Annotated in this window: 57 protein-coding genes, 1 tRNA gene and 3 pseudogenes (2 of these 61 only partly in view); 30 read left to right on the top strand and 31 right to left on the bottom strand. The window is 63.4% G+C overall.

The window, feature by feature from the left end; genetic code table 11:
• Positions 1 to 641 carry the 5' end (the start) of an EAL domain-containing protein gene (locus ASD99_RS19540; protein ID WP_057144623.1) on the bottom strand. Its footprint begins 1852 nt before the window's first position, so the window shows 641 of its 2493 coding nt (coding positions 1–641); its start codon is at positions 639 to 641; the stop codon falls past the left edge of the window.
• Positions 642 to 909: 268 nt separating this feature from the next.
• Positions 910 to 1674, bottom strand: coding sequence for an IclR family transcriptional regulator (locus tag ASD99_RS19535; protein ID WP_056595009.1), 765 nt, complete (start codon positions 1672 to 1674; stop codon positions 910 to 912).
• A gap of 183 nt (positions 1675 to 1857) precedes the next feature.
• Between ASD99_RS19535 and ASD99_RS19530 the strand changes: the two genes are divergently transcribed.
• The 5 genes from ASD99_RS19530 to ASD99_RS19510 all read left to right on the top strand — a co-directional run bounded on the left by ASD99_RS19530 (position 1858) and on the right by ASD99_RS19510 (position 7087).
• A complete protein-coding gene (locus ASD99_RS19530; protein ID WP_056595011.1) occupies positions 1858 to 2835 on the top strand; it encodes a Bug family tripartite tricarboxylate transporter substrate binding protein in 978 nt (325 codons plus the stop codon).
• 139 nt (positions 2836 to 2974) lie between these two features.
• A complete protein-coding gene (locus ASD99_RS19525; RefSeq protein ID WP_056595013.1) occupies positions 2975 to 3511 on the top strand; it encodes a tripartite tricarboxylate transporter TctB family protein in 537 nt (178 codons plus the stop codon).
• A gap of 4 nt (positions 3512 to 3515) precedes the next feature.
• Complete coding sequence (locus ASD99_RS19520) at positions 3516 to 5039, top strand: tripartite tricarboxylate transporter permease (RefSeq protein WP_056595015.1); 1524 nt, start codon at positions 3516 to 3518, stop codon at positions 5037 to 5039.
• 15 nt (positions 5040 to 5054) lie between these two features.
• Positions 5055 to 6239 carry a CaiB/BaiF CoA transferase family protein gene (locus ASD99_RS19515; protein ID WP_057144622.1) on the top strand — a complete coding sequence of 395 codons (1185 nt, stop codon included), beginning with the start codon at positions 5055 to 5057 and terminating at the stop codon, positions 6237 to 6239.
• Positions 6236 to 7087, top strand: coding sequence for a citryl-CoA lyase (locus tag ASD99_RS19510; protein WP_057144621.1), 852 nt, complete (start codon positions 6236 to 6238; stop codon positions 7085 to 7087). The genes ASD99_RS19515 and ASD99_RS19510 overlap by 4 nt, the downstream gene beginning before the upstream one ends.
• Positions 7088 to 7091: 4 nt before the next feature.
• Here ASD99_RS19510 and ASD99_RS19505 read toward each other — a convergent pair whose 3' ends face one another.
• Positions 7092 to 7568 carry an NUDIX hydrolase gene (locus tag ASD99_RS19505; RefSeq protein WP_056595021.1) on the bottom strand — a complete coding sequence of 159 codons (477 nt, stop codon included), beginning with the start codon at positions 7566 to 7568 and terminating at the stop codon, positions 7092 to 7094.
• A gap of 127 nt (positions 7569 to 7695) precedes the next feature.
• Positions 7696 to 8004 carry a hypothetical protein gene (locus ASD99_RS19500; protein WP_056595023.1) on the bottom strand — a complete coding sequence of 103 codons (309 nt, stop codon included), beginning with the start codon at positions 8002 to 8004 and terminating at the stop codon, positions 7696 to 7698.
• A 60-nt stretch (positions 8005 to 8064) separates the two neighbouring features.
• Here ASD99_RS19500 and ASD99_RS19495 point away from each other — a divergent pair, with 60 nt between their 5' ends.
• Together ASD99_RS19495 and ASD99_RS19490 are read left to right on the top strand one after the other, a co-directional pair.
• Complete coding sequence (locus tag ASD99_RS19495; protein WP_156389033.1) at positions 8065 to 8304, top strand: hypothetical protein; 240 nt, start codon at positions 8065 to 8067, stop codon at positions 8302 to 8304.
• 34 nt (positions 8305 to 8338) lie between these two features.
• Positions 8339 to 8914 carry an invasion associated locus B family protein gene (locus ASD99_RS19490; protein WP_057144619.1) on the top strand — a complete coding sequence of 192 codons (576 nt, stop codon included), beginning with the start codon at positions 8339 to 8341 and terminating at the stop codon, positions 8912 to 8914.
• Positions 8915 to 9018: 104 nt separating this feature from the next.
• Here ASD99_RS19490 and coaBC read toward each other — a convergent pair whose 3' ends face one another.
• The 3 genes from coaBC to ubiE form a co-directional block, all read right to left on the bottom strand.
• Complete coding sequence (gene coaBC, locus ASD99_RS19485; protein WP_056595031.1) at positions 9019 to 10491, bottom strand: bifunctional phosphopantothenoylcysteine decarboxylase/phosphopantothenate--cysteine ligase CoaBC; 1473 nt, start codon at positions 10489 to 10491, stop codon at positions 9019 to 9021.
• An 86-nt stretch (positions 10492 to 10577) separates the two neighbouring features.
• Positions 10578 to 12152: a 2-polyprenylphenol 6-hydroxylase gene (gene ubiB / locus ASD99_RS19480; protein WP_057144899.1), complete on the bottom strand. Its 1575-nt coding sequence runs from the start codon at positions 12150 to 12152 to the stop codon at positions 10578 to 10580.
• Positions 12153 to 12222: 70 nt separating this feature from the next.
• Positions 12223 to 12999: a bifunctional demethylmenaquinone methyltransferase/2-methoxy-6-polyprenyl-1,4-benzoquinol methylase UbiE gene (ubiE, locus tag ASD99_RS19475; protein WP_057144618.1), complete on the bottom strand. Its 777-nt coding sequence runs from the start codon at positions 12997 to 12999 to the stop codon at positions 12223 to 12225.
• Between the two features lie 134 nt (positions 13000 to 13133).
• Between ubiE and ASD99_RS19470 the strand changes: the two genes are divergently transcribed.
• The 3 genes from ASD99_RS19470 (at position 13134) to ASD99_RS19460 (ending at position 15647) form a co-directional block, all read left to right on the top strand.
• Complete coding sequence (locus ASD99_RS19470) at positions 13134 to 14108, top strand: adenosine deaminase (RefSeq protein ID WP_056595035.1); 975 nt, start codon at positions 13134 to 13136, stop codon at positions 14106 to 14108.
• A gap of 147 nt (positions 14109 to 14255) precedes the next feature.
• Positions 14256 to 14885, top strand: a complete 630-nt coding sequence (upp, locus tag ASD99_RS19465; RefSeq protein ID WP_023671129.1) for a uracil phosphoribosyltransferase — start codon at positions 14256 to 14258, stop codon at positions 14883 to 14885.
• 198 nt (positions 14886 to 15083) lie between these two features.
• Entirely contained in the window at positions 15084 to 15647 is a 564-nt protein-coding gene (locus ASD99_RS19460) for a TIGR02281 family clan AA aspartic protease (RefSeq protein ID WP_056595037.1), read from the top strand.
• Between the two features lie 111 nt (positions 15648 to 15758).
• Here the strand turns inward: ASD99_RS19460 and deoA are convergent, their stop codons facing one another.
• From deoA to ASD99_RS19430, 6 genes are all read right to left on the bottom strand, one after another.
• Positions 15759 to 17078 (bottom strand): thymidine phosphorylase, encoded by a 1320-nt coding sequence (deoA, locus tag ASD99_RS19455; RefSeq protein ID WP_056595039.1) that lies wholly within the window; start codon positions 17076 to 17078, stop codon positions 15759 to 15761.
• On the bottom strand, positions 17078 to 17887 hold the full coding sequence (locus tag ASD99_RS19450; RefSeq protein ID WP_056595041.1) for a purine-nucleoside phosphorylase: 810 nt from the start codon (positions 17885 to 17887) through the stop codon (positions 17078 to 17080). Before ASD99_RS19450 ends, deoA begins: the two co-directional genes overlap by 1 nt.
• A gap of 30 nt (positions 17888 to 17917) precedes the next feature.
• Entirely contained in the window at positions 17918 to 18310 is a 393-nt protein-coding gene (cdd, locus tag ASD99_RS19445; RefSeq protein WP_056595042.1) for a cytidine deaminase, read from the bottom strand.
• A gap of 62 nt (positions 18311 to 18372) precedes the next feature.
• A complete protein-coding gene (locus ASD99_RS19440) occupies positions 18373 to 19344 on the bottom strand; it encodes an ABC transporter permease (protein WP_057144617.1) in 972 nt (323 codons plus the stop codon).
• Between the two features lies 1 nt (position 19345).
• A complete protein-coding gene (locus tag ASD99_RS19435) occupies positions 19346 to 20485 on the bottom strand; it encodes an ABC transporter permease (RefSeq protein WP_056595047.1) in 1140 nt (379 codons plus the stop codon).
• A complete protein-coding gene (locus ASD99_RS19430; RefSeq protein WP_057144616.1) occupies positions 20482 to 22014 on the bottom strand; it encodes an ABC transporter ATP-binding protein in 1533 nt (510 codons plus the stop codon). Before ASD99_RS19430 ends, ASD99_RS19435 begins: the two co-directional genes overlap by 4 nt.
• 216 nt (positions 22015 to 22230) lie before the next feature.
• On the opposite strand from ASD99_RS19430, the gene ASD99_RS19425 reads away from it, so the two are divergent.
• Both ASD99_RS19425 and ASD99_RS19420 read left to right on the top strand, forming a co-directional pair.
• A complete protein-coding gene (locus ASD99_RS19425; protein WP_056595051.1) occupies positions 22231 to 22440 on the top strand; it encodes a SlyX family protein in 210 nt (69 codons plus the stop codon).
• Between the two features lie 23 nt (positions 22441 to 22463).
• Positions 22464 to 22856 carry a hypothetical protein gene (locus tag ASD99_RS19420; protein ID WP_057144615.1) on the top strand — a complete coding sequence of 131 codons (393 nt, stop codon included), beginning with the start codon at positions 22464 to 22466 and terminating at the stop codon, positions 22854 to 22856.
• Positions 22857 to 22871: 15 nt separating this feature from the next.
• On the opposite strand, the gene ASD99_RS19415 is transcribed toward ASD99_RS19420, so the two are convergent.
• The 5 genes from ASD99_RS19415 to ASD99_RS19395 all read right to left on the bottom strand — a co-directional run bounded on the left by ASD99_RS19415 (position 22872) and on the right by ASD99_RS19395 (position 26616).
• Positions 22872 to 23333: a GNAT family N-acetyltransferase gene (locus ASD99_RS19415; RefSeq protein WP_057144614.1), complete on the bottom strand. Its 462-nt coding sequence runs from the start codon at positions 23331 to 23333 to the stop codon at positions 22872 to 22874.
• Between the two features lie 117 nt (positions 23334 to 23450).
• Complete coding sequence (locus ASD99_RS19410; RefSeq protein WP_057144898.1) at positions 23451 to 24440, bottom strand: BMP family lipoprotein; 990 nt, start codon at positions 24438 to 24440, stop codon at positions 23451 to 23453.
• Positions 24441 to 24747: 307 nt separating this feature from the next.
• The gene (msrA, locus tag ASD99_RS19405; protein WP_056595061.1) at positions 24748 to 25413 is read right to left on the bottom strand and encodes a peptide-methionine (S)-S-oxide reductase MsrA; all 666 of its coding nucleotides are present in this window, start codon (positions 25411 to 25413) and stop codon (positions 24748 to 24750) included.
• A 37-nt stretch (positions 25414 to 25450) separates the two neighbouring features.
• The gene (locus ASD99_RS19400) at positions 25451 to 25774 is read right to left on the bottom strand and encodes a hypothetical protein (RefSeq protein WP_056595063.1); all 324 of its coding nucleotides are present in this window, start codon (positions 25772 to 25774) and stop codon (positions 25451 to 25453) included.
• 137 nt (positions 25775 to 25911) lie between these two features.
• A complete protein-coding gene (locus ASD99_RS19395) occupies positions 25912 to 26616 on the bottom strand; it encodes a hypothetical protein (RefSeq protein WP_056595066.1) in 705 nt (234 codons plus the stop codon).
• 362 nt (positions 26617 to 26978) lie between these two features.
• Between ASD99_RS19395 and ASD99_RS19390 the strand changes: the two genes are divergently transcribed.
• From ASD99_RS19390 to ASD99_RS19385, 3 genes are all read left to right on the top strand, one after another.
• Positions 26979 to 27068, top strand: a tRNA-Ser gene (locus ASD99_RS19390).
• Positions 27069 to 27363: 295 nt separating this feature from the next.
• Positions 27364 to 27660 carry a hypothetical protein gene (locus ASD99_RS33525; protein WP_056595068.1) on the top strand — a complete coding sequence of 99 codons (297 nt, stop codon included), beginning with the start codon at positions 27364 to 27366 and terminating at the stop codon, positions 27658 to 27660.
• Positions 27661 to 28241: 581 nt separating this feature from the next.
• A complete protein-coding gene (locus ASD99_RS19385) occupies positions 28242 to 28544 on the top strand; it encodes a DUF982 domain-containing protein (protein WP_057144613.1) in 303 nt (100 codons plus the stop codon).
• Between the two features lie 270 nt (positions 28545 to 28814).
• Here the strand turns inward: ASD99_RS19385 and ASD99_RS19380 are convergent, their stop codons facing one another.
• Positions 28815 to 29312: a ferritin-like domain-containing protein gene (locus ASD99_RS19380; RefSeq protein WP_056595074.1), complete on the bottom strand. Its 498-nt coding sequence runs from the start codon at positions 29310 to 29312 to the stop codon at positions 28815 to 28817.
• 363 nt (positions 29313 to 29675) lie between these two features.
• On the opposite strand from ASD99_RS19380, the gene kdpF reads away from it, so the two are divergent.
• From kdpF to ASD99_RS19350, 7 genes are all read left to right on the top strand, one after another.
• Entirely contained in the window at positions 29676 to 29765 is a 90-nt protein-coding gene (kdpF, locus tag ASD99_RS19375; RefSeq protein WP_015315765.1) for a K(+)-transporting ATPase subunit F, read from the top strand.
• Between the two features lie 20 nt (positions 29766 to 29785).
• Positions 29786 to 31489: a potassium-transporting ATPase subunit KdpA gene (gene kdpA / locus ASD99_RS19370; RefSeq protein ID WP_057144612.1), complete on the top strand. Its 1704-nt coding sequence runs from the start codon at positions 29786 to 29788 to the stop codon at positions 31487 to 31489.
• Positions 31490 to 31496: 7 nt separating this feature from the next.
• Positions 31497 to 31712: a hypothetical protein gene (locus tag ASD99_RS32530; protein WP_082583357.1), complete on the top strand. Its 216-nt coding sequence runs from the start codon at positions 31497 to 31499 to the stop codon at positions 31710 to 31712.
• A complete protein-coding gene (kdpB, locus tag ASD99_RS19365; RefSeq protein WP_057144611.1) occupies positions 31709 to 33802 on the top strand; it encodes a potassium-transporting ATPase subunit KdpB in 2094 nt (697 codons plus the stop codon). The genes ASD99_RS32530 and kdpB overlap by 4 nt, the downstream gene beginning before the upstream one ends.
• A 73-nt stretch (positions 33803 to 33875) precedes the next feature.
• Positions 33876 to 34439, top strand: a complete 564-nt coding sequence (gene kdpC, locus ASD99_RS19360) for a potassium-transporting ATPase subunit KdpC (protein WP_056595249.1) — start codon at positions 33876 to 33878, stop codon at positions 34437 to 34439.
• A 57-nt stretch (positions 34440 to 34496) separates the two neighbouring features.
• On the top strand, positions 34497 to 37229 hold the full coding sequence (locus ASD99_RS19355; protein ID WP_057144610.1) for a sensor histidine kinase: 2733 nt from the start codon (positions 34497 to 34499) through the stop codon (positions 37227 to 37229).
• On the top strand, positions 37226 to 37918 hold the full coding sequence (locus tag ASD99_RS19350) for a response regulator transcription factor (RefSeq protein WP_056595084.1): 693 nt from the start codon (positions 37226 to 37228) through the stop codon (positions 37916 to 37918). The genes ASD99_RS19355 and ASD99_RS19350 overlap by 4 nt, the downstream gene beginning before the upstream one ends.
• A 12-nt stretch (positions 37919 to 37930) precedes the next feature.
• On the opposite strand, the gene ASD99_RS19345 is transcribed toward ASD99_RS19350, so the two are convergent.
• From ASD99_RS19345 to ASD99_RS19315, 7 genes and pseudogenes are all read right to left on the bottom strand, one after another.
• Positions 37931 to 39367 carry an MFS transporter gene (locus ASD99_RS19345; RefSeq protein ID WP_057144609.1) on the bottom strand — a complete coding sequence of 479 codons (1437 nt, stop codon included), beginning with the start codon at positions 39365 to 39367 and terminating at the stop codon, positions 37931 to 37933.
• Positions 39368 to 39590: 223 nt separating this feature from the next.
• Positions 39591 to 40073, bottom strand: a complete 483-nt coding sequence (locus tag ASD99_RS19340; RefSeq protein ID WP_057144608.1) for a DUF992 domain-containing protein — start codon at positions 40071 to 40073, stop codon at positions 39591 to 39593.
• A gap of 92 nt (positions 40074 to 40165) precedes the next feature.
• Positions 40166 to 40642: a DUF992 domain-containing protein gene (locus tag ASD99_RS19335; RefSeq protein WP_056595091.1), complete on the bottom strand. Its 477-nt coding sequence runs from the start codon at positions 40640 to 40642 to the stop codon at positions 40166 to 40168.
• A 203-nt stretch (positions 40643 to 40845) separates the two neighbouring features.
• Positions 40846 to 41688 (bottom strand): tetratricopeptide repeat protein, encoded by an 843-nt coding sequence (locus ASD99_RS19330; protein WP_056595092.1) that lies wholly within the window; start codon positions 41686 to 41688, stop codon positions 40846 to 40848.
• A 141-nt stretch (positions 41689 to 41829) separates the two neighbouring features.
• Positions 41830 to 42108, bottom strand: coding sequence for a 30S ribosomal protein S21 (gene rpsU, locus ASD99_RS19325; RefSeq protein ID WP_023671138.1), 279 nt, complete (start codon positions 42106 to 42108; stop codon positions 41830 to 41832).
• 208 nt (positions 42109 to 42316) lie between these two features.
• Positions 42317 to 42703, bottom strand: a complete 387-nt coding sequence (locus ASD99_RS19320; RefSeq protein WP_057144897.1) for an SET domain-containing protein — start codon at positions 42701 to 42703, stop codon at positions 42317 to 42319.
• A gap of 128 nt (positions 42704 to 42831) precedes the next feature.
• Positions 42832 to 43596, bottom strand: a pseudogene (locus ASD99_RS19315) (SDR family oxidoreductase).
• Between the two features lie 248 nt (positions 43597 to 43844).
• On the opposite strand from ASD99_RS19315, the gene ASD99_RS19310 reads away from it, so the two are divergent.
• The 8 genes and pseudogenes from ASD99_RS19310 to ASD99_RS19275 all read left to right on the top strand — a co-directional run bounded on the left by ASD99_RS19310 (position 43845) and on the right by ASD99_RS19275 (position 51650).
• Positions 43845 to 45098: a sarcosine oxidase subunit beta gene (locus tag ASD99_RS19310; protein WP_057144896.1), complete on the top strand. Its 1254-nt coding sequence runs from the start codon at positions 43845 to 43847 to the stop codon at positions 45096 to 45098.
• Positions 45098 to 45520, top strand: coding sequence for a hypothetical protein (locus tag ASD99_RS19305; protein ID WP_057144607.1), 423 nt, complete (start codon positions 45098 to 45100; stop codon positions 45518 to 45520). The genes ASD99_RS19310 and ASD99_RS19305 overlap by 1 nt, the downstream gene beginning before the upstream one ends.
• Positions 45521 to 45532: 12 nt before the next feature.
• On the top strand, positions 45533 to 45829 hold the full coding sequence (locus ASD99_RS19300) for a sarcosine oxidase subunit delta (protein WP_056595097.1): 297 nt from the start codon (positions 45533 to 45535) through the stop codon (positions 45827 to 45829).
• A complete protein-coding gene (locus ASD99_RS19295; protein WP_057144606.1) occupies positions 45826 to 48819 on the top strand; it encodes a sarcosine oxidase subunit alpha in 2994 nt (997 codons plus the stop codon). The genes ASD99_RS19300 and ASD99_RS19295 overlap by 4 nt, the downstream gene beginning before the upstream one ends.
• Positions 48812 to 49396 carry a sarcosine oxidase subunit gamma gene (locus ASD99_RS19290; protein WP_057144605.1) on the top strand — a complete coding sequence of 195 codons (585 nt, stop codon included), beginning with the start codon at positions 48812 to 48814 and terminating at the stop codon, positions 49394 to 49396. Before ASD99_RS19295 ends, ASD99_RS19290 begins: the two co-directional genes overlap by 8 nt.
• Positions 49397 to 49455: 59 nt before the next feature.
• Positions 49456 to 49686: a hypothetical protein gene (locus ASD99_RS19285; protein WP_056595104.1), complete on the top strand. Its 231-nt coding sequence runs from the start codon at positions 49456 to 49458 to the stop codon at positions 49684 to 49686.
• Positions 49687 to 49762: 76 nt separating this feature from the next.
• A complete protein-coding gene (locus tag ASD99_RS19280; RefSeq protein ID WP_057144895.1) occupies positions 49763 to 50548 on the top strand; it encodes a ThuA domain-containing protein in 786 nt (261 codons plus the stop codon).
• Positions 50549 to 50614: 66 nt separating this feature from the next.
• Positions 50615 to 51650: pseudogene (locus ASD99_RS19275) on the top strand (Gfo/Idh/MocA family protein).
• 42 nt (positions 51651 to 51692) lie between these two features.
• On the opposite strand, the gene ASD99_RS19270 reads toward ASD99_RS19275, so the two are convergent.
• The 5 genes and pseudogenes from ASD99_RS19270 to ASD99_RS19250 form a co-directional block, all read right to left on the bottom strand.
• Complete coding sequence (locus ASD99_RS19270) at positions 51693 to 51941, bottom strand: DUF680 domain-containing protein (RefSeq protein ID WP_057144604.1); 249 nt, start codon at positions 51939 to 51941, stop codon at positions 51693 to 51695.
• Between the two features lie 184 nt (positions 51942 to 52125).
• A complete protein-coding gene (locus tag ASD99_RS19265; RefSeq protein ID WP_056595110.1) occupies positions 52126 to 52770 on the bottom strand; it encodes a TetR/AcrR family transcriptional regulator in 645 nt (214 codons plus the stop codon).
• Positions 52771 to 52862: 92 nt separating this feature from the next.
• A pseudogene (locus tag ASD99_RS19260) lies at positions 52863 to 53638 on the bottom strand (SDR family oxidoreductase).
• Complete coding sequence (locus ASD99_RS19255) at positions 53638 to 54672, bottom strand: phosphotransferase family protein (RefSeq protein ID WP_057144603.1); 1035 nt, start codon at positions 54670 to 54672, stop codon at positions 53638 to 53640. The pseudogene ASD99_RS19260 and the gene ASD99_RS19255 overlap by 1 nt, the downstream one beginning before the upstream one ends.
• On the bottom strand, positions 54669 to 54776 hold the end of the coding sequence (locus ASD99_RS19250) for a MaoC family dehydratase (RefSeq protein WP_274533713.1). It continues 378 nt past the right edge of the window; 108 of the gene's 486 nt are visible here — the last part of the coding sequence; the start codon falls outside the window, past its right edge — the gene reads right to left on this strand; the stop codon is at positions 54669 to 54671. Before ASD99_RS19250 ends, ASD99_RS19255 begins: the two co-directional genes overlap by 4 nt.

Here is a 54776-nt window from a genome sequence, read left to right as displayed (position 1 = left end):
GTGACCAGATTGGCAAAGGTGAGCAACATCTTGATGAAGCGCGATCCCTCGCCGAGGCTGTCCGAGAAAGCCTTGGAAAGCGGGTTGATCTGATGATCGAGCTGATGGATCTGTGCCTTCCAGGCGCTGATCTCAGCCGCTGATGCCGGCCCCTTGCCGAGCGTCTCGTGCATGGCTTCGCCGAGTTGCTGGAGGGCGAGGATCATGGTGTCGGCAGCCGTCCAGTGCCGGATAGCGGCATCGAGATAGCTGAAGCTGCGGAAATTCTGAAACAGCCAGATCATCCCCGTCACGTCGTCGGGGTGGTTTCTGCCCTGCAGAAAGCCGGCGCGCGCCGCGTTGGTGTCAGGCTCGGGCTGCTCAAGCGCCAGGCGTGCTGAACGATCGGCCAGCGGGACGGCGATCGCTCTACGGTACTCGCTGAAGAATTCCTGGTTGCCGGTGCCGGCATAGAGGCTGAGAAAATAGATGGCTTGCTTCTGTCCCTTGGACCACTGGCTCTCGCCGCCGACATAGGCGCGAACCGCCGACAGCGTATGGAGGCTGAGGCTGGCGACCAGCGCCTGAACAAGAACGACGGCAATGAACGGCCAGACGAGCCCGAGGAGGCGGGGGCTTGCGGCCATAGATGACAGCTTCATCGAACTTCCATGGATTTGCCATGATCCCTGTCAGCGCGTCTGTCCGACTGTTTCATCCATCGGTTGAGACTGTGTTCGTCCCTCATGTCGCTCAGCTGGCGACAACCGTCCGGTTATCATGGGGGGCTTAACAGCGAATAAAGACTTCAACTATTTGCAAGATCGATTCTTGCTGCAGGCGGCCGAATATTATGCGGCGTCATGAAATTGCTTCAAGTTGAATCGGATTGTATTCAAAGTCGGCATGGGTCAGCCAAGCCAATCGGCGCTATGCATCCGTCGCGAGGCTCGCCTGCTCGAGCATGGAGGCGTCCTCGCCGAAGGCGCGGGTGGCGCGGGCCGCCGCCTCGAGCAGCGGACGCTTCATGCGCTGGAGAAACGCCGCGTCGACGCGCGTGCTGGGGCCGGCCAGCGTCAAGGCGCCGAGCAGGGTGCCCCCCGGCCCGAATACCGGCGCCGACACGCCTGCCGTGTCGGGATCGCGGTCGCCGATGGCGAGACAGTTGCAGGTCTTGCGGATGGTCTCATAGGGTTCGCCCTGCTGGCCGGAAAACGCCGCAAGCACGCGACCGCCCGAGCCGACCAGCAAAGGCAATACGTCGCCTTCGCGTATCGTGTAGCGGATCGGGTGCTTGGATTCGACGCGGTAGAGACAGGTGCGGACGTCGCCCGAGCGAACATAGAAGGCGACGCTTTCCCAGCTTCGCTCGGAAAGGTCGCGCATGATCGGCAACAGGACATCGACCGCCACCACCGAACGCTGATAGAGCGCACCGAGCCGGAAGGTGGCGGGTCCGACGCGGTAGCGCCCATCGTCGAGGCGCTCGAGCAGCCGTCCGCGCAACAGGGAATTCGCCAGTCGCAGGATGGTGCTCTTGTAGAGGCCGGTGCGCGCCGCGATTTCGGCCAGGCTGAGTGACCGGTCGGCCGTGGTGAAGGCATCGAGGATGGCAATCGCCCGATCGAGCGCGGCAACACCTTCGGCCGACACGCGCCGGATTTCTGCGTCTGCCGATTTGCTTGGTGAGTCCATTGCGGTTCCAGTTCGAAGAAGGCCGAGCCGAGCGACTGTGTCGCGCCACCAATACGTTCTGTCTAGTAGAATATCGTTTCCGTTGACAGAACTCCGTAACATCTGCTTGAACTCGATTACGGGTCTGGATGCAGGCGCGTTTTGGCAGGCACCGGAGGAGGTGTCGTGATCTGGAGGAATCCCATGCTGAACAGACGCAGATTTTTGATGAGCACCGCAGCCGCGGGCGCCGCCGGGCTGGTGGCGTCGCATCTTTCTCCAGCTTTCGCGGAAGGTGCACCCCAGATACAGCTCTTCGTGCCTGCCGCGCCTGGCGGCGGCTGGGACCAGACGGCGCGCACGATGGATCAGGTGCTGCGCAGCGAAAAGCTCATCTCCGGTTCGCAGATCACCAATGTCGGCGGCGCCGGTGGCACGGTCGGGCTGCCGCAGTTCATCAGCCAGTGGAACGGCAAGGGCAATTCGCTCATGGTTGCCGGCATGGTCATGGTTGGCGCCATTATCGCCAACAAGGCTGCCAACAATTTGACGCAAGTCACGCCGATCGCGCGCCTCACTGGCGAGTTCGAGGCGCTGGTGGTGCCGGCGGACTCGCCGTTCAAGACGGCCGCCGATTTCGTCGCCGCGCTCAAGGCCGATCCGACAAAGGTTCCTGTCGCTGGCGGCTCGGCCGGCGGTTCGGACCATATCCTGTTCGGGCTGATTGCCAAGACTGTTGGCGTGCCGGCTACAAACCTGTCCTACGTACCGTTCGCTGGCGGCGGCGAGGCCTTGTCGGCGCTGCTCGGCAACCAGGTCGCTGCCGGCATCTCCGGCTTCGGCGAGTTCTCCGAACAGATCAAGGCGGGCGCGCTGCGGCTGCTCGCCATCTCGGCCGACAAGCGCCAGGACGGCATCGATGCGCCGACGATGAGAGAAGCCGGCATCGATGTCGAACTGTTCAACTGGCGCGGCGTTTTCGCACCTCCCGGCGTCTCCGATGCAGACAAGGCGGCGATGATCACTCTGGTCGAGACCATGGCCAAGAGCGATGCCTGGGCGACCGAGTGCAAAAACCGCAACTGGACGTCGATTCTGCTCACCGGCGACGATTATGCGAAGTTCGTCACCGAGGATTCGGCCCGTATCGAAGCCATCCTGAAGGACCTCGGGCTTGCCTGATCTCCCCTGAAGGGGCGGCACGCGCCGCCCCTTCTCGCATGGAATGCAAAGCCGGCATGAACCTGCGGTGAGAACCCGCCGTGCGGTGCCGGGCATCTTGGCCAACCATATTGGGCCAGCTATCCTGGGGAGGACAATCATGAGCACCAGCGACCAGCAGGTGGCGCCGCGGCGCCTTGCCGTGCCGGAATCGTTGATCGGCGTCGGGCTTCTGGCCTGCGCCGGCGCGGTCGCCTGGCAGACGCTGGCGATTCCGGTGTCGCCGCTCTACTCGAAGGTCGGCCCGACCGTCTTTCCCTACCTCACCATGGTTGGTCTGGTGGTGCTTTCCCTGTTGCTTATCCTTGCCGCACTTCGCGGTGGCTGGCAGCCGGAGGAGGAAAGGGAAACGCCGACAGACTGGAAGGCGATGGGTTTCGTCGTCATCGGCTTGCTGGCCAATCTGCTGCTCATCCAGCCGCTCGGCTTCACGGCGGCATCCGTCATCATGTTCGTTCTCGTCTGCTACGGCTTCGGCAGCAAGCGCACGCTGCGCGACGCAGTGCTCGGCCTGATCCTGGCGCTGGCCGCCTATTTTGGCTTCGCCAGGGCGCTCGGCGTCAACATCGGTGCCGGCTTCATCGAGAACCAGCTGGACACGGTGATCGATGCGATCATCGGCACGTTTGGAGGCTGATGCCATGGAAACGCTCGGCCATCTCGCACATGGCTTCTCGGTTGCCTTTACCCCGGTCAATCTTCTGTGGTGCCTGCTCGGCACCACACTCGGCACCGCCATTGGCGTGCTGCCCGGTCTCGGGCCGGCGCTGACCATCGCCTTACTGCTGCCCATCACCTATCAGGTGGCGCCGGAGGCCTCTTTCATCCTGTTCGCCGGTATCTATTACGGCGCCATGTATGGCGGCTCGACGACCTCGATCCTGCTCAACACGCCCGGCGAAAGCGCCACCATCGTCACCGCGCTGGAAGGCAACAAGATGGCGCGGTCCGGCCGCGGCGGTGCGGCACTTGCCACCTCGGCGATCGGCTCTTTCGTCGCCGGCACGATCGGCACGATGGGCGTCGCCTTTCTGGCGCCGGTGGTGGTCAAGTTCGCGTTGGCCTTCGGCCCGGCCGAATATTTCTCGCTGATGGTGCTGGCCTTTATCACCGTTTCTGCGGTGCTCGGGTCGTCCTCTGTGCGCGGCCTGACCAGCCTGTTCGCCGGCTTCGTCATCGGCATGATCGGCGTCGACCTGCAGACTGGCCAGCCGCGCTTCACCTTCGGCATGACCGAATTGCTCGACGGCGTCGACGTCATCATTGCCGCCGTCGGCCTGTTTGCCGTCGGCGAGACGCTCTACATGGCCTCGCGCCGCTATGCCGGCAAGGACGAGATCGTGCCGCTGAAGGGCTCGCTCTACATGACATCCGCCGAGTGGGGCCGTTCGTGGAAACCCTGGCTGCGGGGCGCTGCGATCGGCTTCCCGATCGGCGCCATGCCGGCCGGCGGTGCCGAAATCCCGACCTTCCTGTCCTATGCGATCGAAAAGAAGCTGTCGAAGCACAAGGAAGAGTTCGGCACGGTCGGCGCCATCGAAGGCGTTGCCGGGCCCGAGGCTGCCAACAATGCGTCCGCAGCCGGCGTGCTGGTGCCGATGCTGACGCTTGGCCTGCCAACCTCGGCGACGGCGGCGATCATGCTCTCCGCGTTCCAGAGCTACGGCATCAATCCTGGGCCGCTGCTTCTGACGACCCAGGGCGACCTCGTCTGGGGGCTGATCGCCAGCCTGTTCATCGCCAACGTCATCCTCGTCATCCTCAACCTGCCGCTGATCGGGCTGTGGGTGCGGCTGCTGAAAATCCCGGCGCCGCAGCTCTATGCCGGCATCCTGGTGTTCGCCACGGTCGGCACCTATGGCATTTCGCAATCGCCTATCGACCTCGTCATCCTCTATCTCCTGGGGGCGGCCGGCTTCCTGATGCGGCGTTTCGATTTCCCGACCGCGCCCGTCATCATCGGCATGATCCTGGGGCCACTTGCCGAAACCCAGTTTCGCCGGGCGATGACCATCTCGAATGGCGACTGGTCGGTGTTTTACACCCACAAGCTGTCGCTGACGCTGCTGACGCTCGCCTTCATCGGGCTTGCCGGCCCGCATATCTGGGCCTTCATCGAGCATCGGCGTCGGCGCGGACCGGAGCATGTGCCTGGCGATGCCTGATCGATTCCTGATGCTATGACAGAACTGCTTGCCGGTATTCGCGTCCTCGACCTGACCAACGTCCTGGCCGGCCCCTATTGCGCCTATCAGCTGGCGCTGCTCGGCGCTGACGTGATCAAGGTCGAGGCACCGCAAGGCGGCGACCTGGCCCGCCAGCTCGGCGGGTCACCAAAGCTCAACAGCGCCGGCATGGGCGCCTCGTTCCTGGCGCAGAACGCCGGCAAACGATCGGTGACGCTCGACCTCAAGAAGCCAGCCGATCGCGAGCGCTTCCTCGATCTGGTCGCCAGCGCCGATGCACTGGTGGAGAATTTCCGCCCCGGCGTGATGGATCGGCTCGGCCTTGGCTACGAGGCGCTGAAGGCGGTCCGTCCCGGCCTCGTCTATTGTGCAATATCGGGCTTCGGCCAGACCGGACCGATGCGCGACAATCCCGCCTATGACCAGATCATCCAGGGGCTGTCGGGGATCATGAGCATCACCGGCACCCCTGAAACCGCGCCGCTTCGGGTCGGCTATCCGGTCGCCGACACGCTTGGCGGACTGGTCGGCGCGTTCTCCATCGCCTCGGCGCTGGTGCGGCAGAAGACGAGCGGCGAGGGTGCCTTTCTCGACGTCTCGATGCTCGAATGCACGCTTTCCGCACTTGGCTGGCCGGTCTCCAACTACCTGACCGCAGGTGTCGATCCCCAGCCAATGGGCAATGAGAACATGACTGCTGCACCCTCTGGCGCGTTTCGCACCGGCGACGGGCTGCTCAACATCGCCGCCAATAAGCAGGAGCAGTTCGTGACGCTGTGCCGGCTGATCGGCCGGCCGGAACTGGCCGGGGATGCTCGCTTTGCCGAGCGCGAGACGCGCAAGCGCAACCGTGCGGCGCTAAAAGTCGAGATCGAGGACGCCTTGGCGAGCGCCCCGGCGGGGGACTGGGAAGAGACGCTCAATCGTGCCGGCGTGCCCGCCGGCAGGGTGCTGACGATCCCGCAAGTTCTGGCCGAGCCGCAAGTGCTCGAACGCCAGGTGACCACCGATTTTGATGATGTGGCTGGCATGGACAAGCCGTTGACCGTTCTGCGCGGCGGCTTTATGGTCAATGGCGCGGCGCCCTTGCCGACCAAGCCGCCACCGGCGCTAGGTGAGCATATGGATGAGGTTTTCGCCGACCTGCCGCCCCGCGCCAAGGCAAAGGCACGGGCATGAGCGGCACGGAGAAGAAGACTGGCCGCGAGCGCGGCGAGGAATGGTGGCAGACCGACATCATAGAGATGCGGCCGGGTGTCATCCGGCTGCGCGGCTACGAGATCCAGGATCTGATCGGCCGCGTCAGCTTCCCGGCGATGATCTGGCTGATGCTGCGTGGCGAACTGCCCAGCGAGGATCAGGCCTCGCTGCTCGGCATTGCACTCGGTGCCGCCGTCGACCACGGACCGCAGGCGCCGTCGATCGCCATCGCGCGCATGGCGGCAACCTGCGGCGTCGGCATCAACAGCGCCATGGCCTCGGCCATCAATGTTCTCGGCGACGTGCATGGCGGTGCCGGCGAACAGGCGCTGTCCTTCTACGGTGACATTGCCGTGGCGATCGATGCCGGGATGACGCTGAATGAAGCGGTCTCGGCACGGCTCGACCGGTTCTTCGCCGAGGAGAAGGGCTATGTACCGGGGCTCGGACACCGCTTCCATCCTGTCGATCCGCGCGCGCCGCGCCTGCTGGAACTGACCCGCGAATTTGCCGCGCGCGGTGTCGTCAATGGACGTTTCGCGGACATCGCCGAGGCGATCGAGACGGACGTCGCACGGCGCAAGGGGAAGAAGATACCGCTCAACATCGATGGCGCCACCGCAGTCATCTATGGCGAACTCGGCTTTCCGCCGCCGCTGACGCGCGGGCTTTTCGTGCTGTCACGCTCGGTCGGCATCCTGGCGCATGCCTGGGAGCAGTCGCAGCAGGCCGAGCGAAACAAGGGGCCGCTGCCGCGCGAGTGGTTGTGGGCCTATACCGGCACGCCTGTACGGCCGTTTCCCGAAGGGGATGACGCCGGCGAGTGAGGCTTTATGCCTGATCGACCGGCACAGGCTGAGGAAGCTTCAGCGTCTTCACCAACGTCGAAAGGTCGGGCTCATCGATGAGCATGGCCGCGTCGGCCGGCGCCAGCCAGGCCCGCTGGCGTCGTTTGGCTTCCTGCCAGTCAACCAGCTCCTCCGTCACCTCAAGCAGATAGACGATGACGTCGACGCGGACAAAGCGGTTGGCCAGCCGCTTCCAGTAGGAATAGGTGCCCGCCGGCTGCTTCAGCGTCTTGCCGAGCACACCGGCTTCCTCCTGTGCCTCGATGGTGGCCGCCTTGCGTCCGCTCTTGCCCTTCATCGGCCATCCCTTGGGGACAATGAAGCGTCTCGTGGTTCGCGACGTGACCAGCATCACCTCGGTATCGCCGCGCGCGTTCAGTCGAAAGGGAATAGCCGCCACCTGGCGGATCGTCTCGCCCTTCTTTGCCTTGCGTACTGCCTTTTTCTTAGTGGCTGCCATTCTTGAATCCAGTCGATGCAATGCCGCATAGCGCGACAAGGCGTCGTTGCAAAACCAAAACTTTCGCGCGTGCCGAAAGGCACTCCGAATACATAAGTCGGCTAAATAAATGAAAAGCGCCTGGATGTCAGCGGCAATTGCTCACGGCGGTGGTGCCGATTATCTGCGTCTGGCAGTTTGGCTTGAATTCCTGCACGACCGGTGGCGGCTGCCGGATGATCTGGCGGTCCTGGGCACGATACTGCTGCTGTTGCTGCTGGTATTGCTGCCTCTGCACCCTGTTTTGCAGGATTTGCAGGTCGTTTTGCCGGATGAGCGCGTTGTTGTCGGTGGCGGGATTGAGGGCCTGCGCGGAAGCTGGCAGGCAAGCGCCCACCAGCATTGCCGTGGCCAGCATTGCCGATGTGAAGATTGTTGATGGTCGAAGCGCCGACATCGGCTCATTCCCGCGCAAAAAACACTGTCCATTGATATAGGGTGTTTGCGCGGCGATGCCATGGCCAGCGTCGATCGAAACGAAATCGGCTTGTCATCCGCCGAAGGCCGCTTCGCGGCGGCGGAGAATCTGCCTGGCGACCCCGCATTGCACTTGACGGAGGCCGTCGATTCGCCGCTCTATCGGGTCGGCGCCGACCTTGAGCCGAATGGCGTCGGCATGTCCGTCAGCTATGATGGCGCCTTCGGTGAAACAGTTGAACAGAGCGCTATCAGCGCGTCTCTCAAGGTCAGTTTCTAGCTGACCCGAGGCGGAGCCCGGCGGGAGGGTCTTGATGAGCAAGTACGCGTATTTCGTGGCGATGCTGGGCATGGCCTGCGTCGTCGGTGTGCCGGCCGTCGCAGCGCAAACCAAGGGCGACAAGGTGGCGGCGCCGCCCGTCGCCGATGCGCCGCAGCTGCCCGGGGGCGCGTCGGCACTGTCCGAAACCCACGGCGACTGGACGGTCAATTGCCAGATATTGGGCACCACCAAGACCTGCAGCCTGTTGCATCAGCAATTCAACAAGCAAAGCAATCAGCGCCTGCTGGCGATCGAGCTGTCGAGCAAGACTGGCGAGGATGCCACGGGAACGCTTGCGCTGCCGTTCGGGCTGACCCTGGCCAAGGGGGTCAGCCTGACTATCGACGATCAGAAACTGGACGGCAGCCTGGCATTCAACACCTGCCAGGTCGTCGGCTGTCTGGTGCCGGTGGCGTTCGATGCGACTGTCACGCCGCTGCTGAAATCAGGGACCACCCTCAAGATCGACGCCTTGGCGGCCGACACAGGACAGGCGGTGAGCTTTTCCATTCCGCTCAACGGCTTTGCCGGTGCGCTTGCCCGGACCGCGGAGCTTTTGACCAATTGATGTAGAGCCGCAGGACTTGAGGCGCGCCGCCTGAATGCCGTCTCTCGGCAAGAGGTGGTGCGTCACTGCGGCAGAACGTGGCGGCAGGACATCTTTGCGCCGGCTCAAACGACGATCGTTTTAAGCCGTTCGGCGATCAGGGCGGCGAGCCGGGCCGCCACTTCGTCCTTGCTCATCTCGGGCCATCCCTCGACACCTGCCTTGGACACGATCCGCACCCGGTTGCGATCGCCTCCCATCACGCCCGAAGGACCGACGCCGCTGGCCTGTGACACGTCGTTGGCGACGATGAGATCGGCGCCTTTCTTCTTTAGCTTTGCCTCGGCGTTGCGCAGGAGATTCTGTGTCTCGGCGGCGAAGCCGATCACCAGGCCGGGTCGCTGGCTGTGATGGCCGACGCCGGCGAGGATGTCGGGATTCTCCACCATGCGCAGCACCGGTGGCCCTTCGCCCGCGACCTTCTTGATCTTTTCACCGGCCGAATTCTCGCTGCGCCAGTCGGCAACGGCGGCGACGAACACCGCCGCGTCGGCGGGCAGGAGCTGTTCCACCGCATCGCGCATCTCTTGTGCACGTTCGACATGGATGGTCTTCACGCCTGCCGGATCGGCGATGCCGACAGGGCCGGAGACGAGGTGCACATCGGCGCCGAGCCTGGCCAATGCTGCCGCGATGGCATGGCCCTGCTTGCCCGACGAACGGTTGGCGATGTAGCGCACCGGGTCGATCGGCTCATGCGTCGGGCCGGAGGTGACGATGATCTTGCGCCCCGACAGCGGCCTGGGGCCGACATCGAGCAGCGCCTCGATCGCGGCGACGATCTCCAGCGGTTCGGCCATGCGGCCTTCGCCCGCCTCATTACTCTCGGCCATCTCGCCTTTGGCCGGACCGATAAAAGAGATGCCGTCCTTTTGTAGCGTCGCGCGGTTGCGGCGGGTGGCCGGATGCGCCCACATTCTTGGGTTCATGGCTGGCGCCATCAACACAGGCTTGTCTGTGGCGACAAGCACGGTGGAGGCAAGATCGTTGGCGTGGCCGTTGGCGAGCTTGGCCATCAGGTCGGCGGTGGCGGGCGCTACCACCAGCAGATCGGCCTCGCGCGACAGCCTGATATGGCCGACATCATGCTCGTCATTGCGGTCGAACAGTTCGGTAAAGACATGGTCGGCGGAGAGCGCGCCGACCGACAGCGTGGTGACGAATTCCTGCGCGGCCGATGTCATGACCACCCGAACCGCAGCTCCGCGCTCGCGCAGCCGACGGATCAGATCGAGCGCCTTGTAGGCGGCAATGCCGCCACCGATGATGAGCAGGATGCGCTTGCCGGAAAGGCTGCCGCGCGGCACGCTCTTTCCTGCCAGCGCGGTAGCCGGGGTCGCCGCGCCGTGCACGCTGGTCAGTTCGCGCAGCGTTTTCTCAATCTGATCGATGCGACCCACTGGGCCGATCTGCCCGTCAACGGCGGCGCGGATCATAACCCGCGCCTGCTCTTCCATGGAGCGGTCGTTTTCCGCCGCCAATCGACGCAGCAACTCCTTGACCTCATCGTCAAGGTTGCGGATCGTGATGCTGGCCATCTGATTGCACTCAGCTGTGACTGCCGAGTGCAATGATAGCAATGCTATCAGATTACTGCAAGTTGGCCAAACCGATCCGTCGGGGTCTAGATGATCTTCCAGGCGATATAGACCAGCGTCAGCGCGATCACCCACAGCGCCAGGCGGCCAGAGCGGCTGTAACGCGCCTCGGCCTTGCCGATGGCGCGCGCGGTTGTCTCGTCGAAGCGCAGGCCGTGCTCGGCCATCAGGTCGATCTCGCGCGACAGCCGGTCCGTGCGCGCTGCAAGCTCCGGCATCTGGCGGGCCAACGTCAGCAGCGCCCTGGCGCCGTCGCGCGCATCGATCATCATGCCACGTGGACCAAGGTTGCCGGCGATCCAGCCGCCGACCACCGGTTCGGCCGCCTTCCACATGTTGAAGGCCGGGTCGAGCGTGCGCGCGACGCCCTCGACCACCACCATGGTCTTTTGCAGCAGGATCAGTTCCGGCCGCGTCGCCATGTCGAAGAGTTCGGTCACCTCGAACAGCAGCGTCAAAAGCTTGGCCATCGAAATGGTCTCGGCAGGCTGGCCGTGGATCGGCTCACCGATCGCCCGGATCGCCTGCGCGAAGGCCGCGACATTGTGCTGGCGCGGCACGTAGCCGGCCTCGAAATGCACTTCGGCGACGCGCAGATAGTCGCGCGTGATGAAGCCGTAGAGGATTTCGGCGAGGAAGCGGCGCTCCTTCTTGCCGAGCCTGCCGGCAATGCCGAGATCGACGGCGACGATGGTGCCGTTTGCCTCGACGAAGAGGTTGCCCGGGTGCATGTCGGCGTGGAAGAAGCCGTCGCGCAGCGTATGGCGCAGGAACGACTGGATGAGGTTGGCGGCGATCGCTTTCAGATCGTGGCCTGCGGCCTCCAGGCCAGCAATGTCGTTCATCTTGACGCCGTCGACCCATTCCATGGTCAGCACGTCGCGGCCGGTACGCTCCCAGTCGACGGATGGCACACGGAAGCCGGGATCGTCCTTGGTGTTCTCACCAAGCTCAGAGAGCGCGGCCGCCTCGAGGCGAAGGTCCATCTCGATCTTGGTGGTCTGCGCCAGCGTCTCGGTGACCTCCACCGGCCGCAGCCGGCGTGACGACGGGATGTATTTTTCCTGCAGGCGGGCGGCGAGGAAATAGCTTTCGAGATCCTGGAAGAAGCGGCGGCGCACGCCGGGCCGGATCACCTTGACCGCCACCTTGGTGGCAACGCCGTCATGGATGGTGTCGGCGGCATGGACCTGGGCGATGGAGGCGGCTGCGACCGGATCGCCGAATTGCGCGTAGAGATCGCCGACCTTGCGCCCGAGGGAAGCCTCGATAGCCGTGATGGCTTCAGCCTTCGGGAAGGTGTGCATCTTGTCCTGCAACATGGCGAGATCGAGCGCCATGTCGTTGCCGACGACGTCGGGCCGCGTCGCCAGGAACTGGCCGAGCTTGACGTAGGATGGACCGAGTCGGACGACCGCCTTGGCCAGCCGGTCGCTGCGCTCATAGGCAAGGGCGCGACGGCGGGTGAACAATCGCGCCAGCCGCCAGCCGAATTTCGGCAGGCCCGACAGCTCCTCGCCCGGCAAGGCGGCGACGACGCCCTCGCGCACCAGCACCCAGCCGGCCCTTACGAGCCGAAATCCAGCGCTGACCGTGCTCATGGCCGCGCCCGTCCTGCCGGCTCTTTGAACCGGCACGCACCACATCGCCTGCGAGAAATGCGAGCCAGCCTCAAAGCTTCCAGCCCGAATGAAGCGCGGCAATACCGCCGGAATAATTGCGGAAGGAAACGCGGTCGAAGCCGGCGCGGGAAATCATCGTCGCGAAATTCTGCTGATTGGGGAACCTGGCGATCGATTCGACCAGATAGGAATAGGGCTCGCCGTCGCCGGTGACCATCTTGCCGATCCTCGGAATGGCATTGAACGACCAGGCCTCGTAGGCCTTGTCGAGCAACGGCATCTCGACCTCGGAAAATTCCAGGCACAGGAAGCGCCCGCCCGGCTTCAGCACGCGAAACGCTTCACTCAGCGCGACATCGATGCGCGGCACGTTGCGGATGCCGAAAGCGATCGTGTAGGCGTCGAATGTGGCATCAGCGAAGGGCAGTTCCTCGGCATTGGCCTCGACGAAATCGGTGTTGCCGGACAGGCCTTTCTTTTCGGCCCGGTCGCGGCCGACGGCCAGCATCGAGCCATTGATGTCGAGCACGGTGGCATGGGCGTTGCGATGACTGGCATCGACGATGCGGAAGGCGATGTCGCCGGTGCCTCCGGCAACGTCGAGCACCTTCCAGCCCGCCCGCTTCGGCGGATTGAGCCACGTCACCATGGCATCCTTCCACAGCCGGTGCAGGCCGGCCGACATCAGATCGTTCATCAGGTCGTAGCGGTTGGCGACCTTGTGGAAAACATCGTTGACCAGGGACTGCTTGTCGCCAGCCCCTACGCGCTTGAAACCATAGGAGGTTTCCATCCCGCCCGCGGCCGTGGTTCTCTCAGCTGACATTTTTTTGATCCGTCATAAAACCGGCGGGACCATAGCCGATCGATGGTGCGGGCGCTATTGTTTAAGGCGCGGTGTTCAGCCGCGCTTCCAGGTGGCGGGTTTTCAAGACCTGGACAGACCGACGGGATGATTGAATGCCTTTGAAAGCGGAACTGCACTGCCACATTGAAGGGGCAGCGGCGCCCGAACTCGTCATCCGCCAGGCGCAGAAATACGGCAAGGACACCTCGCCCTATATCCAGAACGGCTCCTTCGTCTGGCATGATTTCACGTCCTTCCTCGCGGCTTATGACTTTTCCTCTGATCTGTTTCGCACTGAGGAGGACTATGCGCGGTTGGCCGACCATTATCTGACCAGCCTTGCCCGCGACGGGGCAATCTATTCCGAGGTGTTCACCTCGCCAGACCATGCCAGGAAGGCGGGCCTGTCGCCCAAGGCCTATACCGACGCGCTCGGCGAAGGCATGGCCCGTGCCAAGGCCAAGACCGGCATCGAGGGCCGCATGATCGTCACCGGCGTGCGCCATGTCGGCGTCGAGTCGATCGAGCAGGCGGCGCGCTTCGCGGCGCGCTGCGGGCATCCGCTGGTCACCGGTTTCGGCGTCGCCGGCGATGAGCGCATCGGCGAGATGGAGGACTATGTCAGGGCTTTCGAGATCGCCCGCGAGGCCGGGCTCGGCATCACCATCCACGCCGGCGAACTGACGGGCTGGGAGACGGTCCAGGCGGCGCTCGATCACATCCGTCCGTCCCGCATCGGCCATGGCGTGCGTGCCATCGAGAATCCGGACCTTGTCCGTCGCATTGCCGACGAGGGCGTGGTGCTGGAATGCTGTCCCGGCTCCAACATCGCGCTCAAGGTATTCGACAGCTTTGCCGACCATCCGTTTCCGGCCCTGCAGGCGGCCGGTTGCAAGGTGACGCTCAATTCCGACGACCCGCCCTATTTCTGGACCTCGCTCAAGCGTGAATACGATATCGCCACCGAGCATTTCTCGATGAACGACAAGGCGCTGACTGCTGTCACCAGAACGGCCATCGAAGCCGCTTTCGTCGACAAAAAGACCAAGACTGCGCTTCTTACCCGGTTGAACGGCGCGGCACGCTGATTTCTGCCGACAAAGCTGTGGTCGGTGCGGGCCAAGCGGTTCCTTGGCCGGTGCATTGTCGCTAGGGTTCGCTCAAGCAGCTTGAAACGCGGCGCGTCCGAAAGGACCATGGCACGCACTTTCGGGCGCAGGAATCAGGAGAACACCATGCAGGGCGTCACCGTCGTCGACCATCCGCTTGTCCAGCACAAGCTGACCATCATGCGCAAGAAGGAAACCTCGACGGCGGGCTTCCGCCGGCTGCTGCGCGAAATATCGCTGCTGCTCGGCTACGAGGTCACCCGCAACCTCGAACTGACGACGACGACGATCGAAACGCCGATGGAAACCATGGAGGCGCCAACGCTGGAGGGCAAGAAGCTGGTCTTCGCCTCGGTGCTGCGCGCCGGCAACGGCTTGCTGGAAGGCCTGCTCGATCTGGTGCCGGCCGCCCGCGTCGCCCATGTCGGTCTCTACCGCGATCACGAGACACTGGAAGCGGTCGAGTATTTCTTCAAGGCGCCGAGCGACCTCGCCGACCGTCTGGTGATCGTCGTCGATCCGATGCTGGCGACCGCCAATTCGGCGATCGCGGCGATCGACAAATTGAAAGAGCGCGGCGCCACCAACATCCGTTTCCTTTGCCTGCTGGCCGCGCCCGAGGGCATCGAGCGCTTCACCAAGGCCCATCCGGATGTTCCCGTGTTCACCGCTTCGATCGACCGCCAGCTCAACGAGAAGGGTTACATCATGCCCGGCCTTGGCGATGCCGGCGACCGCATGTACGGGACCAAGTAATTTACCGAAAATTTACGCAAAGGCGCGGTTTTGGCACGCGTTAAAGCGGCAAACACCATCCGGGCTTAACGATCGGCTGTCACTACAGCGCCGCGCGTCCATTCGGACGCGCAAAGGACGCTGTAGCACTTTGATTTTGCGCATGATCCTTTCCGAAAATCGATCCCGATTTTCGGGGTCATGCGGCGAGGCCGATCCATGCTGCGCAAGCTTCTCATCCTCGGCGTTTTTGCCGGTACATCGGCATCGATACCGATTGTGTATCAGTCGAATCCGCAACTCGTCGACAACCTGCTGAAATCAGCGACGCCCGGCAAACCCGCCGTCAAAGCCCAGCCGGAAATCAACCTAGCATCAGTGCCGGACAAGCCGGCGGCGCCGCTGCCGATGGGCCGCAAGGTCGTCGTAGCGGCAGACGAGCGCGGACATTTCTCGTCGGCCTTCAAGCTCAACGGACGTCAGGTCGACGGCATGATCGACACCGGCGCGACATTGGTCGCCATCAACACCTCGACGGCCCGCAGGATCGGGCTGTCGCTGAACGCTTCCGACTTCAGCCACGAGGTCAGCACCGCCAACGGCACCATCAAGGCGGCCGTGGCAATGATCGACCGCCTGCAGATCGGCAACATCACGGTCAATGACGTCCAGACCATCGTGCTCGACGACAGGGCGCTGCGCACCAATCTGATCGGCATGAGCTTCCTCAACCGGCTCAACAAATACCAAGTCGAGAACGGCACGCTGCTGCTCGTTCAGTAACTAAAGCGCGTCGCGTTCGACGCGCCTTAGGTCTTTGATTTTATGCATGTCGTTTTCCCAACAAAGCATGATGTCGTCCGAAAACCGCTTCACACTTTTCGGCATCATGCTCTAGCCCCGCGGCAGAATCCGCCGGATGACCGACTTGTCGGCGGCCGGCTTCGAAGCGCCGACCGTATAGGCCGAAAGCACAGCGGCGGCGGCGACCTCGGCATCGGCCAATGAGCGGGCATGGACCAGCGCCAGCGGCTCGCCGCTCCTCACCTCCGCACCGATCGGCAACAGCCTGGTGATGCCGACCGCGGGGTCGACCTTGTCGTCCGGCCGCGTGCGTCCGCCTCCCAGGCCAACCACGGCGAGCCCGATGTCGCGGGTCGCGATGCCGGTGACGAAGCCATTCGCCGTCGCCTTGACGGCAAACTCGGTCGCCGCCGCAGCCAAGTATCTTTCCGGCTTCTCGATGAAATCGGCCGGGCCGCCGAGCACGGCGACCATGCGCGCGAAGGTGGCGGCGGCGCGGCCGCTGGAGAGCGTCTCGGTGGCGCGCCGCATGCCATCCTGGTTGGACGAAACCAGTCCCGCCGACTGCAGCATCTCGGCGGCCAGCGCCAGCGTCACATCCTCGAGCCGACGGTCACGAAACCGACCGGTGAGGAAATCGACGGCGTTGCGCACCTCGACGGCGTTGCCGGCGGCCGACGCCAGCGGCTCATTCATGCCGGTGATCAACGCCGAAGCCTTCAGCCCGGCGCCACTGGCGATCTCGACCAGGCTGTTGGCGAGTGCGGTGGCGTCGCGCGATTTTTCCATGAAGGCGCCGTTGCCGACCTTGACGTCGAGCACCAGCGATTGCAGCCCGGCCGCCAGCTTCTTCGACAGGATCGAAGCGGTGATCAGCGGCACCGATTCGACCGTGCCGGTGACGTCGCGGATGGCATAGAGCCGTCGATCGGCCGGCGCGAGGTCGGCGGTCTGGCCGATGATGGCGCAGCCGGTTTCGAGCACCGCCTTGCGAAACAGTGCAATATCGGGCTGGCTGATGTAGCCAGGGATCGCATCCATCTTGTCCAGCGTGCCGCCGGTGTGGCCAAGGCCGCGGCCTGATATCATCGGCACATAAGCGCCGCATGCGGCGACGATCGGCGCCAGCATCAGCGAAACATTGTCGCCGACGCCGCCAGTCGAATGCTTGTCGGTGACCGGGCCGGGCAGGTCCGACCAGTCGAGCACGTCACCGGAATCGCGCATCGCCAGGGTCAGCGCCACAGCCTCGTCGCGGTTCATTCCGTTGAAGAACACCGCCATGGCGAAAGCGCCGACCTGGCCATCCGAAACGGCCCCTGACGTCACGCCCTCGACGAAGTCGGCGATCTCCTGCTCCGACAGCCTCAGGCCATCGCGCTTGCGGCGGATGATTTCCTGGGGAAGCATCAGCTCTCCAGCAGTCCGTCGCGGAACACGCGCTGCAGGATCTTTGCCAGCCGCGCGCCGCCTATCGGCGCCATGTCCTTGGTCTCCTGGTGCGAAAGCTCGGCCCCGGTCATGCCGGCCGCCAAATTGGTGATGACCGAACAAGCGGCGACGCGCAGTCCAAGGAAACGGGCGAGAATGACCTCCGGTACGGTCGACATGCCGACCGCGTTGGCGCCCATGACGCGCGCCATGCGGATTTCAGCGGGTGTTTCGAAGCATGGCCCCGAGAACCACATGTAGACACCCTTGTGCAGCGTGGTGCCGGTCGCTTTCGCCGCCCGTTCAATGGCCTTGCGAATGCCGGCATCATAGGCCTCGGTGAGACCAACGAAGCGGCGGTCGCTGGGCTCGCCGATCAGCGGGTTGGTGCCAGAAAAATTGATGTGGTCCGATATCAGCATCACCGAGCCCGGCGGCATGTCGGGATCGACCGAGCCGGCGGCGTTGGTGAGGATCAGTTTCGCGATGCCGATGCCGGCAAGCACTTCCAGCACCGGTCGCATCGCCGCAGCAACGCCGTGCTCGTAGTAGTGGGCGCGGCCGGACAGCATCAGCACCGGCACACCGGCAAACAGCCCCGCGACCACTTCACCGGCATGGCCGGTGACGCCGCTTCTTGGAAAGCCCGGCAGGTCGGCATAGGGGATGCGGATCGGATGCTCGATCTGGTCGACCAGCCCGCCCAGGCCCGAACCCAGCACCAGCGCTGTCAACGGCGCCAAGCCGTCCAGTCTTTCGATGAGATGGTCGAGAGCCTTTTCCGTCATTGCAGCCAGCTCTTCATTTCAGCCCGTTGTTCATTTCAAAATGTCGCCGCGGAAGCCGTAGGGCAGCATCTCGCCCATGGTCACGGTCTCGGCCACACCGGCATTGTCGCAGAGATATAGCTTTGTTTCCGGCCGGCAGAATTCGGCCAGTCGCTGCCGGCAGCCGCCGCAAGGCGAGCACTTCGCCATGCGCTCGGCAAGAACGGCGATTTCCACGATCTTGCCGCCACCGCCCATGATGTAGTGGCTGAGCGCTGTGGTCTCGGCGCACCAGCCTTCCGGGTAGGACGCGACCTCGATATTGGCGCCTGTAAAGACACGTCCGTCCTCGGTGCGCAAGGCAGCGCCCACCGGAAATTTCGAATAGGGCGCGTAGGCCTTGGCCATGGCAGCCTTGGCGGCCTCAAACAGATCATGCGACATTCAGCTGTTCTCTCCGATGATCGTGTCCAAAACCCGGCACCAAGCCGCCCCGTTGCTGCGGCTCAGCGTTCCTTCACGTAAGGCACGCCGCCGGCGCGTGGCGGAATGGCCTTGCCGATGAAGCCGGCGAGCAGGATGACGGTGAGGATGTAGGGCAGCGCCTGCATGAACTGCACCGGCACCTTGCCGATGATCGGCAGCGGCGAGCCTTGCAGGCGAATCGACAGCGCGTCGAGGAAGCCGAACAACAGGCAGGCGAACATGGCGTTGACCGGCTTCCACTTGGCGAAGATCAGCGCGGCCAGCGCGATGTAGCCCTTGCCGGCGGTCATGTCCTTGACGAAGCCGCCATTTTGCACCATCGACAGATAGGCGCCGGCAATGCCGGTGAGGATGCCGGTGCAGATCAGCGCCCGGTAGCGCAGCCAGGCGACGGAGATGCCGGCGGTGTCGACGGCGGCCGGGTTCTCGCCGACGGCGCGCAGGCGCAGGCCGAATCGGGTGCGAAACAGCACCCACCAGGTGAACGGCACCATCGCGAAGGCGAGGTAGACCAGGATCGAGTGACCCGACAGCAGCTCGGCATAGATCGGTCCGAGGATCGGCACGTCGTGGATGGCGTCGGCACCCGGCAGAGTAATGGCCTCGAAGCGCTCGCCCGGTTGCAGCGCCGGCGTGCGCCCGCCCTGCTGGAACCAGGCCTGGCCGAGAATGATGGTCGAGCCGGCGGCGATGAAATTGATCGCCACGCCGGAGACGATCTGGTTGCCGCGATGGGTGATCGAGGCAAAGCCGTGGATCATGGCAAACGCGACCGAGATCAGGATCGCCATGCCGAGGCCGAGCAAGGCCGAATGGAACACGGAAGCGGCCGCAGCACCGGCGAAGGCGCCGACCAGCATCTTGCCTTCGAGGCCGATGTCGAAGATGCCGGCGCGTTCCGAATAGAGGCCAGCGAGGCAGGCGAGCAGCAGCGGCACCGAGAGGCGGATGGTGGAGTCCAGTGTCTGGACGACTGCGTTGAACACGTCCATCTCAGGCACCCTTCCCCTTGACCGCTTCCATGCCGACCGATCGCGGGCTGAGCGAGGCGAACAGCGCCTGGATGTAAGGCCGGAACATGTGCTCGAGGGCGCCGGCAAACAGGATCACCAGACCCTGGATGATGACGATCATGTCGCGGCTGATCGCCGGCATCTCGAAGGCGAGTTCGGCGCCGCCCTGATAGAGCATGCCAAACAGGATCGCCGCCAGCACGATGCCGACCGGATGCAGGCGGCCCATCAGCGCCACGGCGATGCCGACGAAGCCGGCGCCGGAAACGAAGTCGATGGCGACATTGTGCTGGTCGCCCATCACCGGATTGAGCGCCATCATGCCGGCGAGAGCGCCCGAGATCATCATGGCGGTGATGATGATGCGGGTTTCGGAAATGCCAGCATAGCGCGCCGCCTTCGGGCTGTGGCCGTAGGTGCGCATCTCATAGCCGAGCTTGGTGCGCCAGATCAGCAGCCAGACCAGGAAGGCCATGGCCAGCGCCAGCAGGAAGGAAATGTTGAGCGGCGCCGAACGGATCTTGGCGCCGAACAGTTCGATGATCCAGTTGAGCTTCGGCAATTCCGCGCCGGCGAGGAAGTTGCGCGTCTGCGGCGCTTGCGATGCTGCCGGCTTCAACGGCCCGACCAGCAGGTACACCATGATCGAGGCGGCGATGAAGTTGAACATGATGGTGGTGATGACGATGTGCGAGCCGCGCTTGGCCTGCAAGTAGGCGGGAATAAGCGCCCACAACGCGCCCACGAGCGCCGCGGCAACGATCGCCAGCGGAAAGGTCAGCCACCACGGTAGTGTGCTGTCGAAGCTCAGGCAGACGATGGCGATGCCAAGGCCGGCAATGTAGGCCTGCCCCTCGGTGCCGATGTTGAACAGGCCACAATGCGCTGCCACGGCGACCGAAAGCCCGGTGAATATGAAGGTGGTGGCATAGAAGAGGGTGAAGGCAATACCTGTGCCCTTGCCGAAGGCGCCTTCGACCAGGATGACAGCGGCGCGGAACGGATTCTCGCCGACCAGAAGCACGACGAAGCCGGCGACGACGAAGGCGACGAACAGATTGATCAGCGGGATCAGGCCGTAGTCAGCCCAGGCCGGCAGTTTGGCGTAAGGCGTGCTCATTCGGCGGCTTCCTGATGCTCGACGCCGGCCATTAGCAGGCCGAGCTCGCCTTCGGTCGCTTCCGGGCCTCGTTCGCCGACGATGCGGCCGGCAAACATCACCAGGATGCGGTCGGAAAGCGAACGGATCTCGTCCAGCTCGACCGACACCACCAGCACCGCCTTGCCCTGGTCGCGCATGGCGATCAGGCGCTTGTGGATGAATTCGATGGCGCCGACATCGACGCCGCGCGTCGGTTGGCCGACGATGAGAACACCCGGGTCCTGTTCCATCTCTCGCGCGAGCACGATCTTCTGCTGGTTGCCGCCGGAGAAATTGGCGGTCTTCAGCCGGCAGTCCGCCGGGCGGATATCGTATTTGGCGATCTTGTCCTTGGCATCGTTGCGGATGGCCTCGATGTTGAGGAACGGACCCTTCAGATAGCGGGGGTCGTCATGATAGCCGAGGATGGAATTCTCATTCTCCTCGAAGGCCAGCACCAGCCCGACGTGATGGCGGTCCTCAGGCACATGCGCCAGGCCACGGTCGCGCAATTCTCCGGGGTCGGCGGCACCGGTCAGGTCGATCGGCTTGCCGTCGAGCATGACCGAGCCGGAGACTGCGCGCCTGATGCCGGAAATCGCCTCGAGCAGTTCGGATTGGCCGTTGCCGGCGACACCGGCGATGCCAACGATCTCGCCGGCCCTGATATCGAAAGAGATGTCGTCGACCATGGTGACGCCGCGAGTGTCCTTCACGGTCAGGTTCTTGACCGCGAGCTTGACACCGCCGGCGTCCGCCTCGCCCTTTTCGACCCTGAGCAGCACACGTCGCCCGACCATCAGCTCGGCCAGCTCCTCTACGGTGGTCTTCTTGGTCTCGCGCGTCGCTACCATCGTGCCCTGGCGCATGACCGACACCGTGTCGGTGATGGCCATGATCTCGCGCAGTTTGTGGGTGATCAGCACCACCGTCTTGCCCTGTTCCTTCAACTGCCTGAGGATGCGGAACAGATGGTCGGCCTCGGCCGGCGTAAGCACGCCCGTCGGCTCGTCGAGGATCAAGATCTCGGCGCCGCGATAAAGCGCCTTGAGGATCTCGACGCGCTGCTGCAGGCCGACCGGCAGTTCCTCGATGATCGCATCGGGATCGACTTCCAGCCCGTATTCGCGTTCGAGACGCTCGAGTTCGGAGCGCGCCTTGACTATGCTCTTCTTCAGCAGCGCATCGCTCTCGGCGCCGAGGATGATGTTTTCCAGCACCGAGAAATTGTCGACCAGCATGAAATGCTGATGCACCATGCCGATGCCGAGCGCGATTGCGTCATTGGGCGTCTTGATCGAGGCCGGCTGGCCGCCGACGCGGACCTCGCCGCTGTCGGCCTGGTAGAAGCCATAGAGGATCGACATTAGCGTCGACTTGCCGGCCCCGTTCTCGCCGACGATGCCGTGGATGGTGCCGCGCACGATCTGCAGATTGATGTCGCGGTTGGCGCGCACGGCGCCAAAACTCTTGTTGATGCCGATCAGCTCGATTGCGGCTTGCGCCATGCAGCCTGTCCCACTCGTATTTTTTTATCGCTTGGTCAAAACGCCTAGCATGACGCTCCGCCCATGCCAATTGGCAGGAGCAGTGTTCACTCTCGACAAATCCCGGTGCGCTTGTCAATTTCCAACGTGGCCGGGGCCTTCACATTCGCTAATATGGCAAAGCCGAAATTCGCATCACGGCGCACGACATCGCGGTGAAGGACTGGGGAATTCCATATGATCATGCCCGCCGATCGGCTGACGACGCTGGAGATCCGCGCTGCCGAACAGGAGAAGACCATTGAGGAACTGTCCGGCCAGATCGCCGAGCAGTGGAAGGTGATCGAACGCATGCAGCGCAAGCTCGACGCGCTGACGGATCGCTTCCTGGCGCTGGAGGAGCAGGCAGGAGATGATGTGCCCGTAACCAAGCCGCCGCATTGGTGAGGAAAAGGGGGAGGGTGCACGCCATGGCCAGTGAAAGCGATCGCGTCGCGCGGGCCGGCGACTATGTGCTCGGCCTGATGAACGACGCGGAACGTGAACGGGCCGAGCGCGATCTGGAGATCGACCCGGCCTTCCGCGACGCCGTCGTAGATCTCGCCGAACGCATGCACATCATCGGCCGTGCCGAACCGGCTGATGGCGAAGCGCGCTGGGAGCAGATCACCCAGTACATTGTCGACCTGCCGCAGATGCGCAGCTCTGGCCTGGGCGATGCCAGGTCGCCAACCGTGATCCGAAGCCTGCCGCAGCGGCCGCACAGCATTGGCCTGCACACGCTTGGCGGCCGGCGCGGATTTGTCGTGGCCGTCGCGTTGATCGTGGCGTTCGCGCTGGGGTACCTGGCCGGCACATTTTAGAGCTTTCTTTCGGGATCATGCGCGCGGCCGGCACGACATCAGAGCCACCGTTTCGTCGTCCTGCCCAAAAACCTCAATCATGGTCCAGCCAAGGGCTGCGTAGAAATCACGTGCTTCCCATGTGTAGAGATAGAGTGTCTCGACACCCCGCGCAGCCGCATGGGCTTTAGTCGCCCTGACCAGCGCGCTGCCGATCCCTGCGCCTCGATACCCGGCATCGACAACCAACCCGGCCAACCATGGCGTGAGACCATGCGCCGGTTCAAGTTCGTGCCGGACCAGCAGGCACGAGCCAACCGGCACATCGCCGATTCGGGCCACGAATGCCGCCTCGAAGCCATCACCGGCAAGCAGTCGGTGAAGGCCTGCCGCATCCTCTTCGACAGTCCTTGCCGTCCCCTCGAAAAAGGTGGCCAGGCGCAGTCGCGCGACGGCTGTTAAATCGCGCTCCCGCATGGGTTCGATTGTCGGCTGCATCCTTGTCCCGGAATGGTGTCCGTTGCGGGTGGCGAATATTTCGCTCGACCCGGTAGAAGGCAAAACCGCCGGGCTTGCGCCCGGCGGTTTGCGGATCTTGGCTTATGCCCGAGCCGCTCAATAGGGGCAGGCGTTGTCGGCGGTGTAGTCGTGCACCTCGATCTTGCCGGCGATGATGTCGGCCTTGGCCTTTTCGACGGCGGCTTTCATCTCGTCGGTGACCAGCGCCTTGTTGTTGTCGTCCATGGCGTAGTCGACGCCGCCTTCCTTGAGGCCGAGATTTTGCAGGCCGCCCTTGAATGTGCCGTTCTTGCCGTCCATGAAGGCGCTGTAGACGGCAACGTCGACGCGCTTCAGCATCGAGGTCAGCACTTTGCCGGGCTGCAGGCCGTTCTGGTTGGAATCGACGCCGATGCCGAGCTTGCCGGCATCAGCCGCCGCCTGCAACACGCCGACGCCGGTACCGCCGGCCGCAGCATAGACCACGTCGGAGCCTTGGTCGATCTGCGTCTTGGCGATCTCACCGCCCTTGGCCGGGTCGTTCCACGCGGCCGGCGTATCACCGGTCATGTTCTGGATGACGTCGGTCGCACCGGCCGACTTGGCGCCGCCGACATAGCCGCATTCGAACTTGCGGATCAGCGGGATGTCCATGCCACCGACGAAGCTGACCTTCTTGGACTTCGAGGCCATCGCCGCCATGATGCCGACGAGATAGGAGCCTTCGTTCTCCTTGAATACCAGCGAGCGAACATTGGGCAGGTCGACGGCGTCGTCGATGATGGCGAAGTTGAGATCGGGATATTCGGCCGCGACCTTCTTCAGCGCATCCTCCCAGGCGAAGCCGGCCATGACGATCGGGTTGTGGCCGTCCTCGGCGAAGCGGCGCAGCGCCTGCTCGCGCTGCGAGGCATTGGACACCTCGAACTCGACATAAGCGACGCCGGTCTCGGTCTTGAACTTCTCGGCGCCGTGATAGGCAGCCTCGTTGAAGGATTTGTCGAACTTACCGCCGAGATCATAGAGGATGGCCGGCTCGACATCCGCGGCGAAAGCCGGAAGAACCATTGCGGTTGCGGCCAGGAGGCCGAGAACGATACGTTTCATGTGATCCACACCCTGTCGGTTATTTTTCCGTTACGCACCGGATACCAGCCCGGTTCTCCGGCAGGCATACGACGTCAGCCAGGAGTGTACTCCCCTCCCGCTCGGGTCAATCTGGCATGGCCCGAAACAAAATTCACGCGGAATTTTGGCCTTTTGGAAAAGCCTGGCGCGGGCAAGCCGCGCTGCTCCTTGACCCTAAAGCGCGTCGCGTCGAAATGGAACCATGCGTCGAGCTTTAGGTCCCTGTTTCCATTCATGTCGTTGTCTCAAAACCGGGGCCACATTTTGAGCGACATGGATCAGGGCTTCAGGCGGAGGCGGCAGTCGGGATGGCGCAAGCCACTCCGGTGCCTTTGAGGCTGCAAGTGCCGTAAGGATTCTTGGCCAGATATTGCTGGTGATCGCCTTCGGCAAAGTAGAATTCGGGCGCCGGGGCGATCTCGGTGGTGATCCTGCCGTGGCCGGCAGCGCGCAGCGAGGCCTCATAGGCATCGCGCGAGGCGCCCGCCGCCCGCAATTGCGCATCACCTGATGTGTAGATCGCGGAGCGGTAGGTGGTGCCGACATCATTGCCCTGGCGCATGCCTTGCGTCGGGTCGTGGCTTTCCCAGAACAGCTTCAGAAGCGCGGCATAGGAGACGATCTTGGGATCGTGGACGACCAACACCACTTCGGCATGGCCGGTAAGGCCGGTGCAGGTCTCCTGATAGGTCGGATTGGGCGTGATGCCGCCGGCGTAGCCGACCGCTGTGACCCAGACACCTTCGATCTGCCAGAACAGCCGCTCAGCACCCCAGAAGCAGCCGAGCCCGAACATCGCCGTCTCCTGCCCCTCGGGATAGGGACCCTTGAGCGGTCTTTTCAAGACCTTGTGCCTGGGTGCGGTGGGGATCGCCCGTGCGCGGCCCGGCAGCGCCTCGGACGGCTTCGGCAGATTGAGTTTCTTGTTCAGCATGTCGCTGAGAAAGAACATGCGCGGCTTTCCTCTCTGGGGGAACGCAAGAAGCGGGTCATCTGGCCGCGAACTGTCCCGTGCGTCGTTGCCGCCTGTAGCCGATCGCATAGAGCAGGAAGGCCAGTACGGCAAAAACTGCGAAGCCGGGCTGGTTGAGCACCCAGGCGATGGCGCCGTCCCAAAGCAGCGGACCGGCCTTGGCGCGAACGAAGGTCTCGAAGGCGGCCCGCGTGTCGGGCGACACGGCCAGCCAGCTGGTGTTGAGCGGGGTCAGCACCAGCACTGATGCCGCCACGGTGCGTGTAGCGTCGAGCACCGCCATGATGACGGAGATCGACAGCGCGACCATTGCGGCAAGACGGAAGACGAAGCGAAACATTAGAGACCTTCCTCCGGCCTTTCCTCAAGCTCCTCCCGAGGGCCTTCCGGCACGTTTCGAAACGACAGATAGAATGCGCATGCCTGGTGCGCAATCGCCATACGCGAATTTGAAGCCTATGCTTTCTCTGGTCGACCCTATGCCACCGGCTTGCGTTTGCGCCGTTGGACGCGCCAGACGGCGAAAATGCCGCCGCCGATGGCACCGATCACAAGCCCGGCCAAGCCAATGAAGACGGCGAAATAGCCGCAGGCGCCTTCGAAGCAGCTCATGTCGCTGGCGTCGGCAATGATCGAGCCGGCGACGAAGCCGGCGAGGGCGCCAATGACCGCGCCAAGGATGATGCCGAGCAGGGCGGCGACGATCGACACGAAGACCGGCGGCTCTTCGGTTCCCGGCTTGGCATAGACGGCCCCGGCTTCGGAACCGCGGCGTATAAGATAGATGCAGAGAACCCCGATGGCGATTTCCGCAACGGTGATGGTAAGCGCCTTGCCTGAAAAGACGACATCGGAAATCGTTAGCACATAGGCCTGCCGCGCCAGCAGCCAGACGATGGTGGCGATCTGCCAGATGGTGAACTGGCGCGGGAAGCGCGCCGAGCGGCCAAAGGCGAGGCCGAGCAGATAGAGCCCCCATAGAATGGTGATGATGTCGACGGCGAGCCCGCCATAGATGAGATAGAAAACCCTGTCAGGCAGGCTGTAGTCCCACACCAGGCGCCAAGTGGATATCAGGCCGTAGACCGACCATGCCATGACGAAGACGAGCCAGCCCGGCGGCACGAAGGACAGCCCGCTGTCCGGCCGCCTGACCGGCGTCTGCCCATTGCTCGATGTCATGTCCGCACGATGCCCCCGCAAAGCCTTGTCACTCGACAGGCGGCTCTGGGGGAAGTCAAGGGCGGCCGGCCTCGCGGTCGGGGCTGTGCACACCATTGCGGTCGCGGCGCTGCAAAAACGGGCACGCCGGCGGCCTTGCGAAACACAGTGTGGCCGGCAAAGCGAATAGACTGCCGTTATGGCTTGGCATTCGCCGTCGGATCGACTAGATGAGCCCCGCGCCTGTTGCTTTGACGGCTCAGGTGTGGGGGAAAGGCGTTTGCTGGTTGGCGACGCCGATGGCGGAAATTTCGCCTTGCCCCAAGGGAGGTGCATCTCCCCCAACCCGCGCGGCGAAACCGGCCGACGCGACATGCATGGACGGAGAGGTGGCCGAGTGGTTGAAGGCGCACGCCTGGAAAGTGTGTTTACGGGAGACCGTAACGCGGGTTCGAATCCCGCTCTCTCCGCCACTTCTTAGTGAAATCAATTGATTAGCTCTTATTTTCGGGGGGCATATCCTTGGCGAAACATGAAGACCCGCACGAGGCGGGATTCTGTTTCGCCACGTTAGCAACGATCAGGCTGGCAGCAGCACATTGTCTGGCACCATTCTGTCTGGCCCACGTCTTTTCGGGTCGATCGCGCGCTGGCGTACATTTCTCGGCTTGCTTGCGCGAATAGGCCCAAGAAAGTTTTATTCGTATTTTAACTAATGAAGCTCATCATAATAGATGGTGTTGTATCGACTCGCGGGGGCAGAGTGGAATGACTGACCTGGATGACGAAGATGACGTCTCAAAACCCAGCCCATCCAAACGCTGGCGAACAATAGCTCTGAAGACAGTACAGTTTGTCCCATCTGTTATTTCGATAGGGTGTGCCGTCACGGTTGGCTATTTTGCCTATATGGCCGCTAACCAAAAACCGCCCGCCGATATAGCGGCACTGGCAGTGTCGATCCTCAAGTCCAGCGATGCGTCCCCGGAAATGCGGGAATGGGCCGCGGACGCCATAGGAATACAGAACGATATTGGCATGCCGGCCAGATCCATTCGGCAATGAAACTGTGGTACGCGCAGATCGCCAAGTGCAACCGGGCATCCGACGCAAGGCCCCAGACGCATTTCCCCGGGCCGCATAAACGGACCAGCGCGAGAACGGCCCACGGCACCAACGGGTGACAAATAAAAAGCGACGCCAGCCCTCTGTTAGGTGCGGTCGTCTACCGATCTGGTGGCCTTACTGCGGCACGCAAGTGGAAGGTGTGCAGTCGGCGGTGACGGCGGACAATCTCTCCCGCTTTACCAGAATTGGCTTTTCGTAGGTCTTTCTCATCCGAAATCCCCCTGGCTCAGACCACGTCAGAATTCATCGCCGGCGGCCTACTTGTCAAGTAACGGCTAAATCCTAGGCGCCAGCCTCGCGCAGAATTGCAGACTCAACCGTACCCACGGCCATGGCTGGCGGACCGGACACACGATGCAAGCCTTCGAAGCAACCGCTTCGACAGCAGCCGGGCACATCCAAAAGAACGTTCACGCCCAGCTTGGAACCCCCTGCCTCGTTGCGCGTTTCTTGGCGTCCCGTTCGCGGACCCGCCCGGATATTTCTCCAAGCGCGGGATAAACTCAGGAGCCCCCTTCATGCACGACAAGCTGTTTCATTCACCGGTCGCATTGACCGTCGGCCTCGGCTTCAAGCGTGAGATAACCTCACTGGCCGAAATGCACGATTTTCTGACCGACTGGACGACCTCCCGCCGCGGCCCGCTTTACCGCAATGCGGTCAAGGCATGTGAGCTCGCCATTCGGGGCTATGTGACCATCGAGCAGGCACGCCGGGCGCTGCTCGAATTTGCGCAAGCCACCGGCATCCTGTGGCCGGACCTCGAGCCGGTCGCGGGCGTGCACGCCGTTGCGCGCGGTTATGGCGGGTACGCTGCCTGAGGATTGATGCGACCTTCCATCACGGTGGCCTAAGCTACACCAGCCCCCCTCAGAAAGTCCGGCTTGGCCCTCCCCAGCCGGGCTTTCACTTTTCCAGCGATCCAGGAGACCGCCATCTCGCAGCCGAGGCTGACGACGTTGCGCCCCGCTGGCAATCAACTTGTGTCGAACCTATGTGCGTCGCCGAGTTCGATCCGACCTATCTCAGCAACGATGTGGGAGCCGCGCCAGATCGTTTAGACGCAGCCCACCGATCATTCTTTTACGAATCTACGCGGCTTCCGCCGCGACGTTAACGGCCGACTCCGCGAGCTGCGTCAGTGCTTCGTCGGTGGCCTTTTCCTCCTTCAGCGTTGCTTCAAGCAGCGTCACCGCCTCATTCAGGCCGAGTTCGCCGGCCCAGGTCCTCAGCGTGCCATAACGCGAGATCTCGTAGTGTTCGACCGCTTGAGCGGCAGCCAGCAGGCCGGCGTCAAGCGCGGGAGATCCCTTGTACTCCTCCATGATCTCGGCGCCTTCGTCGGTGATGCCCATGATGGCCGCACAGGTCTTGCCGGCCGGCTTCTTGCCGATGACACCGAAGACTTTCTCCAGCCTCGCGACATGTCCTTCGGTCTCGGTGCGGTGCTTTTCGAAGGCGGCTTTCAGGTCGGCACTTTGCGCGGCCTTGGCCATTTTCGGCAACGTCGCCAATATCTTCTTTTCGGCGAAATAGATGTCTTTCAGCGTGTCGTGAAACAGGTCGTCGAGCATTTTCTGCTTTGCCATTGTCGTCTCCTTTAGTGCGTGGGCCCTCAAGTCGACAATCTCCCGTCCGGGGAATCGTTCCGCCCGCTTCGAACGGAAATCTTTATAAAATTCCTATTTCTTTCCACTGCGCCCCGTCTCGAACCTTTATGACGGCCCGGTCTATATTCCACCTTGAGCAGGCGCCGGACGCTGTGAGAGATCGAAGTGGCGCGCCGTTTTCACGTAATTGCCAGCCTGCGAACAGCAGGCGCAACGTAGAAAAATGTAAGCAAGGAACAAGCATAATGGACGTCATTGTTCTCGGGATCGGGGCTTTGTTTTTCGCCCTGTTCTTCGCCTATGTCAAAGCCTGCGACAGAATTTGAGCTAGAGGATCGGACCATGCTAGTCGATTACATCCTCGGTGGTGGCGTGACGTTGTTTCTGCTCGCCTACCTGACCTACGCGCTCATTCGTCCAGAACGCTTCTGAAGGCACGGAAAGCCACAGCCATGACAACAAACGGTTGGATACAAATCCTGGTTTATTGCGGGATCATCATTTTGCTGGTGAAGCCACTCGGCGGCTACATGCACCGCGTCTTCAACGGCGACCGCACACTGCTTTCGCCAATCTTCGGCCCGCTCGAGCGCGGACTCTATCGTATTTGCGGAACCAGCGAGCGCGAGGAACAGCACTGGGCGACCTACGCGGTCGCGATGCTGTTGTTCAACCTTGCCGGCTTCCTGGTGCTCTATGTCCTGCAGCGCCTGCAGGGAAGCCTGCCTTACAATCCGGCCGGCATGACCGCGGTTGAACCAGGACTGGCCTTCAACACCGCCGCCAGCTTCATGACCAACACCAACTGGCAGAATTATGGTGGCGAAAGCACGATGTCCTATCTCGTGCAGATGGCCGGCCTGACGGTGCAGAATTTCGTTTCGGCGGCCACGGGTATCGCGATAGCCATCGCGCTGATCCGCGGCTTTGCCCGGGCATCGGGCAAGTCGATCGGCAATTTCTGGGTCGATATGACCCGTTCCACACTCTATCTGCTGTTGCCGTTCTGCGTCGTGCTGACGCTGGTCTATGTCTGGCTCGGCATGCCGCAGACGCTCGGCGCCTATGTCAACGCCACGACGCTCGAGGGCGCGCAGCAGACCATCGCCGTCGGTCCTGTCGCTTCGCAGGTGGCCATCAAGATGCTCGGCACCAATGGCGGCGGCTTCTTCAACGCCAATGCCGCGCACCCCTTCGAGAATCCCGACGCGATCTCCAACCTGATCCAGATGGTGTCGATCTTCGCCATCGGCGCCGCCTTGACCAACGTCTTCGGGCGCATGATCGGCAACCAGCGCCAGGGCTGGGCGATCCTGTCGGCCATGGGCGTCATGTTCATCGCCGGTGTCGCCATCTGCTACTGGGCGGAAGCCACCGGCAATCCGCTGGTACACGCGCTGGGCATCGAGGGCGGCAATATGGAAGGCAAGGAGAGCCGCTTCGGCATAGCTCTGTCGGCGCTGTTTGCCGTCATTACCACTGCCGCTTCCTGCGGCGCCGTCAATGCCATGCACGGTTCGTTCACCGCGCTCGGCGGCATGATCCCGATCATCAACATGCAGCTTGGCGAAGTTATCGTCGGCGGTGTCGGCGCCGGCCTCTACGGCATCCTGATGTACATCGTCGTCGCCGTCTTCGTCGCCGGTCTGATGGTTGGCCGCACGCCCGAATATCTCGGCAAGAAGATCGAGGCCAAGGAGGTCAAGATGGCGATGCTGGCCATCCTGTGCCTGCCGCTGGCGATGCTGATCTTCACGGCCATCGCGGTGGTTCTGCCGACCGGCGTGGCGTCGATGGGCAATGCCGGCCCGCACGGCTTCTCGGAGGTCCTCTATGCCTATACGTCGGGTGCTGCGAACAATGGTTCAGCCTTCGGCGGCCTCACCGGCAACACGCCCTGGTACAACATCACCATCGGCATCGGCATGCTGATGGGCCGCTTCCTGGTCATCATCCCGGCGCTGGCCATTGCCGGCTCGCTGGTGGCGAAGAAGACGGTTCCAGCTTCCGCGGGCACCTTCCCGACCGATGGCCCGCTGTTCGTCGGGCTGCTGGTCGGCGTCATCCTCATCGTCGGCGGTCTGACCTTCTTCCCGGCGCTCGCCGTCGGGCCGATCATCGAGCACCTGGCGATGATTCACGGGCAGACCTTCTGAGGCCGCCATGTCCTGGTTCAACACCATGCGTCGCAAGACTAGCCACAATGGCGATCACGGAAAGGAGGAGAGACCTCCTCCTTTCCCAACCCTGTCGACGTTCCTCGGTCTTGCGGCAGTCATGCTCGTCCTCTGGTTGCTGGCCTACGGGCCGCCACACTTCTTTTTGGCATCCGATCGCTCGGTGCCATCCAACAGCACCGAAGCCGGAGTTTCAAAATGAGCCATTCAAAATCAGCGAGCATCATGGATGCTAGCATCTTGTGGCCCGCCATCGGCGGGGCCTTCAGGAAGCTGAACCCGCGCACCCTGATCAGGAACCCGGTCATGTTCGTCGTCGCCGTTGTCTCGGCGCTGACGACTGTCCTGTTCGTCAAGGATCTGATCACCGGCGGCGGCGATTTCAAATTCACGCTGCAGATCATCATCTGGCTGTGGTTCACCGTGCTGTTCGCCAACTTCGCCGAAGCTGTCGCTGAAGGGCGCGGCAAGGCGCAGGCCGACTCGCTGCGCAAGGCACGCACCGAGACCCAGGCCAAGCTGCTGGCCGGCGAGGACCGCGCCAAGTTCAAGTTCGTGCCCGGCACCAGCCTGAAGGTCGGTGACGTCGTCCTTGTCGAAGCCGGAGATATCATCCCGTCGGACGGCGAAGTGATCGAAGGCGTCGCCTCGGTCAACGAGGCGGCGATCACCGGTGAATCGGCACCCGTCATCCGCGAATCCGGCGGCGACCGCTCGGCGGTCACCGGCGGCACGCAGGTGCTGTCCGACTGGATCCGCGTGCGCATCACGGCGGCATCGGGCCATACCTTCCTCGACCGCATGATCTCGCTGGTCGAAGGAGCCGAGCGCCAGAAGACGCCGAACGAGATCGCGCTCAACATCCTGCTCGTCGGCATGACGCTGATCTTCGTTCTGACGACGGCGACAATCCCGAGCTTTGCCTCCTATTCGGGCGGCTATATCTCGGTGACCGTGCTAGTCGCCCTGTTCGTGACCCTGATCCCGACGACGATCGGTGCGCTGCTGTCGGCCATCGGCATCGCCGGCATGGACCGGCTGGTGCGCTTCAATGTGCTGGCGATGTCGGGTCGCGCCGTGGAAGCCGCAGGCGACGTCGACACACTGCTGCTCGACAAGACCGGCACGATCACGCTCGGCAATCGCCAGGCGACCGAGTTTCGCCCGGTCAAGGGTGTCACCGAGCAGGAACTGGCCGACGCCGCCCAGCTTGCCTCGCTGGCCGACGAAACGCCGGAAGGCCGTTCGATCGTCGTGCTGGCCAAGGAGAAATACGCCATCCGCGCCCGCGACATGGCAACGCTGCACGCGACTTTCGTTCCCTTCACCGCGCAGACCCGCATGAGCGGCGTCGACATCGACGGCTCGTCGGTGCGCAAGGGCGCCGTCGATTCCGTGCTTGCCCTTGTCAACCAGTCAACAACCGCCTCTCATGGCACGCGCCCAAGCAGCGAAGCCGTCCGCGACCTCCAGACCATCGCCGACGAGATCGGCAAGTCCGGCGGCACGCCGCTGGCGGTCGAACGCGACGGCCGTCTGCTCGGCGTCATCCACCTCAAGGACATCGTCAAGGGCGGTATCAGCGAACGCTTCACCGAACTGCGCCGCATGGGCATCCGCACGGTGATGATCACCGGCGACAATCCGATGACGGCGGCGGCGATCGCGGCGGAAGCCGGCGTCGATGACTTCCTCGCCCAAGCGACGCCCGAGGACAAGCTGAAGCTGATCCGCGACGAACAGGCCAAGGGCAAGCTGGTCGCCATGTGCGGCGACGGCACCAACGATGCACCGGCCCTTGCCCAGGCCGACGTCGGCGTCGCCATGAACACCGGCACGGTCGCTGCGCGCGAGGCCGGCAACATGATCGATCTCGACAGCGATCCGACCAAGCTCATCGAGATCGTCGAGATCGGCAAGGCGCTGCTGATGACGCGCGGCTCCCTGACGACCTTCTCGATCGCCAACGACGTGGCCAAGTATTTCGCCATCATTCCGGCGATGTTCGCCGTCTTCTACGTCGCTCCGGGACAAACGACCGGCCCGTTGCAGGCGCTCAACATCATGCATCTGGCAACGCCGCAGAGCGCCATCCTGTCGGCTATAATCTTCAACGCGCTGATCATCATCGCGCTGATCCCTCTGTCACTGAAAGGCGTCAAATACCGCGCCATCGGCGCCGGCGCGCTGCTCCGCCGCAACCTGCTCGTCTATGGCCTCGGCGGCATCATCGTGCCTTTCGTCGGCATCAAGGCGATCGACATGATCGTCACTGCCCTCGGCCTCGCTTAACTTTTTGTTTTAACGCAATTCCGGACGGAAAACCGCTCCACACATTTCCTGGAATTGCTCTGAGGATATGTCCATGCTTACCCAGATAAGACCCGCGATCATCATGATCGTCTTCTTCACGGTGCTGACCGGCCTGATCTATCCGATCGGCATGACCGGCATCGCCCAGGCGCTGTTCCCGCGTCAGGCCAATGGCAGCCTGATCGAGAAGGATGGCAAGGTCATCGGCTCCGAACTGATCGGCCAGGGCTTTGCCAGCGACCGTTATTTCCACGGCCGCCCCTCGGCAGCCGGCGACGGCTACAACGCCGCCGCCTCGAGCGGCAGCAACCTCGGCCCGACCAATCCCAAGCTGATCGACCGCATCAAGGGCGACGCGGAAAAGTTGAAAGCGGAAAACCCGAACCAGCCTGTTCCGATGGACTTGGTGACGACGTCCGGCAGCGGCCTTGATCCCGATATCAGCCCGGAAGCGGCCTATTTCCAGGTCGCCCGGGTGGCCAAGGCCAGGGGTATCGACGAAGCCAAGGTCAAGGCGCTTGTCGACAGCCAGGTCGAGGGCAGGGAGCTCGGCTTCATGGGCGAGCCGGTGGTCAATGTGCTCGGCCTCAACCTTGCGCTGGACGCCGCGAAATAGTGAATGGTGGGGTCCGGGGATCGACAGTATCCCCGGCGCCATCCATGATCGATCCCGATGCCGGACGACAGAAGCAACGAGACCAGACCCTCTCCCGACGCACTGCTTGATCATGCCGAGCGGGAGGCGCGAGGCCGTCTGCGGATATTCCTGGGTGCCGCCCCTGGCGTCGGCAAGACCTACGAGATGCTGATGTCGGGCCGCGCCAGGCTGGCCGACGGCGTGGATGTGGTGATCGGCGTCGTCGAGACGCATGGCCGCAAGGAAACGCTGGCCCTGGTCGAGGGGTACGAGGTCATTCCCCGCCGCAAGGTCGACTACAAGGGGCGCATCCTCGACGAGATGGATATCGATGCCATCCTTGCCCGGCGCCCGGCGCTGGTTCTCGTCGACGAGCTCGCCCACACCAACGCGCCAGGCAGCCGACACCCCAAGCGCTATCTCGACGTCCAGGAAATCCTGACGCAAGGCATCGACGTCTATACGACGCTCAACATCCAGCATGTCGAAAGCCTTAACGACGTCGTCGCCCAGATCACCAAGGTCAGGGTCCGCGAGACCGTTCCCGATTCCATCATCGACCAGGCCGACGATGTCGAGATCATCGATCTCACCCCCGACGACCTGATCAAGCGGCTCGAGGAAGGCAAGGTCTATTTCCCCAACACCGCCCAGCGCGCGATCGAGAACTATTTCTCGCCGGGCAATCTGACGGCGCTCAGGGAGCTGGCGCTGCGCCGCACCGCGCAGCGCGTCGACGACCAGTTGCTGATCCATATGCAGGCGCACGCCATTCCCGGACCGTGGGCAGCCGGGGAAAGGGTTCTCGTCTGCCTCGACGCGCGTCCGGGAGGAGCGGCCCGCGTGCGCTATGCACGCAGGCTGGCTGACCGGCTGCGTGCTCCGTGGACGGCGCTGCACGTCGATAGCACCCGCTCGGCCAGCATGCCCGAGGAGGACAAGGACCGGCTGGCGACGAACCTGCGCCTTGCCCAACAGCTTGGTGCCGAGGTGACGACCATTCCGGGTCAGAATGTGGCTCAGGACATCGTGCGTTATGCGACGGCGAACAATTTTACCCATATCGTGGTCGGCAGGCCGAGCCGATCGCGTTGGCGCGAATTGATCGAAGGCTCGCTCACCTATGATCTCATCCGCAATGCCGGCGACATCAGCGTCCATGTCATTTCGGGAACCGAACGCAACAGCGAAGCGGCGTCGAGGAGTGTCAGGACGGCGGACGAGCAGTGGCAGTTCCAAATCTGGCCTTATCTCCAGGCCACGGCCTATCTCATGGGCTCTCTCGCCTTCGCCGTCCTTCTCGATCAGTTTCTCGACGTTCGCAATCTCGCGATCATCTTTCTCATCGCGGTGCTGGCATCGGCGGTGACCAGCGGGCTCTGGCCGGCTCTGTATGCCTGTTTCGTCAGTGCCCTTGCATTCAACTATTTCTTCCTGGAGCCGCGCTACACGCTCACCATCCGGGATCCGGAGAGCATTGTCGCGCTTGGCGTGTTCCTCGTCGTCGCGGTGATTGCCAGCAATCTGACGGCGCGTGTGCAGCGCCAGGCAGTCGCCGCCCGCTCACGGGCGCGGGCCACGGAGGACATCTACCTTTTTTCAAAGAAGCTCGCCGGCGCCGGCACGCTCGACGACGTCCTTTGGGCCACCGCTTTCCAGATCGCTTCGATGCTGAAGGTGCGTGTGGTGCTGCTTTTACCGGAAGACGGAACGATCACCGTCAAGGCCGGCTATCCGCCCGACGATACGTTGGCTGAAGCCGACATCGCCGCCGCCCGCTGGGCCTGGGAGCACAACCGCGCCGCAGGGCGCGGCGCCGACACGCTTCCCGGCGCCAAGCGCCTCTATCTGCCCTTGCGGACAGGGCGCACGGCAATCGGCGTCGTCGGTCTCGACAATGACAAGCAGGGACCGTTGCTGACGCCCGAGCAGCAGCGCCTGCTCGATGCGCTAGCCGACCAGGCAGCGGTCGCCATCGAGCGTATTCAGCTGGTCGCCGACGTCGACCGCGCCAAGCTCGCGGCCGAGGCGGACCGGCTGCGCTCGGCGCTGCTCACCTCCATCTCGCATGATTTGAAGACGCCACTCGCCGCCATCATGGGCGCCGCCGGCACGCTGCGGGAATTCGCCCCGGCACTTCCCGAACGGGACCGGGCAGAGCTGCTGACGACCGTGCTCGACGAATCCGAGCGATTGAACCGCTTCATCGCCAATCTGCTCGACATGACCAAGATCGAGTCCGGCGCAATGGAGCCGAACTACGCCTTCCACTATGTCGGCGACATCGTCGGCTCTGCCCTGCAGAGAGCCAGGAAAATCATTGCCGAGCATAAGACCGAGACAGACATCCCCTCGGATTTGCCTATGTTGAAGGTCGACCCCGTTCTGTTCGAGCAGGCGCTGTTCAATCTCCTCGACAATGCGGCGAAATACGCGCCGGCCGGTTCGACGATCCGCGTGCAGGGTTGGACCGACAACGGCTCGGTCATCCTGCAGATCATGGATGAAGGGCCGGGCATCGCCCCTGGCGATCTGGAACGGATTTTCGACACTTTCTACCGGGTGCGCAAGCGCGATCAGGTCCGTGCCGGCACCGGGCTTGGGCTGTCGATCTGCCGCGGCTTCATCGAGGCGATGGGTGGCACGATCACGGCGGCAAACCGGACCGACCGTTCGGGCGCGGTCTTCACCATCAAGATGCCCAAGCCGGCAAACCCGCCTAAACTCGCCTCGAATACGGACGACGACGATGTGGGTCACTTGGCATGACAAACTCGAACGTCAGGATACTCGTTGTCGATGACGAGCCGCCGATCCGCAAGCTGCTTCGCGTCGGGCTCGGCAGCCAGGGCTACGCGATCAGCGAGGCGCCGAACGCCAGGGTGGCGATCGAACTGATGGAGGCGGAGAAGCCGGATCTCGTCCTGCTCGACCTTGGCCTGCCCGGCATGAGCGGCCATGAGCTGCTGCGCAAATGGCGCGACGACGGCCTCGACATTCCGGTGGTCATTCTGTCCAGCCGCACCGATGAGGCCGGCATCGTCCAGGCTCTGGAACTCGGCGCCGACGATTATGTCACCAAACCATTCGGCATGAACGAACTGGTCGCGCGCATCCGCGTGGCGCTGCGGCACAAATTCCAGCAACAGGGCGAGAAGCCCATTTTCCAGACCGGCGACCTGTCCGTCGATCTGGTCAAACGCATCGTCAAGGTCGAGGGCAAGGACGTAAAGCTCTCGCCGAAGGAGTACGATATCCTGCGCATTCTCGTGCAGCACGCCGGCAAGGTGCTGACGCACCATTTCCTTCTGAAGCAGGTCTGGGGCGATTCGACCGATGTGCAGTATCTCAGGGTCTATGTCCGGCAGCTCAGGCAGAAGATCGAGAAGAGCCCCGACCAGCCGCGTTACATTACCACCGAGACCGGCGTAGGCTATCGCCTGCGCGAGGTCGAGTGAGCGGGCCAGGTTTTAGCCGATAGCTTCCCGCGGCTGGCCAAGGGGCATGGATACTCGCAAGGCCGCCAGGCAGCCGACGATGCCGAGCGGCACGAAGGCAAGAAACAACCAGGACGCCACATTCGCCGCCGCGTCGTGGTTCAAACCTTGCGAAAAGCCGCTGGCATTGGCGACGATGCCGGCAAGGGCGGCACCTACGGCATAGCCGATGCGCTGCATGGTTGGCACCGCCGCCGAGGCGATGGTCTGCTCGCCCTCTGGGGCGGAGGCGACGATGACGCGCGTCAGGAACGGCCAGGCGATGCCGAAGCCGCCGCCTTGCAACAAGGCGCAGATCAGGATCAGCGGGATGGAGCCTAGGGGTATCGTGTAGGCAAAGCCGGCGATGCCGGCCGCGATCATCATCGCGCCGCCAACGATGATCAGCCGCTCGCGCTGCGGCGGCGCGTTGGCGACGAGGATCGACAGGATCGACCAGGCGATCGATTCGGCGGCGATGATGTAGCCGGTGGTCAGCAGCGGAACGTCGTGCAGGCTGGTCAGCAGCAGCGGCCCGTAGACGCCGAAGGAACAGGTCGCCACCGAAAAGGCGGCAACCATGGTCATGCCGGCGCCGACCGGCGTGCGCCATGAGAACAGCCGCGCCGGGAACAGTCGCGAGCGCGGCTTCAGCGCGTCGATGTAAAAGAACAACACCAGGCCGATGAGGCCGAGGACCATCAGCAGCGAGGAACGCAGCAAGGCGATGTCGACGCCGGCCGAGGCGATCAGCACCACGGCGACGGCAAGGCAGCCAAGGGCCGCGAGTGGGAAGGGCGGCGCCTTGCCCGTGCTCGTCCTGGGTTTCGTCGCCTCCGGCGTGTCGAGCACGATGAAGCTTGCCAGCGCCATGGCAGCGCCACCGAAAGTGAAGATGCCAAAGGCCCAGCGCCATGACAACAGCTCGGTCATGAGCGCGCCGAGCAATGGTCCGCTGAATGCGGCGACGCCCCAGATCGCCGACATGATGCCGAAGAGCTGCGGCCAGATGGCGCGCGAGAACAGCCGCTCGACAGAGACGAAGGCCAGCGACACCAGCGCCCCGCCGCCAAGCCCCTCGATCAGGCGGCCGGCAAGGAACAATTGCATCGAAGGGGAGGTGGCGCAGATCAGTGCTCCGGCTGCGTAAAGCAGCGCGGCGACCACCATGTTGGTGCGTAGGGGAACATAGCTCACCAGCCGCCCGGCGGCTGCGCCGGCAACGATGGCGCCAAGTTCATAGATCGCCAGCGACCAGCCGACGAGTTGGACGCCGGCCAGTTCGCCGACCATGGCCGGCATCACCGTCGCGACCATCGTTTCGTTGGTGGCATGCAGCAGGATGCCGAGGCTGATGAAGCAGAAACGCGCCAGGTCGCCGCTTGCCCACAATGCGCGCCAGTCGACCCTGTTTGTGCTGATTTCGGTCATTTCCACCCCTGCCTTGCATATCTCGACACCAGCGCAGGGCGCCAGAAGCCAGTACGGGTTTCCGGCAGGACCATGCGAATCGACAGCGCCGGATAGCGCGCCGCATCGAGGCGTTGTTGCGTTCGGGGCAGGCTTGTAAAACCTCAACCGCGATTGAGCTCAAGCGGTTTCTTGAGGATCGTTCGGGCGGCCGTCTTTTCGATCGGCGGCCTTTGTTGCACCATCAGTTCTCGGTACTGCGCAACTGGAACTGGCTGACGCCGATCGCGAGGTTCATGCCGGTCTGCGTCTGCAGGCTGAGTGGCTGCAAGGTGAAGGCCTGCGAAGAGCCGCCGACCAGCAGATTGGCGCCGGCGCCGACGGCCGCCGTCACCTCCGCGCTGGCGCCGATATAGTCTCCGGCCAGCGCACCCGGTGCATAGATGTTCTTCAGCGGCGTCAGCACGATCCATTGCATGACCGTCTGCTTCGTCGTGCCGATGTCGAGGCCGTATTTGCTGACCGCGCCGAAATAGGCTTCCGGCGCGAAGCTCTTGTCGGCAGGGTTGAAGGTGCAGCTCAAATCCTTGCTCGAGCCGAAAATGAAGCCGGTGCCGCCGCCGATGGCGCAATCGAGCGTGCCGAGCTCTATGCCCTGGTCCTGCGCTTGCGCCGTGCCGGCAAGCACAGTGGCGATCACGGCAGCGGCAATGGCTGTCTTAGGCATGGCGGTCCCCCTCAAAATCAAACGGCGCGGAACCATCCTATCTGGTTCCGCGCCGCAGGGTGAGGGGTCATGGAGCGCATGGCTCCATGCAATCACTTGAACGAGTGGATCAGCTGGAGCGAGGTCACAGCCACGGCAAGGTTGACGCCGGTTTGCGCCTGGACGCTGAGCGGTTCTAGCATGAAGGCGCTGTCCAGGCCACCAACCAGCAGATTGGCGCCGCCGCCGGTCACGACGCTGGCCTCGGCGTTGACGCCGTAATAGCTGCCGGCGAGATCGCCCCCGTCACGATCGCGGGTCGCGGCCAGGACGGCCCAGACCAGCTGGCCCTGATGCGTTTGGCCGACATCGAGGCCGATCTTGGAGATGACGCCCGTGTAGCTTTCCGACGGTCCGTGATGGTGGGGGCGGAAGGTGCAGGACACGCCCTTGTTGGAGGCGACGATGTAGGCGGTGCCGCCGTCGATGGTGCAGTCGAGCGTGCCGAGCTGCAGCTTGCCCGCGCTGGCCGGGGCAACGGCGAAGACCGTCGTGGCGAGGGCGGCGGCGCAAGCGAGTTTCTTGATCATGGGAGGGTCCTTTCGCAAATCACTTCTTAACAACGGATTGGGTGGGCAGACCGTTCCGCTGAAAACTTGGCACGATCAAGGCAGGAGCCAACAGCTTGCTGCCGGGGTTAATGCGCGGTTGCCGGATTGACGAGGTGAATTGCCCCGCGCGGCCTTTCGGACGCTGAGGCGCCTGATGCGCACGTAACCCGCTGAAGTCGATGTCAGCTGACGCGGGCGAGGCCGTCCTTGGCCGGCTGGTAGGTCGGGTCGAGGCGAACGGCTTCCTTATAGGATTTCGCTGCCTTGGCCTTGTCGCCGCGCCGCTCGTAGATCAGCGCCTGATTGGCCCAGGCCTCGGCATTCCTGCCGTCGAGCTTGATCGCCATGTTGAAGTCGGAGAAGGCATTGTCTTCGTCGTTGGTCGCCAGATAGGAGAGACCGCGGCCGTTGTAAGGTTCGGCGGCGTCCGGCGCCAGCGAGATGGCCGTCGAAAAGTCCTCGATGGCGAATTTGTGCTGGCCCTGGCTCTGATAGATCAGGCCACGATTGTGGTAGGCGCGCGCGTCGGTCGTGTCGAGCTGGATCGCCTTCTGGAAGTCGTTGAAGGCGTCCTGCGTGCGACCCGCCTTGCGGTAGAGATTGCCACGGCCGATGTAGGCGGCGTCATAATTGCCGTTGATCTGGATCGAACGGTTGTAGTCCTCAAGTGCGGCGGTCTGATTGCCGAGGAAGCGCTGGATGAGTGCGCGGTTCGAATAGGCCTGGAAGAAATTCGGGTTGAGCTGGATCGCCTGGTTGAAATCCTTGAGCGCCGCCTGGTATTGGCCGCCGCGGCCATAGGCCGAGCCGCGCACATTGTAGCCTTCGGGATCCTGGGGATTGCGCTGGATGACCGCCGACAGCGAGGAGATGTTCTCGCTCGACCCTTGCGCCTTGTCGATGTTGTTGAATTCACCGGTCGGGCCGGCCGTTTGGCAACCGGCAAGCGCCAGTCCGGAGAGCAGAGCCGCTGTCAGGGCGAAACCACGCAATGCGGTCCCGCGCTCCACGCTTGTTGCGTTCATGTCTGCCCTGTCCTCACTTCAAGCCGCGTCGCTCAGGTCCGGTTCCCCCCTCCGGGCCGGGTCACAATCAAAACAAAAAGGTGGCGGCGATTCCGCATCGCGCCACCTCTGATATCCTTCGAAAAGGACGAAAAATTGGCGTTAGAACCGCGGCGGACGCGGAGCGCCACCAGGACCACCGGCGGCGCCGGCAGCAACCGGGCGCGGCGTCATCGGCAGTAGGCCTTCGCGCTGGGCGCGCTTGCGGGCCAGTTTGCGGGCGCGGCGGACGGCTTCAGCCTTCTCACGGGCGCGCTTCTCGGACGGCTTCTCGTAGTGACCGCGCATCTTCATTTCGCGGAAAATGCCTTCGCGCTGCATCTTCTTCTTGAGAGCGCGAAGCGCCTGATCAACGTTATTGTCGCGGACGAGTACCTGCACGGGCAATCCTGTCTTTCGGGTTTGATATCAACAGGCAAGCGGCCATAGCCACTAGCCTCCGCGGCGGTTTACACCACGAATTGGGGCGGCTGATAGCAGAAACATGCCGCGCTGTCCACAGCCGAAATGAACTTGGAGGGCCAACCGTAGCAGGTTTGCCCCAAGATCAAGATCAAGATCAAGATCAAGATCAAGATCAAGGGGCCGACTACGCCGTGGCAAGGTGAAGCCGCTCGAAATCCTCGAAGAACTCGCCGTAGTCGCAGGTGATCTCCTCGCCCTCGGCGATGTCGCGGGTCGCGGTGGCCCCGCCATACTGCGAAAAATCCGTGTTTGGATTGCCGGCATGATTCATGAAGCGCCCATTGTCGACTTCATAGACCATGAAACCCGGCCGGTCCGGACTCGGATAGGCATAGCGGTCGAGCAGTTCCCTGAGATGCGAGGGCGCTGCCTCGTATCTGTCCATCGAGATCAGCCGGTCGAAATCGGGATCGAGCCGCCAGATCGAAGCACCTTTCCTGATCGGCTCGGCGGCGAACACGCCAACGCCCTCGATCGCGCTCGCAGCCACATAGGTTCTGATCAGCATCATGTTTGCAGGACCGGTTTTGACAAGATGACCCGTTTCGACAGCAAACGGCATCGCCAAATCGCGGCGAAAAAGCAAGACCGGCCGTCTGCCTGCCGGCTATGAACATGCCCGTTCGCCGTGAAAATCCATCACGTCCGGTTGATCGACACGCCGCCATCGGCCAGCAGTGCCGTTCCTGTGGTGAAGCTCGAGGCGTCGGAAGCGAGGTAGAGCGCCGAACGGGCGATCTCCTCGGGCGCAGCGACACGCTTCAATGCATGCAGACCTTCGACGAAGGCCCGCGTCCCGGAGTCTTGAAGGTTGCTGCCGGCGTGTCGGTGCCGCCGGGCAGCAGCGCGTTGACCCGTACGCCTTTCGGGTCGTATTCGGCGGCAAGCACCTGCGTCAACCCGATCAGGCCTGCCTTGCTTGCGGCATAGCTGGTCATGCCGGGCATGCCGATGGTGTGGCCGACGAAGGTGGAGGTGAAGATCAGCGAACCGCCGCCGCGCTCGATCATCGCCGGCACCTGGTATTTCGCGCCGACAAACGCGCTGGTGAGATTGGTGTCGAGCGTCTCGCGCCAGCCTTCCAGCGACAGTTCCGAAATCGTCCCATCTGGCCGACGGCGCCGGCATTGTTGAAGGCGACGTCGAGTCCACCGAACCCTTCGACCGCCAGATCGACAAGGGCCTTTGCATAGGCTTCTCCCTGACATCGCCGGCAAGGGCGACCGCCGTGCCATCGGCGTCCGCGATTTCGGCGACAAGCGCATCGAGCTCAGTCTGCCGGCGGGCGGCGACGACGACCTTGGCGCCTTCCCCGGCAAAGAGTTTGGCGGTGGCGCGGCCGATGCCGGAGCTGGCGCCGGTGACGATGGCGACCTTGTTGGCGAGTGCAAACTTTTTCTGCATCCTTGGTATTTGCGCTGGCTTCACCGGCAGTTGGGGTGCTTGGTCGCGGATCGAGGCAAGACGAGCCACCCGATACCCGCCAAGATGCTGGAAAGCACCGAGGCGCCGGATACGTCTTTTTCGTCGCGGCGCAAAACGGCAAGCGCCGTCGCAAACAGCGCAAGGGTGGAAGCCTGGTTTCGCTAGTGATACACCTCGCGCGCCGGGACCGAATGAATGCCCGGCCGCTATTCGCGAGGCTCGAGACGTTGAAGAAATATTCGGTATTCGCCATCGCCCGCGAGGCCATGCGCGGCCACAAGGGCTGGGAGGAACAATGGTCCTCGCCGGAGCCCAGGAAAGAATACGACGTCATCATCGTCGGCGCCGGCGGCCATGGCCTGGCCACCGCATACTATCTCGCCACGGTGCACGGCATCACCAATGTCGCGGTGCTGGAAAAGGGCTGGCTTGGCGGTGGCAACACCGGCCGCAACACCACCATCATCCGCTCCAACTACCTCTATGACGAGAGTGCCGGCATCTACGACCACGCGCTGAAGCTGTGGGATGGGCTCAGCCAGGAGCTCAACTACAACGTCATGTATTCGGCGCGCGGCGTCATGATGCTCGCCCACAATGTGCACGACGTGCAGGTGCTGAAGCGCCACGTCCACGCCAACCGGCTGAACGGCATCGACAATGAATGGCTGTCGCCGGAGCAGGCAAAGGAATTCTGCCCGCCGCTCAACACATCCAAAGACGCGCGCTATCCGGTCGTCGGTGCGGCGTTGCAGCGTCGCGGCGGCACGGCGCGCCACGATGCGGTCGCCTGGGGCTATGCGCGCGGGGCCTCGGCGCGCGGCGTCCACATCATCCAGAATTGCGAGGTCACCGGCGTCAAGCGGGCCGCCAATGGTGCCGTCATGGGCGTCGACACGACGCGCGGCTTCATCGGTGCCAAGAAGGTCGGTGTTGTTGCCGCCGGCCATTCCTCAGTCATCATGAACATGGCCGGCGTGCGGATGCCGCTGGAGAGCTATCCGCTGCAGGCGCTGGTGTCGGAGCCGGTCAAGCCGGTGGTTCCCTGCGTGGTGATGTCGAACACGGTGCACGCCTATATCTCGCAGTCCGACAAGGGCGAGTTGGTGATCGGCGCCGGCACCGACCAGTATGTTTCCTATTCGCAGACCGGCGGCCTGCACATATTGCAGCATACGCTTGACGCCATCTGCGAGATGTTTCCGATCTTCACGCGCATGAAGATGCTGCGCTCGTGGGGCGGCATCGTTGATGTCACGCCCGACCGCTCGCCGATCCTGGCCAAGACGCCGGTGCCCGGCCTCTATGTCAATTGCGGCTGGGGCACGGGCGGTTTCAAGGCGACTCCGGGCTCGGGCCATGTCTTTGCCCACACGATCGCCAAAGACGATCCGCATCCGATCAACGCGCCTTTCACCATCGAGCGCTTCCGCACCGGCCGGCTCATCGACGAGGCGGCGGCGGCGGCGGTGGCGCACTGATGATGGCGCAGATGGCTGTCGCGATGCCGCTGATGCTGGCGGGGGAACAGGACATGTTCCATTTTCCGTCGGCGGACGAAGTGCGCACGCAGCCGATCAGCCGCGCGGGCAACGAGGCGGGCTGGCCGTTTTCGGTCGACGAGGGCACGCTGGCTTGCGTGTGGAGCGGCGGTCAGAGGGTGGTAATGTTCTTCGAGGGACGACCCGAAGGGCTCGACGAAGACGAGACATTCCAGCCGCGTCAAGTCATCGTCACGACCGATCCGATGCAGCTCACCCTCGGCAACATGGCGTCCCGCGATCTGTTTCGTCCCGCCGCAAGCGTGGAAGAGCGCATCCGGCTCGTCGCGCCGTTCGCGACGCTGGGACAGAAGCTTTGCGACCAACCTGCCGGCGCCCGCGTCGGCCACGGCGAATTGTAGGAACGAACCAAAATGCTTCTCATCCGCTGCCCCTATTGCGAGGAAGAGCGCCCGGAGCTCGAGTTCCGCAACGCCGGCGAGGCGCATATCGCGCGCTCGGTCAACATCGCTGGCGAGACCGACGACGATTTCGAGAAGTTCTTCTTCATCCGCTCGAATCCCAAGGGCATCATTTATGAGCGCTGGCGGCACATGCATGGTTGCGCGCGCTTCTTCAACGCCGTGCGCGACACCGTCACCGACAAGTTCGTCATGACCTACAAGGCCGGCGAGCCGAAGCCGTCGAAGCTCCCGGGAGTTGCCAAATGAGCGGCGCGTTCCGCATTCCCGGCGCTGGCCGCTTCAAGCAGGCAAAGACCGCCCGGTTTAGCTTCGATGGCCAGTCCTATGCCGGTATCGAGGGCGACACACTGGCCTCGGCGCTGCTTGCCAATGGCGTCCATCTCGTCGGCCGCTCGTTCAAGTACCACCGTCCGCGCGGCATCCTGTCGGCGGGCGCCGAGGAGCCGAACGCGCTGGTCGAGATCAAGCGCGACGCGGCGCGCAAGACGCCGAACGTGCGGGCCACTGTGCAGGAACTCTATGACGGGCTTGACGCGCAGTCGCAGAACCGCTGGCCGTCGCTGTCCTTCGACGTCGGTGCGGTCAACGACATCGCCTCGCCGCTGTTTTCGGCCGGCTTCTACTACAAGACCTTCATGTGGCCGAAAGCGGCGTGGAAGAGCCTTTATGAGCCGAAGATCCGCGCCGCGGCTGGCCTTGGCGTTTCCCCTGACCAGCCGGATCCCGATCATTATTCATCGCGCTATGCGCATTGTGACGTGCTGGTGCTGGGTGGCGGTGCGGCGGGCATCGCGGCAGCATTGGCGGCGGCGGAAACGGGCATGCGCGTCATCCTCGCCGACGAGCAGGCCGAGTTCGGCGGCAGCCTGCGTTTCGAGACCGGTGCGAAGATCGACGGCCAGGACGGTTTTGCCTGGGCTCAAGGTGCGATTGCGAAGCTGAGCGCGATGGACAATGTCCGCGTGCTCTCGCGCACGACGGCGTTCGGCTACTACGCGCAGAATTTCGTCGGGCTAGTCGAGCGTGTCAGCGATCATTTGAAGACCCCCGGCCACGATCTGGCGCGCGAGCGGCTTTGGCAGATCAGGGCCAAGCGCGTGGTGCTGGCTTCCGGCGCCATCGAGAGGCACATGGTGTTCGCCGACAACGACCGGCCGGGCATCATGCTGGCGGGTGCGGCGCGCACCTATCTCAACCACTATGGCGTCGCGGTCGGCAAAAATGTCGGCGTCTACACCGCCAATGATTCCGCTTACGCGGCGGCGATCGACCTCAAGAAGGCCGGCGTCAATGTGGCGGCGATCATCGATTTGCGCGACAATCCGACGGGCCCGGTGATCGACGAGGCGAGGGCGCTTGGCATTGAGGTCAATTTCGGCCGCGCGGTGATCCGCGCCGGCGGCAAATTGCGCGTTTCCTCGATGACGGTACAGCCGAAGAATGGCGGCGGCGAACGCACCATCCCGGTCGATGCGATCCTGATGTCGGCCGGCTGGACGCCGTCGGTGCATCTGTTCTCGCAGTCGCGCGGCAAGGTCGCCTTCAACGACGAGACCAAGCGCTTCGTGCCGGGCACTTATGCGCAAGACTGCGTCTCGGTCGGCGCCTGCAACGGCACCGACGGGCTGTCTGCGACGGTGGACGAGGCCTATGCCGCGGGCGCCAAGGCGGCCAAGGATGCGGGTGCGAAAACCGCCAAGGGTACAAAGCCGAAGGTCGATGCCTCGGAGAGCTGGTCGCGCGGCATGCTGGGTGCGGCTCCCGGCGCCGGACCGGACACAACGGTGAAAGCCTTCGTCGATTTCCAGAACGACGTCACCGCCAAGGATATCCGCCAGGCGGTGCACGAGGGCATGCGCTCGATCGAGCATGTCAAGCGCTTCACCACCAACGGCATGGCGACCGACCAGGGCAAGACGTCCAACATGCACGGCCTGGCGATTGCCGCCGAGACGCTGGGCAAACCGATCCCGGAAGTTGGCCTGACCACGTTCCGGGCGCCCTATACGCCGGTGACCTTCGGCGCGATCGTCAGCCATGCGCGCGGTCCGCTGTTCGACCCGACACGCAGAACCGCGATCCATCCCTGGGCCGAGGCGCAAGGGGCTGTTTTCGAGGATGTCGGCCAGTGGAAGCGCGCCTGGTATTTCCCAAAGGCTGGCGAGGATATGCATGCCGCGGTAGACCGCGAATGCGTCGCGGTGCGCAAGACGGCGGGTCTGTTCGATGCCTCGACGCTGGGCAAGATCGAGGTGGTCGGGCCGGACGCGGCAAAATTCATGGAGCTGCTCTACACCAATCCGTGGGAGAAGCTGGAGCCCGGCCGCTGCCGCTACGGCATCATGCTGCGCGAAGATGGTTTCATCTATGATGACGGCGTCGTCGGCAGGCTGGCGCCGGACCGTTTCCATGTGACGACGACGACCGGGGGCGCGCCGCGCGTCATGAACCATATGGAGGATTATCTCCAGACCGAGTTCCCGCATCTCAATGTCTGGCTGACCTCGATCACCGAGCAGTGGGCGGTCATCGCCGTGCAGGGCCCGAAGTCGCGCGACATCATCGCGCCGCTGGTCGAAGGCATCGACATGTCGGACGAGGCGCTGCCGCATATGTCGGTGCGCGAAGGCAAGATCTGCGGCGTGCCGACCAGGCTGTTCCGCATGTCGTTCACCGGCGAGCGCGGCTTCGAGGTCAACGTGCCTGCCGACTATGGCCAGGCCGTCTGGGAAGCGCTGTGGGCGCAGGGCCAGAAGCATGGCGCTGCCGCCTACGGCACCGAGGCCATGCACGTGCTGCGCGCCGAAAAGGGCTACATCATCGTCGGCCAGGACACCGATGGCACGGTGACGCCGAACGATGCCGGTCTCGACTGGGCGGTCGGCAAGAAGAAGGCTGATTTCGTCGGTATCAGGGGGATGGCGCGGCCGGATCTGGTCGCCAAGGGCCGCAAGCAGCTGGTCGGTCTCAAGACCAAGGATCCCAAGGTGGTGCTGGAAGAAGGCGCGCAGATCGTCGAGGATCCGAAGCAGTCGATCCCTATGAAGATGATCGGCCATGTCACCTCGAGCTACTGGTCGGAAAATTGCGGCCGCTCGATCGCGCTGGCGCTGGTCGCCGGCGGCCGCGATCGCATGGGCGACACGCTCTACGTGCCGATGCCGAACGGAGTGATCGAAGTGGAGGTTGCTGGCATGGAGTTCTTCGACGAGACGGGAGGGCGCCTCAATGGCTAAGGCCGCTGCAAGGAAGACGGCTCCGGCTGCATCGCCTTCGGTCGAACGCCGTCCGGCGCTGGCTGGGTGCAGCACCGCCGCGACCGGCGTTAAGGTCGAGGTGCTGCCGCCGGCCGAGCGCATGTCATTGCGTGCGCCGGAGGCCTCGACTGCCGCCCTTTCCAAAGCGCTCGGCGTGACCTTGCCGAACAAGCCGAAAACGTCTGCCGCGAAGGGCGGGCGCACCGCCTTGTGGCTCGGCCCTGACGAATGGCTTGTTATCGACGAGGCCGGCAATGATCCGCTCGCCGATTGCGCCAAAGTGACGTCGCTGCATTCGGCGGTCGGCATCTCGCATCGCAACATCGCGATATCCGTGACGGGCGCCGGTGCAGCGGCAACGATCAATGCGGGCTGCCCACAGGATCTGTCGCTCGACGCCTTCCCGGTGGGCGCGGCGTCGCGCACCATCCTGGGCAAGACCGAGATCGTGCTGTTGCGCACGGCAGTGGACGCCTTCCGGGTTGAGTGCTGGCGTTCCTTCTCGGACTATGTCTTTACTTTCCTGTCCGAGGGATCGCGGGACGCAGCGGTCTGAACTCGGAACGTTTTGCAGGGCACGCTCGTTCTGCATCCGCACGCCGAGGGAGAATGCCGATGCCGTCGAATTCCGCGCCCAAGTCGCCGGTCAAAAAGACATCGGCCGTCCGTTCGCTCGAACATGAGCGGCACGGAGCGCCGAGCGCCGAAGAGGAACTCGAGGAGGGGCTGGAAGATACGTTCCCGGCCAGCGATCCGATATCCATCACCGGCACGTCCATTTCCGGCGCGCCCGCGAAACCGGGCAAGGCCAAGACCGTGCCGGGGCGCAAGAAGCGCAAGACGTAGTTTCCATCGGGCCAGACGGCATCGGACCTTCTCAATCCCATTGGACATGCTATTTAAAGCGCTTTGGGAGATGAAAATGCCGACAAAAGCGATCGTTTGGGGCGAGAATGTCCACGAGCAGACCAATGCCGCCGTGCGCGACCTCTATCCTTTGGGCATGCATGGCACCATTGCCGCTGCGCTCAACCAGGACAAGGGCATCGAGGCGACCACCGCCACCTTGCAGGAGCCCGAGCACGGCCTGAGCGAGAAGCGCCTGGCGGCCACCGACGTGCTTTTGTGGTGGGGCCACGCGGCGCATGGCGAGGTCAAGGACGAGACCGTCGAGCGGGTGCAGAAGCGGGTGTGGGAAGGCATGGGGCTGATCGTGCTCCATTCCGGCCACTACTCGAAGATATTCAAGCGGCTAATGGGCACGCCCTGTTCGCTGAAATGGCGCGAGGCTGGCGAGCGCGAGCGCGTCTGGGCGATCAACCGCAGCCACCCGATCGCGCAAGGCATCGGCGAGTGCCTGGAGATCGGCGAGACCGAAATGTATGGCGAGCCTTTCGCCGTGCCGGAGCCGCTCGAGACGGTGTTCGTCTCCTGGTACGAGGGCGGCGAGGTGTTCCGGTCAGGGCTAACCTATCAGCGCGGGGCCGGCAGGATCTTCTACTTCTCACCCGGCCACGAGACCTATCCGATCTATCACAATGAGGGCGTGCAGCAGGTGCTGCGCAATGCGGTGCACTGGGCGCACAACCCGGCACCGGCCTGGTCCGGTATCACCAACGCGCCGAATGTGCCGACGGATGCAGCCAGGGAGAAGATCGTCCAGAAGGGGCTGCGCCTGCATGCTGATGGCGATAAGGGCCTGAGTTAAATCGGGGCCCGAGTTGATCGGAACTTGAGTCGATTTGGGGGCTAAGTTGATTGGGGGCTTGAGTTGGTGCATCGCATTCTTCTGCTCGGCACCGGCGGTATCGCCGGGCATCATGTCGAGGAGTTTGCCAAGATTCCAGAATGCAGCATCGTCGCCTGTGTCGATTAGGTGCCCGGCCGTGCGGCGGCGTTCGCCGCCGTCAGCAAGATCGACGATTTCTTCGAGAGCCTGGAAGCGGCGATCGCCTGGGGTCAGTTCGATGCCGCCATCAACGCGACGCCGGATGGTGCGCATATGGCGACGACGCTGGCGCTGCTTGCTGCGGGAAAGCATGTGTTCTGGGAAAAGCCGCTGGCGCCGAACCACGCCGACGCGCTTGCGATGACCGAAACGGCCGAGGCAGCCGGGGTGGTCAACATGGTCAACCTCACCTACCGCAACTCACCGGCGATCCAGGAGGCACGGCGCATGGTGCAGAGCGGCGAGATCGGCGAACTGCGCCATGTCGAGGCGAGCTACCGGCAAAGCTGGCTGGTCAGCCAATCGTGGGGCGACTGTCGGGTCGAGGACAAATGGCTGTGGCGCCTGTCGATCCGGCACGGCTCGACCGGCGTGCTCGGCATTCATATCCTCGACTTCGCCACCTATGGCGCCGACCAGGATATCGTCGCATGCCGATCTGTTGACGTTTCCAAAGGCCGAGAGCGAGCGCATCCACGACTGTGTGATGGATGCCAATGACAGCGTGGCGATGACGGCGCGACTCAATTTCGGCGCGCTCGCCACGATCGTGGCGAGCCGCTACATGACCGGTCACGCCAACGATCTGTCGCTGGCCCTGCACGGCACCAGGGGCGCCATCAAGGTCGAGACCGACGGCAAGGTATCGAACCTGTCCGCCTGCCTGGAAGGGGATGTCGATCTGCAGCGCTGGCAGACGCTGCCGCTGCCCAGTGTCAAACGCAACGCCCGGCGCTTTGCCGACGCGCTGGACGCAGGCCGGAACGGCGATCCGTCGTTCCGGCCTGCCGCGGACATGCAGAAGCTGATCGACGCGGCTTTCGAGAGTTCGGCGGCAAAACTGCCGATCTCGGTTGGCTGAAACTGGCCGGCTTGTGCCGGCCAGACGTGATTTCTGCAGATATCAGAACGAGCTTGGCACCATCCACGGGTCGATGCTGATGCCGAGGCGCGGCCCCTTGCCTTGAGCGGTGTTTTCCGTGGCGCCCTTCTTCTCAACCGAACCGGTCGACGCGCAATCGAGCTTCACGTTGGTCTTGGTGTCGACGCAGGCCGCGACCGGCGCATGCTTGACCGGGTGCGTGGTGTTGGCTGCGAAGGCCGAGCCCGAAAGCGCCAGCACTGCGGCGGCGGTGAGAAGGGTCTTTTCCATTGTCAGTCTCCGTTTTCGACGGGTGAATTTTTCTCGTACATGTACGATACGCCGTACAGATACGTCCGCCGAGCGCTAAGTTCAAGTCAAAGCCGTACGCGTACGGTAAATTCTTTGTTAACCAAGAAATTCGCCCCGCTTCGGCTGGGGTAGAGAGAAAACATGGAAACGAAGGGACCGGCGTTCAGCAGTTGACCGGGGTCTCGGTCAGCGGCGGCACGTTTTGCGTGCTGAGCGTGGCAAGCGTGAAATCGCACATCCGCTTCACGAAGGCCTGCGGATCGCCGAAGGGGTAGAACGGAAAGGTGATGAGCAGCGAGATCGTGCCGTGGCCGACCGCCCAAAGCATGGTGGCGATGGCGCGCGGATCGCCTTGCAACTTGCCGGCGGCGACGCAGGCCTCGACCCGGCTGATCAGCGCTTTCATAGCCGGGTTGCCCTCCTCCATGTCCTCGTAGCTTCTGCCTTCCGGCAGCGTGGTCTTTTCAGTCATGAAGACAGTCCGGTATTCGTTGGGATTGCCAAGCCCGAACGCGGCATATTCCGTCATCACTGCCTGCAAGGCCTCGATCGGATCGTCGGACGAATGCTCCTCGATGCGTCGGGCAAGCGTCTCGAACGCATCCTCGGCGAGCGCGAACAGGATGTCCTGCTTGTCGGCGAAGTAGGAATAGACCGACATCGGGGCATAGCCGACCCGCTTGGCCAGTTTGCGGATGGTCAGGCCCTCATAGCCTTCTTCCTGGACGAGCTTATGGGCGGCCGCGACCAGCTCGGAGCGCTGTTCTGCCTTTTGTTTCTCGCGGCGTGTCTGGACGCTCGGCGGCAAGATCTCAAGCCTTAGTTGGGTTGGTGCGCGGCTAAATTATATACGCCGTACGAAAACGGACAAGGGCGCGGGAAGTTCCCAAACGGCAGGTGTCAGATCGCGCCGACGCCGCCGTCGACGGCCGGCGCATGGCCGGTCATGAAGGAATTGGCGGGGTCGGCGGCAAACAGGATCGCGGTGGCGATTTCGTCGACTTCGGCCACCCGCTTCATCGGCACGCCGCACGTCAACTCGGCCGAGGCCTCTTCTTCCGGCACGCCGGAAACGCGCACGAAGCCGTCCACCATCGCCGTCCTTGTGTGGGCGGGGCAGATCGCGTTGATCCGCACACCCTTGGTGTGTATTCGGCCGCCGCCGATTTTGTCAGCCCGACGACGCCATGCTTGGCGGCCGCATAGACCGAAAGTTTTGGCGCACCGACCAGCCCGGCGACCGAGGCGATGTTGACGATGGCGCCGCCCTTGCCGTTCGCCTTGAACTGCCGTTCCATCTGCGGGATCTGGTGCTTCATGGCATAGAACACGCCGAGCAGATCGACCTCCGGGACGCGGCGGGCCTCGCCCGACTCGACCTGCGGCAGACGCACGAATCTCTGGACGATGCCGGCATTGTTGACGGCGATATCCAGCCGGCCGAATTTCTCGACCGCCAGCCTGACCAGATCCTCGGACAGGCTTTCGTCCGCTATGTTGCCGGCGAGGATCGCCGTTTCGACCGGCATCGTGCCTGCAAGATCGACGAGTGCCTTTTCGTCGATGTCCGACAGCACCAGCTTTGCGCCTTCGGCGGCAAAGCCTTTCGCCGCACCCCAGCCAAGTCCGCCGGCAGCACCCGTGATCAGCACCGTTGCGCCGTCAAAGCGGCCCATCACGCCTCCTTGTCGATCAGATTCGCGGCAAGACGCGAAAGCAGCTTTACCGCTTCGCCATAGGTCCTGGCTTTTTCCGGATTGGAGGCGTTGCCGTCCAGCGCCCGCTTGAAGACGCCCTGGCAGATTGCAGCCAGCCGGAAGAAGGAAAAGGCGAGGAAGAACGTCCAGTTGCCGATACCGGTGAGTCCGCGCCGCCGGCAGTAGCTGGCGACGTAGTCCTCCTCGGAAGGCAGGCCGAGTGCGGAACGGTCGACACCGCCCAGGCCGCGAAAACCCGACACGTGCGGCAACCGCCATTGCATGCACTGATAGGCGATATCGGCGAAGGGGTGGCCAAGCGTCGACAGTTCCCAGTCGAGCACCGCCAGAACCTTTGGCCGGTCCGGCGCGAAGATCAGATTGTCCAGCCGGTAGTCGCCATGCACCAGCGAGACGCGGCCGTCATCTGCGGGCATATGTGTTTCCAGCCAGGCGATCAGCCGGTCCATGTCGGCGACGGTGCCGGTCTCCGAGGCGCGGTACTGGCTGGTCCAGCGCGCCAGCTGGCGCTCGAAATAATTGCCCGGCCGGCCGAAATCGCCTAGCCCCACGGCCTCGACATCGACCTCGTGCAGCGCCGCTAGGGTTTCGTTCATGGCATCGTAGATGGCGGCGCGTTCTTCGTTGCCGTCTGCCTCCGGCAGCGCCGGATCCCAGAAGATGCGGCCGTCGAGGAAATCCATCACGTAGAACATGCGGCCGATCGGCGAGGCTTCGTCGGAAAGATGCAGCATCTGCGGCACAGGTACGGAGGTGCCGGCAAGTGCGCCCATCACTCTGAATTCGCGGTCGACCTGATGCGCCGATTTCAACAACTGCCCCGGCGGTTTGGCGCGCAGCACGTAACGGCCGCTTGCCGCCGTCATGAGATAGGTCGGGTTCGATTGGCCGGATTTGAATTTTTCGATTGCAGCAAGCCCGGAAAAGCCCGGTATTTTCGCCTCAAGGTAAGGCGCAAGCGCTGCCTGGTCGAGAACGTTCGGATCGCTCATGCCGTCTCGGGCAGGCGTTCGATCAAGGTCAGCGTCAGCCAGCGCGCAGTCAGCGCCGGTTTCTTCGAACCCTCGATCTCGATCGTCACGTCATGCGCCGTCTG

This window comes from Mesorhizobium sp. Root695 (genome assembly GCF_001428185.1).
Taxonomy (GTDB): Bacteria; Pseudomonadota; Alphaproteobacteria; order Rhizobiales; family Rhizobiaceae; genus Mesorhizobium.
The sequence above is the reverse complement of the archived record's forward strand: the minus strand, read 5'-3'. Positions and strand labels throughout refer to the sequence as shown.

What these genes read in the sequence shown, in the direction of transcription:
- msrA (WP_056595061.1), bottom strand. Translation starts at nt 25,413, where the DNA reads ATGTTCTTTCTCAGCGACATGCTGAACAAGAAACTCAATCTGCCGAAG.
- kdpA (WP_057144612.1), top strand. Translation starts at nt 29,786, where the DNA reads ATGACAACAAACGGTTGGATACAAATCCTGGTTTATTGCGGGATCATC.
- kdpC (WP_056595249.1), top strand. Translation starts at nt 33,876, where the DNA reads ATGCTTACCCAGATAAGACCCGCGATCATCATGATCGTCTTCTTCACG.
- ASD99_RS19450 (WP_056595041.1), bottom strand. Translation starts at nt 17,887, where the DNA reads ATGACGGAAAAGGCTCTCGACCATCTCATCGAAAGACTGGACGGCTTG.
- ASD99_RS19415 (WP_057144614.1), bottom strand. Translation starts at nt 23,333, where the DNA reads ATGCAGCCGACAATCGAACCCATGCGGGAGCGCGATTTAACAGCCGTC.
- ASD99_RS19285 (WP_056595104.1), top strand. Translation starts at nt 49,456, where the DNA reads ATGCCGTCGAATTCCGCGCCCAAGTCGCCGGTCAAAAAGACATCGGCC.
- ASD99_RS19270 (WP_057144604.1), bottom strand. Translation starts at nt 51,941, where the DNA reads ATGGAAAAGACCCTTCTCACCGCCGCCGCAGTGCTGGCGCTTTCGGGC.
- ASD99_RS19420 (WP_057144615.1), top strand. Translation starts at nt 22,464, where the DNA reads ATGGCCAGTGAAAGCGATCGCGTCGCGCGGGCCGGCGACTATGTGCTC.
- coaBC (WP_056595031.1), bottom strand. Translation starts at nt 10,491, where the DNA reads ATGGCCAGCATCACGATCCGCAACCTTGACGATGAGGTCAAGGAGTTG.
- ASD99_RS19515 (WP_057144622.1), top strand. Translation starts at nt 5,055, where the DNA reads ATGACAGAACTGCTTGCCGGTATTCGCGTCCTCGACCTGACCAACGTC.
- ASD99_RS19520 (WP_056595015.1), top strand. Translation starts at nt 3,516, where the DNA reads ATGGAAACGCTCGGCCATCTCGCACATGGCTTCTCGGTTGCCTTTACC.
- ASD99_RS19490 (WP_057144619.1), top strand. Translation starts at nt 8,339, where the DNA reads ATGAGCAAGTACGCGTATTTCGTGGCGATGCTGGGCATGGCCTGCGTC.
- upp (WP_023671129.1), top strand. Translation starts at nt 14,256, where the DNA reads ATGCAGGGCGTCACCGTCGTCGACCATCCGCTTGTCCAGCACAAGCTG.
- ASD99_RS19460 (WP_056595037.1), top strand. Translation starts at nt 15,084, where the DNA reads ATGCTGCGCAAGCTTCTCATCCTCGGCGTTTTTGCCGGTACATCGGCA.
- ASD99_RS19530 (WP_056595011.1), top strand. Translation starts at nt 1,858, where the DNA reads ATGCTGAACAGACGCAGATTTTTGATGAGCACCGCAGCCGCGGGCGCC.
- ASD99_RS19425 (WP_056595051.1), top strand. Translation starts at nt 22,231, where the DNA reads ATGATCATGCCCGCCGATCGGCTGACGACGCTGGAGATCCGCGCTGCC.
- ASD99_RS19470 (WP_056595035.1), top strand. Translation starts at nt 13,134, where the DNA reads ATGCCTTTGAAAGCGGAACTGCACTGCCACATTGAAGGGGCAGCGGCG.
- ASD99_RS19320 (WP_057144897.1), bottom strand. Translation starts at nt 42,703, where the DNA reads ATGATGCTGATCAGAACCTATGTGGCTGCGAGCGCGATCGAGGGCGTT.
- ubiB (WP_057144899.1), bottom strand. Translation starts at nt 12,152, where the DNA reads ATGAGCACGGTCAGCGCTGGATTTCGGCTCGTAAGGGCCGGCTGGGTG.
- ASD99_RS19505 (WP_056595021.1), bottom strand. Translation starts at nt 7,568, where the DNA reads ATGGCAGCCACTAAGAAAAAGGCAGTACGCAAGGCAAAGAAGGGCGAG.
- ASD99_RS19400 (WP_056595063.1), bottom strand. Translation starts at nt 25,774, where the DNA reads ATGTTTCGCTTCGTCTTCCGTCTTGCCGCAATGGTCGCGCTGTCGATC.
- ASD99_RS19495 (WP_156389033.1), top strand. Translation starts at nt 8,065, where the DNA reads ATGGCCAGCGTCGATCGAAACGAAATCGGCTTGTCATCCGCCGAAGGC.
- ASD99_RS33525 (WP_056595068.1), top strand. Translation starts at nt 27,364, where the DNA reads ATGACTGACCTGGATGACGAAGATGACGTCTCAAAACCCAGCCCATCC.
- ASD99_RS19525 (WP_056595013.1), top strand. Translation starts at nt 2,975, where the DNA reads ATGAGCACCAGCGACCAGCAGGTGGCGCCGCGGCGCCTTGCCGTGCCG.
- ASD99_RS19410 (WP_057144898.1), bottom strand. Translation starts at nt 24,440, where the DNA reads ATGAAACGTATCGTTCTCGGCCTCCTGGCCGCAACCGCAATGGTTCTT.
- ASD99_RS19335 (WP_056595091.1), bottom strand. Translation starts at nt 40,642, where the DNA reads ATGATCAAGAAACTCGCTTGCGCCGCCGCCCTCGCCACGACGGTCTTC.
- ASD99_RS19280 (WP_057144895.1), top strand. Translation starts at nt 49,763, where the DNA reads ATGCCGACAAAAGCGATCGTTTGGGGCGAGAATGTCCACGAGCAGACC.
- ASD99_RS19295 (WP_057144606.1), top strand. Translation starts at nt 45,826, where the DNA reads ATGAGCGGCGCGTTCCGCATTCCCGGCGCTGGCCGCTTCAAGCAGGCA.
- ASD99_RS19435 (WP_056595047.1), bottom strand. Translation starts at nt 20,485, where the DNA reads ATGAGCACGCCTTACGCCAAACTGCCGGCCTGGGCTGACTACGGCCTG.
- ASD99_RS19440 (WP_057144617.1), bottom strand. Translation starts at nt 19,344, where the DNA reads ATGGACGTGTTCAACGCAGTCGTCCAGACACTGGACTCCACCATCCGC.
- ASD99_RS19255 (WP_057144603.1), bottom strand. Translation starts at nt 54,672, where the DNA reads ATGAGCGATCCGAACGTTCTCGACCAGGCAGCGCTTGCGCCTTACCTT.
- kdpB (WP_057144611.1), top strand. Translation starts at nt 31,709, where the DNA reads ATGAGCCATTCAAAATCAGCGAGCATCATGGATGCTAGCATCTTGTGG.
- ASD99_RS19510 (WP_057144621.1), top strand. Translation starts at nt 6,236, where the DNA reads ATGAGCGGCACGGAGAAGAAGACTGGCCGCGAGCGCGGCGAGGAATGG.
- ASD99_RS19300 (WP_056595097.1), top strand. Translation starts at nt 45,533, where the DNA reads ATGCTTCTCATCCGCTGCCCCTATTGCGAGGAAGAGCGCCCGGAGCTC.
- deoA (WP_056595039.1), bottom strand. Translation starts at nt 17,078, where the DNA reads ATGCTTCCCCAGGAAATCATCCGCCGCAAGCGCGATGGCCTGAGGCTG.
- ASD99_RS19430 (WP_057144616.1), bottom strand. Translation starts at nt 22,014, where the DNA reads ATGGCGCAAGCCGCAATCGAGCTGATCGGCATCAACAAGAGTTTTGGC.
- ASD99_RS19330 (WP_056595092.1), bottom strand. Translation starts at nt 41,688, where the DNA reads ATGAACGCAACAAGCGTGGAGCGCGGGACCGCATTGCGTGGTTTCGCC.
- ASD99_RS19290 (WP_057144605.1), top strand. Translation starts at nt 48,812, where the DNA reads ATGGCTAAGGCCGCTGCAAGGAAGACGGCTCCGGCTGCATCGCCTTCG.
- ASD99_RS19350 (WP_056595084.1), top strand. Translation starts at nt 37,226, where the DNA reads ATGACAAACTCGAACGTCAGGATACTCGTTGTCGATGACGAGCCGCCG.
- ASD99_RS19340 (WP_057144608.1), bottom strand. Translation starts at nt 40,073, where the DNA reads ATGCCTAAGACAGCCATTGCCGCTGCCGTGATCGCCACTGTGCTTGCC.
- ASD99_RS32530 (WP_082583357.1), top strand. Translation starts at nt 31,497, where the DNA reads ATGTCCTGGTTCAACACCATGCGTCGCAAGACTAGCCACAATGGCGAT.
- ASD99_RS19395 (WP_056595066.1), bottom strand. Translation starts at nt 26,616, where the DNA reads ATGACATCGAGCAATGGGCAGACGCCGGTCAGGCGGCCGGACAGCGGG.
- ubiE (WP_057144618.1), bottom strand. Translation starts at nt 12,999, where the DNA reads ATGTCAGCTGAGAGAACCACGGCCGCGGGCGGGATGGAAACCTCCTAT.
- ASD99_RS19380 (WP_056595074.1), bottom strand. Translation starts at nt 29,312, where the DNA reads ATGGCAAAGCAGAAAATGCTCGACGACCTGTTTCACGACACGCTGAAA.
- ASD99_RS19355 (WP_057144610.1), top strand. Translation starts at nt 34,497, where the DNA reads ATGCCGGACGACAGAAGCAACGAGACCAGACCCTCTCCCGACGCACTG.
- ASD99_RS19305 (WP_057144607.1), top strand. Translation starts at nt 45,098, where the DNA reads ATGATGGCGCAGATGGCTGTCGCGATGCCGCTGATGCTGGCGGGGGAA.
- cdd (WP_056595042.1), bottom strand. Translation starts at nt 18,310, where the DNA reads ATGTCGCATGATCTGTTTGAGGCCGCCAAGGCTGCCATGGCCAAGGCC.
- ASD99_RS19385 (WP_057144613.1), top strand. Translation starts at nt 28,242, where the DNA reads ATGCACGACAAGCTGTTTCATTCACCGGTCGCATTGACCGTCGGCCTC.
- kdpF (WP_015315765.1), top strand. Translation starts at nt 29,676, where the DNA reads ATGCTAGTCGATTACATCCTCGGTGGTGGCGTGACGTTGTTTCTGCTC.
- ASD99_RS19535 (WP_056595009.1), bottom strand. Translation starts at nt 1,674, where the DNA reads ATGGACTCACCAAGCAAATCGGCAGACGCAGAAATCCGGCGCGTGTCG.
- ASD99_RS19500 (WP_056595023.1), bottom strand. Translation starts at nt 8,004, where the DNA reads ATGTCGGCGCTTCGACCATCAACAATCTTCACATCGGCAATGCTGGCC.
- ASD99_RS19345 (WP_057144609.1), bottom strand. Translation starts at nt 39,367, where the DNA reads ATGACCGAAATCAGCACAAACAGGGTCGACTGGCGCGCATTGTGGGCA.